A 55,286-nucleotide genomic window follows, 5' to 3' on the forward strand; every position below is an offset into this window, starting at 1 on the left:
CACGACGGAGCCTTCGTGTTGCTGGACCGTCTCCGGCACGCCGGTCCAGCGACGCCCCCAGGGCTCGCAGGACTGATCGGGCTCGGCGCCGCCACGGCGCATCCACAGCCGTTCGCTGCCGGAGTAGTACGAAGCCCCCGGCTTCAGGGCGGGAAAGGTGATACGCCGGCCCTGGGCATCGGTGAGGGTGGTGCTGTCGGTATCCAGCTCCAGGCCCAGCCCCTCGCCGGGCAGGGACCAGCCCTGGCCCAGGCTGCCGATACGCCCGTCGCGCGACAGGTAGCCACGGCTGAAGGCGAAGGGCATCGGCGCCGACAGGACGAAGTCGGTTTCCGCCGGCAGCAGCTTGGCACCCAGGATCGGGTTGACCGGCTGGCCGATACTCGGCGAGCAGGCGGATGGCTGGTCGGCCATCCCCACCGCCGTGCTGCCAACGAATACGTTGGGGGAGCCGGTCACGATCACCGCACCCGCCACTTCGTGGCCGATATGCGAGACCGGCAGGCCTGCGGATTCGCTCATGGGGCAAGTCCTTTTGCTCAGATTTAAGAAGGCCTGCTTCCGTGCAGGCTCCACGGGACATCGTCTTAAACGATTCCCATACCAGTCAGGTCAATTCCAGCCGAACACGACGGCCCCGACAATCCGGGCGTGTCGTAAACGACGATCAGGTCTCATCACGAGACCGACAACTGCCAGACAGAAGCAGGCTCCACCCGTCGGGTCTTTCCGAGGACACCGCCAAGCTGGCCATACTGTCCGGCGGAGGTGCCTTCCATGCCCCGCGCCACGCCTTCCGCCGACAAGATCCTCGATACCGCCCTCGACCTGGCCGAGGTCTGCGGCTGGGAGCGTCTGTACCTGCATGACGTGGCCGAGGCGCTGGGTTGCGACCTGGCCGCCATCGCCCGCCACTACGGGCAGAAGGACGATCTGGTCGAGGCCTGGCTGGACCGCGCCGACCGGGCGCTGTTCGAGCGGGCCAGGGCGGCCGACCTCGCCGCCCTGAGCCCAAGCAAGCGACTGGAGGAACTGCTGGTCGCCTGGCTCGGCGGCATGGCCACGCACCGTGCTCTGACCGGGCAGATGCTGCTGTACAAGCTGGAGCTCGGCCATGTCCACCTGCAGGTCGGCGCACTGCTGCGGGTCAGCCGCACCGTGCAGTGGTGGCGCGAGGCGGCGCGGCGGCAGAACCTGCACCTGTCGCGGGTCGCCGAGGAAAGCCTGCTCAGCGCGGTGCTCCTGCGCACCTTCGTGCACTGGCTGCGCCACCCCGGAGAAGGCGATGCCGAACTGCGCGCCCTGCTGCGTCGTCAGTTGCGGGGCGGGCCGCTCGCCTGGCTGCTGCGCCGCTGACCGACAGAACCACACGTGCCGCCTCTATACGAGCTGCCCACATAAATCCGGAAACATTCTGCGGCTGGCGGGAGTCCCAACACTGCGGCAGCATGACGCGCGAATCACAACCTCAGCGGGATCACCCCACATGCAGCGTTTTCTCAGCATCGCCCTGGCCCTGTGCCTGGGTCTGACCCTCAGCCTCGACGCCAGCGCCAAGCGCATGGGCGGCGGCAAGTCCTTCGGCTCGGCACCGACCCACCAGAGCCGCCAGGCGGAAGCACCCAAGGCCAACCAGCCCGCGGCCGCCAACAACGCCGCCGGCGCCCAGCGTCCGGCCGCCGCCAGCGGCGCATCGCGCTGGCTCGGCCCGCTGGCCGGTATCGCCGCCGGCGGCCTGCTCGCCTCCATGTTCATGGGCGATGGCTTCGAAGGCTTCCAGATCTTCGACTTCCTGATCCTCGGCCTGATCGCCTTCGTCATCTTCAAGCTGTTCGCCGCGCGTCGCCAGCAGCAGGGCCGCCCGGCCGTGGCCGGCGGCATGCAGCGCGAGATGCCGCAGCAGCAGGCACCTATCTTCGGCAGCGCCGCCCCGGCACGTCCCGCCGTCAAGGCCCCGGCCTGGTTCGACGAGCCACGCTTCATTGAGGCCGGCCGCACCCACTTCCTGGCGCTGCAGCAGCACTGGGACGCGGCGGAGATGGACAAGATCGCCGAGTTCGTCACCCCGCAGATGCTCAGCTTCCTCAAGGAAGAGCGCGCCAGCCTGGGCGACGCCTACCAGTCCACCTACATCGATGACCTCGACGTGCAGCTGGACGGCATCGACGAACTGGCCGACAAGACCGTCGCCACCCTGACCTTCCGTGGCCTGGCCAAGACCTCGCGCTTCGACCAGGGCGAGGCCTTCAGCGAAAGCTGGCGCATGGAGCGCGTCAACGGCGACAACCAGCCCTGGCTGGTCGCCGGCATCCGCCAGAACGGCTGATCGCGAAGCCCCCGGCCGCAACGACCGGGGGCTTTCTCCATCTGCTAGAGTCGCGCCATCTCCCCGCCAGGCGCGCCGCATGCACACCCTCTTCCTCGATACCGAATTCACCCGCCTCACCCCCGACTACCGGCTGATCAGCCTGGCCCTGGTCGACCCGGCCGGCGCCGAGTTCTACGTCGAGCTGAACGACGGCTGGAGCCCGGCCGACTGTTCCGCCTTCGTCCACGAGATCGTCCTGCCCCAGCTCGAACCGACCCGTCACGGCCGCAGCCGGGCGGAAGCCGCCACCGCGCTGCACGCCTTCATCGCCGGCTACGGCGAGGTCGAGATCGTCAGCGACGCCCTGGCCTGGGACTGGCCGCTGCTGCTGGAGCTGCTCGGCGCTCATGGCCTGCCCGGCAACGCCTGCTGCCGCGAGGACAAGAAGCTGCTCAGCGACCTGGCCGAAGGCGACATCCCCCACCACGCCCTGCTCGATGCCCGCCTCATGAGCGGCGCCGAGCAACGCAGGAAACGTTAACCCGCTCCCAGGGCACCGAATCGCCACACAACCGTCATCGTTTCGTCTCCATCGACCGCTAGCGTCGTGGCTCCGTCGCATCCTCAGCAGAAGGAACCGAACCGTGAGCTTCGATGAACAGAACGCCGTGCTTTTTGGCAGCGGCGACGAACTCCCCAGCAATCATTCCGCCAACCCGCACATGGGCGAGCTGATCGACCAGCGCCGCCGGCAGATACTCGCCGGTGGCGCCGCCATCGGTGCGCTCGGCTTTCTCGGCGTGCTGCCCCAGGTGGCCGAGGCGGCGGGGCCGGAGAAGCCGTTCACCCGGCGCAACCGGCTGCCTTTCGAGGCCATACCGGTGAGCCGTGCCGACACCATCACCGTGCCGCCGGGCTATCGCGCCAGCGTGCTGGCGCCCTGGGGCACGCCCATCAGCGGCAACCTGCCGCCGTTCCTAGAGGACGCCAGCAACAGCGCTCAGGACCAGGCGGAGCAGGTCGGCATGCACCACGACGGCATGCACTATTTCCCCATCGACGGCCGCCACGGCGGCGGTAAAGACTCCAACCACGGCCTGCTGGTGTTCAACAACGAATACATCGACGCGCCGCTGCTGCACCCCAACGGCCCGACCACCGTGGACGGCAAGCGCACGGTGCCCGACGAGGTGCGCAAGGAGATCAACGCCCACGGCGTGACCATCGTCGAGATTCGCCGCAACCGCCTGGGCGAGTGGGAAGTGGTGCCGGGCCGCTACAACCGCCGCGTCACCGCCGCCACGCCCATGCAGATCCAGGGCCCGGCGCGCGGCAACGCGCTCCTGCGCACCCGCTACAGCCCGGACGGCACCGCCACCCGCGGCACCCAGAACAACTGCGCCAACGGCTTCACGCCCTGGGGCACCTACCTCACCTGCGAGGAGAACTGGGCCGGCTACTTCGCCACCCGTGACGCCGACCAGCCGCGCGAGCTGAAGCGCTACGGCCTGCGCGACACCAGCCGCTTCGGCTGGGAGACCCTGCCGGGCGACGAGTTCGAGCGCTTCGACGCCACCCGCAAGGCCGCCGACGCCCGCGAGGACTACCGCAACGAGCCCAACCACTTCGGCTGGATCGTCGAGATCGACCCCTTCGACCCGACCTCCACCCCGATCAAGCACAGCGCCCTCGGCCGCTTCGCCCACGAAGGCCTGGTCTTCGCGCCGCAGCGCATCGGCAGCCCGCTGGTGTGCTACTCCGGCGACGACTCGCAGAACGAGTACATCTACAAGTACGTCAGCCGCGAACGCTACTTCCCGATCGTGGGCAAGCCCGGCCGCCTGCTGGACGACGGCACCCTCTACGTGGCCCGCTTCAACGCCGACGGCAGCGGCGACTGGCTGGCGCTGGACCTCAAGGACTCGGCCTTCCAGGCCGCCTGCGCCAAGGCCGGGGTGAAGTTCGCCAACCAGGGCGAAGTGCTGATCAACACCCGCCTGGCCGCCGACCTCGTCGGCGCCACCAAGATGGACCGCCCGGAGTGGGGCGCGGTCAACCCGGACAACGGCGAGGTGTACTTCACCCTCACCAACAACACCTCGCGCACCCAGGCCATCGCCTCCAACCCGCGCGTGGCCAACGCCTACGGCCACATCATCCGCTGGCGCGAGGACAGCAGCGACCATTCCGGCAAGCGCCTGAACTGGGACATCTTCCTGCTGGCCGGCCCGCAGGGCGACAGCCGCGACCCGAAAGGCAGGCCGCTGGACGACAGCAACATCCTGGCCAGCCCGGACGGGCTCTGGTTCGACCCGGACGGCCGCCTGTGGATCCAGACCGACATGAGCGGTAGCCAGCTCTCCAGCGGCCCGTTCGGCCACAACCAGATGCTCGTGGCCGACCCGCGCAGCGGCGACCTCAAGCGCTTCCTGACCGGACCGCTGGGTGCCGAGGTCACCGGCATCAGCGCCACGCCGGACTTCCGCACCCTGTTCGTCAACATCCAGCACCCGGGCGAAGGCTCCACCGCCACCAACCTGCTCAGCGCCTGGCCGGACGGCCCGGGGCGGCGGCCGCGCTCGGCCACCGTGGTGGTCACCCGCGAGGATGGCGGTCGCCTGATGTAGGCCGCCGAGCCCCGGGTTCGCCCGGGGTTCTTCCCTTCCCCGCCGGCTCGCGGTAAAACGCGCCTCCGATCGGCTACCCTCTAGCCGACTCCGTTCCCTCCCCCCTGGAGACGCCCGTGGAAGAAGTCATCGATCAGCTGCGCGAACTCAACGAGCCGGTGCCGGTGCCGCTGGAGCTGCCGGACGAGGAGACCCTGGTGGAAATCCAGGAGCAGATCCTCATCCACCTGCCCTTCGAGCTGCGCGAGTTCCTGCTCAAGGTCAGCGACGTGGTCTACGGCCGCCTGGAGCCGGTCACCGCCAGCGACCCGCATTCGCACACCTACCTGCCGGAAGTGGCCGCCACCGCCTGGGACCTGGGCCTGCCGCGCGATCTGGTGCCCCTGTGCCAGGACGGCCGCGACTACTACGCCGTGGACGTGGAAGGCCAGGTGGTGCTGTGGGATGGCCGCACCGGCGAACTCACCGACGAGATATGGGACTCGGTGTGGCACTGGTGCCGGGACGTCTGGCTGGAGAACTGAGCGCCGGTCGTCTTGGACTGCATCCGGTAGGGCGGATGAAACCCGCGCAGGCACACACCTTGGCGAGCCCACCCGCGCTACGGTGAGCACCGTTCACGCGGGTTTCACCCGCCCTACGCTGTTCGCGCCTTCCAGCTCCAGCAGGTTGAGCAGGAAGCGGGCGAAGTAGATCAGATCCTGCTCCATGGCATGGCGCGCCGCCTTGGCATCGCCGGCCTCGATGGCGGCAAAGGCTTCCTCGTGGAAGTCGTTGAGCCGCAGCGACAGGTCGGCGCCGGTGAACAGGCGGTTGAAGAAGGGGCCGATCTGCAGCCACAGCGACTCGATGCTGCGCAGCAGTACCGGATTGCCGCAAGCGCCGTAGAGGCTGAGGTGGAAGCGGCTGTTGGCCTCCAGGTAGTCCTGCACCTGGCGCTGCTCGATGGCCAGGTCCATGCGCTGCACGCAGTCGCGCAGCTCGGCCATGTCGGCGGGGGTCAAGTTGGGCGTGGCCAACTCCACGGCCAGGCCTTCGAGGCCCAGGCGCACCTGGAAGATGTTCTGGTAGCGCTCGCGGGTCATCGCCGGCACCCGCACCGAGCGTTGCGGCTCGCCCTCCAGCGCCCCCTCGGCCACCAGGCGCTGCAGCGCGGCGCGGACCGGCATCGGACTGGTGCCCCATTGGGCGGCAAGGTCGCGGATCTTCAGCCGCTCGCCGGGCTGGAAGCGCCCTTCGAGCAGGCCTTCGCGAATCCGTTGGTAGAGTCTTTCCTGCAGATTGTCGGCCATGATGTCAGCGATCCCGTGGCGGCGCGGGCAATTGGCTGCGGGTCAGGGAACAGTCTCGCATCAGTTACTCCTGGTCTTTTGTGATCACATACATAAGGAAAACGGCGTTCCAGACGGATATTAAACCATCAGTTGCTATTTTTGTGATCACAAAATAGCATGTGCAGAAATTCGAACGAGGTGTTCAGCATGACTGTCAGCGGTATCAGCCCGTCCGCCGTGGAGACCTTCGTCGCCCGCGAGCGCGAGCGCTTCCTCGCCCGCAATCCCAAATCCGTGGCCCTGGCCGAGCGCGCCCGCCACTCCCTGTACGGCGGCGTACCGATGCACTGGATGGCCGACTGGTCGACCCCGGTGCCGCTGTTCGTCGAGCGCGCCAGGGGCGCGCGCTTCTACGACGTGGACGGCCACGAATACATCGACTTCTGCCTGGGCGACACCGGCACCATGTTCGGCCACTCGCCGGAGCCCATCGCCAAGGCCCTCGCCGAGCAAGGCGCCAACGGCCTGACCACCATGCTGCCAGGCGAGGACGCGGTGGTCTGCGGCGAGCTGCTGGCCGCACGCTTCGGCCTGCCGTTCTGGCAAGTCACCGCCACCGCCACGGACTCCAACCGCTACGTGCTGCGCTGGGCCCGCGCCATCACCGGACGCAAGACCCTGCTGGTGTTCGACGGCTGCTACCACGGCACCGTGGACGACGTGATGGTGCGCCACCGCGACGGCGAGACCGTGCCACGCTCCGGCCTGGTCGGCCAGGCTTACGATCTGACCCAGTACAGCCGCTCGATCCCGTTCAACGACGTCGAGGCGCTGGAAGCCGCGCTGGCGAAGGGCGACGTCTGCGCCCTGCTGTGCGAGCCGGCGATGACCAACATCGGCATGGTCCTGCCGGAACCGGGGTTCATGCAGAAGTGCCGCGAGCTGACCCGCAAATACGGCGCGCTGCTGATCATCGACGAGACCCACACCATCTCCACCGACATCGGCGGCTGCACCCGGCTGTGGAGCCTCGACCCGGACTTCTTCGTGGTCGGCAAGCCGATCGCCGGCGGCGTGCCCTGCGGCATCTTCGGCTGCAGCGCAGCCATGGCCGAGGCCATGACCGAGTCGCGCAAGCGCGCCAGCGAGGACAGCCATGGCCACGGCCACAGCGGCATGGGCACCACCCTGTCGGCCAACGCCCTGGCCATGCACTGCATGCGCGCCAACCTGGAACAGGTGATGACCCCGGCCGCCTACGCGCACATGCTGCCGCTGGCCAAGCGCCTGGCCGATGGCTTCCGCGCGCTGATCGGCAAGCACGGCCTGAAGTGGTCGGTGACCGAGCTGGGCGCGCGCAGCGAGTTCCAGTTCTGCCCGGTGTCGCCGAAGACCGGCGCCGAGGCCGAGGCGGCCTTCCATGACGAGCTGCAGATGGCCCTGCACCTGTACCTGATCAACCGCGGCATCCTGATCACCCCGTTCCACAACATGACCCTGTGCTGCCCGAGCACCACGGAAGCGGACGTGGACAGGCTGATCGCCACCCTGGACGAGGCACTTGGCGAGCTGCTGGCCATCCCCGGCGCCCGCCTCTGACTCCCTCTCCCTCCGGGAGAGGGCTGGGGTGAGGGAGGCTCGAAACATGCAGCCCTACCTCGCCTGGATCACCCTCACCCCTAGCCCCTCTCCCAAAGGGAGAGGGGAACAGATCAAGGACACCATCATGCGATTCGCCCATCCCCAGGAAGCCCTCGACTTCCTCGCCGCCCACCCGGAAGTCCGCAGCATCGAGCTGATGCTGATCGACGCCAACGGCATCCCGCGCGGCAAGCTGCTGCACCGCGACGAGCTGCTGGCCGTCTACGAGCACGGCCGGCCACTGCCCAGCTCAATCCTGGCGCTGACCATCCAGGGCGAGGACGTGGAAGACAGCGGCCTGGTCTGGGAAGTGGCCGACGCCGACTGCTGGACCTACCCGCTGCCCGGCAGCCTGACCCTGCAGCCCTGGCGCGCCATGCCCACCGGCCAGCTGCAGGTCAGCATGCACCCCGAGCAGGGCCTGCCGGCCAGCCCGGCCGATCCGCGCCACGTGCTGGTGCGCGCCATCGAGGCGCTCAAGGCGGACGGCTACCACCCGGTGATGGCGGTGGAGCTGGAGTTCTACCTGCTGGACAAGCACCGCGACGCCAATGGCCGGCCGCAGCCGGCCGTACAGGCGAACGGCGTGCGCCCCCAGGCGCCGCAGGTCTACGGCGTGTACGAACTGGAGCAGTTGCAGCCCTTCCTCGACGACCTCTACGCCGCCTGCGAAGTGCAGGGCCTGCCGGTGCGCACGGCCATCTCGGAATACGCCCCGGGCCAGCTCGAACTGACCCTGGAGCACCGCTTCGACGCCCTCCAGGCGGTGGACGAGGGTGTGCGCTACAAGCGCCTGGTCAGGGGCGTGGCGAATAAACATGGGCTGCAGGCCTGCTTCATGGCCAAGCCGTTCGGCGACCTGGCCGGCAGCGGCCTGCATCTGCACGTCAGCCTGGCGGACGCCGAAGGCAACAACCTGATGGCCTCGGAGCTTTCTGACCTTGAAAGCGGGCCCGGCACGCTGTTAAGGCACGCCATCGGCGGGATGATGGCCACCCTGGACGACGCCCTGGCGATCTTCTGCCCCAACGCCAACTCGTTCCGCCGCTTCCAGGCCAACAGCTACGCGCCGCTGGCCAAGAGCTGGGGGGTGAACAACCGCACCGTGTCGTTCCGCGTGCCGGGCGGCCCCACGCACAGCCGCCACGTGGAACACCGCATCTGCGGCGCCGACGCCAACCCCTACCTGGCAGCGGCGGCGATCCTCGCCGGCATCCATCACGGCATCCGCAACCGGATCGACCCGGGCGAGGCCATCGTCGGCAACGGCTACGAGCAGGTCCGCGAGACCCTGCCCACCGACTGGCTCACCGCCCTGCGCGCCCTGGAAGGCTCCAGCTGGGCCCGCGAGGCGCTGGGCGAGGACTTCCTCAAGGTATTCCTGGCGATCAAGTGGGCCGAGTACCGCCAGTTCATGGGCGAGGTGGGCGAGCAGGACTGGCGCTGGTACCTGACCCACGCCTGAGCCACGCCTGAGCCACCCGCCACGGGCGGCTCAGCGGACGGGCGGCGCCGTCCAGGGCAGGCAGCGCAGGCCCCGCTCGTCCGCCAGCGGCCCGGCGAAGCAGTAGGCCCGCTGCTCCGGGTTCCAACTCGCCTTGCGGCCCGGGTAGTAGGGATTGTCCGCCTCCGGCACGGCCTGACCGAGGCTGGCGAACAGGGCCAGCTTGGCGTCCAGGTCATGCATCCGCGCCAGATAGACATGGAAGTTGGGCATCGCGATGCCACCCAGCACCACGCCGATCGGGTTGCGCGCGCGACGCCACAGGCCCGGCTGCGGCCGCTCGCCTTGCTGCACCAGCTCGACGAAGGCGCGCGGGTCCAGGCGCGAGTCCTCGGCCACGCGCAGGTAGGCCGGCAGGCTATCGTTGATCGTCATGTGCCGCTTGTACAGCAGGCTCAGCTGCCAGGCGCCGCCGGCCAGTTCGGCGGTGATCTGCGGGTCGTCCATCATGTACAGGAAGCCGTTGCCGAGCAGGGCGAACTCGCGCCGCATGGGCATGTGCAGCGAACGCTCCGCCTCGCTCAACGCCGGCTGCGGCTCGGGCCTGGCGATCAGCCCCTCCCGCACGAGCACCGCCAGGCTGTCGAGATCGCGCCCGAGCAGGCGACCCAGCACCATCTTGAGGATCAGGTTGTCGGCCTGCGCCAGCCAGGCGCGCAGCCGCGCCACGTCCTGCTGCAGCAGGGCCAGCGCCTCGTCACCGCGGCCCGCGTCCGCCAGGGCCAGTGCCCGGGCGGCGAGCAGCCGGTTGGCCCGATCAAGGCTGATGAAGTTGGCCAACGGCTCGTCTGCGCTCGGCAGGCCGAGGGTGCGGTAGTCGTCCAGAGCCAGCAGCCGCTGGTAGCGCTCCAGCAGTTCGGCATGGCGCGCCAGCAGCGCGTCCAGCCCGGCGCGGTCCGCGCGCAGGCGCTGCTGGCAGTCGCCTTCGGCCAGCGCGCACAGCGCCTTGCCGGGCAGGGCGATATGCGCGCTCTCGGCATCGGCCACCATCGGCTCGTGATAGCGGTGCTGCGCCCGCCACTGGCGATGGGCCTCGAGGATCTGCCGCCCGGCGGCCGCCGCGTCCTGGCCGGCGGGGGCATCCAGGCCCATCAACTGGTGATAGGCGGTGCTCTCGCCGGGCGCGGCCACCTCCTCCAGCCAGGCCAGGGCCCGGGGGTCGAGCGCTTCGTCCCGCGTCCACAGCCAGAGGCCCGCGCCCAGCGCGACGACGACGATCAGCAGCCAGCGCTGCCAGGTCTTCACCGCCAGCTCACTCATGGCCGATGTAGAACAGCAGCTCGCGGCGCTGCGGATGGTCCTTGAGCCAGGCGCGCACCTCGTCGGCGCGGGCCACGGCGTCTTCCCCGGCGATGCGCGCGAAGCGCTCGCGGCGGGCCTGCTCGGCGCTCTCCTGGCGCACGCGGCGCTGCCAGGCCTCGCTGAAGATTGCCGGGATGCTGCGGCTCAGCTGCAGGGCCTTGAGCAACTGCCATTCGCCGCCGTCCAGCCAGGCCTCGTCGCAGGTGGTGCACAGGTCGAGGCGATTGCTGCGGGTACCGCTGATCTGAAACTTGCTCATCAGCCTCGCGCACTTGGGGCAGGTCAGCGCGTGGGCGCTCTCGTTCAGCGGCTCGGCCTGCAACTCGCCTTCCGGCGCCTCGTCCTGCGGCGCCCGCTCGGCCCAGTCGCGGTAGTAGAGCAGCGCCACCAACGTGCCGGAGCACTGCTGGCAGCCGTGGGCGAGCAGGCCTTCGTCGAGGCGGGTGGGTTGCAGGCGCGAGTCGCGGCAGACGGGGCATTGCATGGGGACATCCTTTTCATGCGGGGAATGGCAGGACGCGACCCTATCCAAGAAGTCCGGCCGGCTCAAGCGGCAGCTGAGCGCGGCGTCACGGATCGGTTAAGCTTGGCCTGTAAACACCGGAGTCCACATGATCGATCTGCTGGATGTACTGCTTCTGATGCTGTTCGCCGCCGGTTGCGCCTGGCTGTGGCGCGGCCACGGCATCCGCGAGCGCGCCCTGGCGCTGGCCAAGCAGCATTGCGCCAAGCTGGACGTGGAACTGCTCGACGGCAACGTCGCCTTCCGCCGCCTGGCCTTTGTCCGCGACATCCGCGGCCAGCGCCGGGTGGCGCGCATCTACGGCTTCGAGTTCACCGTCACCGGCGAGCAGCGCCTGAGCGGCACCGTCAGCATGTACGGCCGCCACCTGGGCAGCATAGAACTGGAGCCGCACCCCTTCCAGCCGCCGTCGCCGGCCGATGACAAGGTGATCCAGCTCGACGACTGGCGCCGCAGTCACCCACGGCCGAACGATCAGCGCCGGGTCGACTGACTCCTACCCTCGCAACTCCACCAGCCGCGCCATCACCTGCCGCCATTCCGGCTCGGCGGCGTAGGTCATGGGCCTGCGCAGCAGGCGGCAGCGCCAGCGATGCCAGCGGCGCCCGCGCAATGCCTGGAAACGGCGGCAACCGGCACTGAGCCAGGCGGGATCGAAGCCTTCCCAGGCCCCCGCCGCCACCCAGTGATTGGTCCACAGCAGCGGCGCGACTTCCTCCAGGTAGATGGCACGCAGCTCTTCCACCGACAGGCCGCTGGCGTGCAGCACGTCAGCGATGTGGCGGTGGTCGTGGTCGTCCAGCTGGTTGTCCAGCCAGAGTGCGGACAGCGCCAGCCACACGTCCTCGCGGCTGGCACCCACCCTCAACCTTCCGGTCGGAGGAAGGCCAGGACCCGCGCGGCGGTGTCCTCGGGGTGCTCCTGCATGAAGCAGTGCCCGCCCGGCACCTCGGCGATGGTCACCGCCCCGTTCAGTGCGCTCAGGCGGCGAGCGGACTGGCCGACGAAGGGATAGGTCTGGCTGCCGTAGAGCAGCAGGGTCGGGGTGCTCAGCCTGGCCAGGGACGGCCACAGGCGGCGAGGGAAGGAGCTGAAAATGTCCACCTCGCGGCTCGGCCGGCACTTCAGCTCGACGCCGCCGGCGGCGGCATCCTTCAGCGCATGGTCGACGTAGGCCTGCAGCGCGGCGTCGCTCCAGCCGCGGAAGATGCCGCGCCCCCGCAGCAGGGAGAAGGCGTTGGCGCGATCCGGCCAGTGCCGGCGGCGCGCCTCCGACTTCTTCGCCATCACGTTGCGCCGGTGCAGGCCGACCAGTTCGGACAGCGCCATCACACCCATCATCGCCTTGCTGAACAACACCGGGTCGAGCAGCGCGGCGCGCTGGAACAGCTGCGGCTGTCGGGCCAGGATCAGGCTGGTCAGCACTCCGCCGAAACTGTGCCCGAGGGCGAAGCGCGGCACCTCGCCGAACCTTCCGCGGCCGGCCTCGAAGGCCTCCACCGCCAGTTCTGCGCTGCGGTTCCAGCCATGGAAGCGACCACCGTGCTCGGTATCGCCGTGGCCCTGCACGTCGCACAGCCAGAGGTCGAAGTGCTCGGCCAGCGGCGCCAGCATCGGCTCGTAGGCGCGCCCGCAGAAGCCGTTGCCGTGCAGGAAGTGCAGCAGCGGCTTGCCGCTGGGCGGGGTGTGCCAGCCGGTGAGGGTGAAACCGGCGGAGGTGGGGTGGGACCAGGGATGCAATTGCATGAAAGCGCGCCGCGGCGGAAGACTGCGGCCAGTGTAACGGCGCGCCGGGGGCGCGTCAGTCGGGCAAAGGTGCCGAATATTCGGCGATAAAGGCCTGCAATAGCCGGTTCAGCCGCTCCGGCTGGTCCAATGGAGTGGCGTGGCCGGAGTCTTCCACCACTTCCAGGCGGGCGTTGCGCAACTGGCCCAGGTAAGCGCGCTTGTAGTCCAGCGGGGTGTAGTCGCGGTCGCCGCTGACCACCAGCAGCGGCACCTCCGCCTCGCCCGCCGCCGGCAGGGCCGACCAGCCGGGGATGGCACGCATGGCGAACAGGTAGGAGGTGCGGTCGTTGCCGGCGATGCGCTGCGCCACCAGCTCGCGCAGGGCCTGCTGCTCGGGCTTGGGGAACAGCTTGCCGGCCAGCATCCGGGCCAGCGCGGGCAGGCCCAGCAGGCGCACCAGGCCCAGCCTCAGCCAGACCTGGCAGCGCACCTTCCAGGAGTCGACCGGGAAGCTCGGCGCGCTGTTGATCACCACGGCCGCGCGCACCAGCTCGGGGTGGTCGGCGAGCAGCTGGAAGGTCAGCATGCCACCCATGGAGATACCCACCGGCAGGCACGGCCCGATGCCCAGGGCGCGGATGAAGTCGGCCACGTCCGCGGCCAGCTCGGCCATGCTCACCGGCGCCCGCAGCGGTTCGCTGCGGCCGTGCCCGCGCATGTCCATGGCGATCACTTCGCAATGCGGCGACAGGTGTTCGATCTGCGGCTGCCAGTCGAGCAGCGAGGAACCCAGGCCATGCAGCAGCAGCACCGGGTATCCCCGGCCCTGGCGGATATAGGCGAAACGGCCGTTGGGCAAGTCGATATATTCCATTGAAAGTTCTTCCCCACATTATTCGTTGACAATAAAACAGCCTTGCCAGAGCAACTTTCCGATACCGAAGAAGTTGTTCTGACAACCAACTTTTATTTCGCCTCTAGTTCATGTCCCGCTGTTTGCCTTGCCCTGGCAAACCCCCTAGAATCGGGCAGCGCCGTTTCGAGAGCCGATCATGTACAGCATTGCCAGTCCCACCCAGACACGCAGCAAGAAGGCTCTGGAACGCTTCCTCAACGTCGCCGCCGATCTGCTCGCCGACAACCAGTTCGAAGAGACGGGCATTTCCCAGATCGCCCAGCTGGCCGAGTCCTCGGTCGGCACCTTCTACCGCCTGCTCGGCGACAAGGACGTGCTGCTGTACGCCGTGCACGAGCGCTTCGTGGAGCAGAGCCGCGCCGCCATCGACGGCCTGGCGGCGGACATCGCTGGCGAGGCGGCGCCCCTGGAGCGCCAGGTGGAAGCCTTCATCGGCGGCGTGGTGAACCTCTTCGAAGGCCGCGAAGGCCTGCTCCGCGCGCTGATCCGGCGCAGTTCGATGGACCCCCAGTTCCGCCAGCGCTTCCACCAGCTCAACGCCTATATCGGCCAGACCTTCGGGCGCATCGTGCTGAGCCACCGCGACAGCCTGGGGCACCCGGCGCCGGAGCAGGCGGCCGACCTCGGCGCCCACCTGCTGCTCTCCGGGCTGAACTACTTCACCATGGTCGGCAGTCTCGGCGTGACGCCCCGGGAAGTTCTTCCCGCTGAACTTTCCCGGGTGGTCTGCCGTTATCTGCAAGTTGCGCAAAGTTGATCCGCTTATTTGCGCCGATATCAACGACGACTATCGCGGCGTAATTGCGCCGGCGTGAAGTCGGTGGGCTTCAGGGCGATATCGAACTGATCCGCCGGTTCTTCGTTGGACAATATGCCGATCACGTAGCGGCCGCCGATCAGGTCATATACCGCGTCGCCCTTGGTCCAGATCAGCGGCTGGTCGTACAGGTTGAGCGTGTAGGACTCGCCGACGCGCCACAGGTTGTCGCGGTTGTCGTAGTGGTCCACCACCAGGATCTGGTAGCTGTCCTCGTCGAAGTACAGGTCGCGCTGCTTGTACTGGTGGCGCTGGCCGGCCTTGAGGGTGGCGCGCACGTGCCACACGCGGTGCAGCTCGTAGCGCAGCAGGTCCGGGTTGACGTGGCCGGGCTTGACGATGTCGCCGTACTTGTTGGCCCTGGAGGCGAAGCGGTAGCTGTTGTAGGGCACGTACATCTCGCGCTTGCCCATCAGTTGCCAGTCGTACTTGTCCGGCGCGCCGGAGAACATGTCGAAGTTGTCGGTGGTGCGCATGCCCTCGGAGGCGGTGCCGGGCGAGTCGTAGGCCACGTTCGGCGTGCGCCGCACGCGGCGCTGGCCGGCGGCGTAGAGCCAGGCCAGGCGCGGTTCCTTGACCTGATCCACGGTCTCGTGGACCAGCAGCTCGGTACCCGCCAGGCGCGCCGGCGCCAGCACCGACTGGCGGAAGTAGAACAGCACGTTGCCGTTGTCCTTGCTGGCGTCGCCGGCGTCCTGGTTGAACAGGAACAGGTCCTCGATCTGGGTCATGAAGTAGTTGCCGCTGGCGTGGGGCACGGCCTGGGCGTAGTAGCGCTTGACGCTGTCGCCGCGGTAGCGCACCAGATGGTTCCACAGCACTTCCAGCGCCGACTGGGGGATCGGGAAGGGCGTGGCCACCTTGAAGTCGGCGATGCCGTTGCCGTTCTCGATCAGCCGCGCCGTGGCGGCGTTGCCCTTGATCGCGGCGTACACCTTGTCCGGGTAGGAGGCCGAGCGCCGGGTCGGGTAGACGTTGAGCTTCCAGCTGCCCGAGTAGCGTTCGAGCATGGCCAGCTGGCCGGGGCTGAGCTGCTCGCGGTACTGCCCGGCGTTGGCGTGGGTGATGGTGAACAGCGGCTGGTCGGCCGCGTAGGGGTCCTTGTAGCCGAGTTTGGCGTCGAAGGCGTTCGCGTCGCGGGCCAGGCCGCCGTCCCAGGCGGGGATGGTGCCGGCGTCGTTGCCGGCCTTCTCGGCGCCCAGCGGGGTCAGGTCCTGGCCCAGGCGGGCCGCCTGGTCGGCGGCGACCTGGGCCATGGCCAGCGGTGCGGCCATGAGGGCGGCGGCCAGCAGGGTGATTCTCAGGCGATGCATGGCGTTCCCTCTCAGAAGCTGTACTTGATGTTGAAGGTCAGGTAGTCGCGGTCGGTGCGCTTGTTCGACAGCCCGCCGCCGCTGTAGCCGACGTACTTGGCGCCAACGGTCAGCGCTTCCTGGTAGATCGCGTCCAGGCCCACCGACCAGCTCTGCGCCTCTTCGTCCAGGCCGTTGGTGAGCTGCGGCGCCACGCCGTTGATGCTGTACTGGTAGCCGACGCTGGGCACCAGGTTCACCAGGTTGAACACGTTGGTGTAGGTCAGTTGCAGGCTGGCCTGGGCGCCATAGGCGCTGCTGGTGGCCTCGTAGTAGTCGACGTCCGACTCCAGGCCCTGCACGCGGCTGGCCACCACCTCGGAGAACAGCACGGCCGAGTCCGCGCCGAGCAGACCGGTGAAGTTGTAGATGGCCGCCAGCGAGGCCTGGTACATGTCCTTCTCGCGGTAGCCGTCCAGGCGCGTGCCGGCCGGCAGCCCCTGCGGGTTGAGCAGGGCGATGGGCAGGTACTCGTTGAGGCCGAGGGCGATCGGGGTGTCCGGCCGGTAGCTCAGCTCGCCGGCGAGGGACAGGCCATTGAAGATGCTGTCGCCGCCGATCGAGGTGTTGAAGCTGATGCCGAACAGGTCGCGCTTCTCCAGGTACTCGGCGTAGTAGCGCGAGCTGCTGGCGTTGGGCAGCGCGCCGACCACCGGCAGCACCAGCGGCTGGCCGACGGTGAGGCCGATCATCGGCACCTGCATGTTGTAGCGCAGGTAGTAGAAGCCCAGCTCGGTGTCGTTCAGCGCCGGCACGTACCAGCGCAGGGCCAGGCCGTACTGGGCGGCGCCATCGGCGTCGATGTCCTTGGCGCGGGGGATGAAGGTGGTGGGGATGTAGCTGCGCAGCAGGTCGTTGACCATGCCCGGCGGCAGGCCGTTGGCCCAGGCCTGGGCCGCGGCCGGGCTGTCGAACGCCAGGGCGCCGCCGGCGAGCCCGGTGACCTGTTCCTGCAGCGGCGCGACGGACAGGTATTCGCAGTCCTCGCCGAGCGGGTCGAGGGTGGAGAAGTAGGTGCCGCAGGGGTCGATCTTCGACGCCTCCCAGGCCTTGCCCGGTTGCCAGTAGCCTTCGACCGTGAGGTTGTCGCGCAGCTCGTAGGAGCCGTAGATCATGAAGGTCGGCAGGTAGGCCTCCTTGATCTCGGAGCCGGGCGCACGCAGGGCGTTGATGTCCACCGGGTTGGTCGCGCCGATGCCGTTCTGGTAGAACAGGCCCTCGCCCCAGTTGATCACCTGGCGCCCCAGGCGCGCGTTGAGGTCGCGCTCGTTGACCGTCCAGCTGCCGTAGACGAAGGCGTCCAGCAGGTCGGCGCTGGAGCCTGCCTCGTCCAGGCCGCCGTCGCTGATGCGGCGATGGCGGCGGGAGTCGTCCTCCAGCTCGAAGTCGTAGAAGGCGCGGCCGCGGACGAACAGGCCGTGGCGCTCCCGGTAGCGCAGGTCCATCTCCGAGACCACCTTGACCATCTCGGAGAACAGGTCGCCCCTGCGGAAGTTGAGGTTGCCGTCGTCGGAGTTGATCAGCGCGGAGTTGCTGCCGCTGCCGCCGTTGGCGCGGGCGATCAGCTTGCTGTCCTGTCCCTCCATGCGATAGCTGACGCCGTAGGACACGGTGGTGTCGAGCGAGGTGGTCCAGTCGCCCGAACGCACCTGAAACGCCTGCGCCACCCCGAGGGGGAGCGCGCCGAGCAGAGCCAGGCCGGCGACCGCCAGGCCTCTTCCTTGATGCATCACGATGACCTCCAGTGTTGTTTTTATCGGAATCGGAACATCGGTTCCGATAAATCTAGACGGCAATCGAAACGGTGGCAAGAGCGGCACGATATTTTTCTGCCAGGACCTGTCGCGTTTAGCCGCGCCACCCATCGCATGCCGTAATTCTGGCGCCAAATAAACGTGATATTTGCCAGGGCATCGCGTCAAATCCTCCGAGTCCCACCGCCCCACCTCGGAGTCGCTCATGCCCAATCGTTCCGCCCTGATCCTCGCGCTCCTGGGGATGTTCGCCCTCTCCAGCCCCGCCCTCGCCGCCTCCCGTTGCATCGCCAACGCCTCCGGCGCCGCCATCAGCTGCAGCATCCAGACGGTCTCCATCGATTCCGGCAGCGAAGCGCCGCGCAAGGTGGTGTTCCAGGTGCCCACCGGCACCGCTCCCGCCGGCGGCTGGCCGGTCGTCCTGCTGTTCCACGGTTCCCTGGTGCAGGTGAATGGCTTCACCTACACCGCCAACATGCCGTTCGGCGGCCTCTACCAGGGCATGCTGATCCGCGCCCTGCTCGACAACGGCTACGCGGTGATCGCGCCCAACGCGCTGACGGCCGCCGAGGCCTGGCAGACCAACGAGCCGGAGTACGCCTACGACTACGCCCACAGCAACGACCGGCTGTTCTTCGAGAACCTGTTCGCCGCCATGAACGGCGGTCGCTTCGGCAAACTGGACGCCAGCCGCTGGTACGCCGTCGGCATTTCCAGCGGCGGCTACAACACCAGCCGCATGGCCGTGTCCTTCCCCGGCCGCTTCAAGGCCCTGGCGATCCAGTCGGCCTCGTTCGCCACCTGCGTGGGCGCCCGCTGCCAGGTGCCGCAGGAGCTGCCGGCCGACCATCCCGCCACCCTGTTCCTGCACGGCCTGGCCGACCGCGTGGTGCCTTGGAGCAGCATGCAGCCCTACCACGACCGCCTGCTGTACCAGGGCATCGAGACGGCGCTGTACAGCGAGCCGATAGGCGGCCACCAGTGGTTCGCCGCTTCCCCCGCCAAGATCCTCGACTGGTTCCAGCGCCACCCCTGATCCACTCCCGCCCCGCCTTCGCCGGCGGGGCTCGTTGCCTGAATCAACCGTTGTTGACCCGCTCGCCCCCTGTGGGAGCGGACTTGTCCGCGAAGTTTTCTTATCAGCCGCCAGCCGCCGCTCCCACGGGGTCATCGCCCTCGCCAGCAGCACTCGATTGCGACATGGCCTTCCGTTCCCCTTCGCCGACAAGAGTGATCCGCTCCAACTTGACGGAATCGGAATTCCTGTTTCTATTTGACGAGCAATCGAACAACAACAACGACGGAGATCACCCCCATGATCGCTTTCCGCACCTTGCTCCTCTGCCTGCTCGCCCTCACCCTGCCCCAGCTCGCCATGGCCGATTCGCGCTGCAGCGAACGCGCCCGCACCCTCCTCTCGCCCGCCAAGGTCAGCTGCCCTCACCGCACCACCTGGATCGACTCCGGCCTGGTCGGCGCCCGCCAGGTGATCTACCAGACGCCCCTAGGCACGCCGCCGGCCGCCGGCTGGCCGGTGGTGCTGATCTACCAGGGCTCGTTCTTCCCGCTCGATGACTTCAGCTACACCGGCAACCTGCCCTTCGGCGGCTTCCACGAAGGCAAGCTGGTGAAGACCCTGCTCGACAACGGCTACGCGGTGATCGCTCCCAGCGCGCCGGCCGACCTGTTCTGGCAGACCAACATCCCCGGCCTGGCCCAGGCCTACGAGCTGAGCACCGACTACGACTTCCTCGGCAACGTGCTGGGCGCCATCGCCAGCGGCCACTTCGGCCCGCTCGACGCCCAGCGCCAGTACGCCACCGGCATCTCCAGCGGCGGCTACAACAGCAGCCGCATGGCGGTGTCCTTCCCGGGGCGATTCAAGGCGCTGGCGATCCAGTCCGGCTCCTACGCCACCTGCAGCGGGCCGCTCTGCGTGGTGCCCGGCCAGCTGCCGGCCGGCCATCCACCGACCCTGTTCCTGCACGGCTTCATCGACCCGGTGGTGCCTTGGTGGAGCATGGACCTGTACTACGACCGCCTGCTGCAGCAGGGCATAGAGACGGAGCGGCACACCGAGCCGCTGGGCGGGCACGAATGGTTCGCCGTGTCGCCGGGCAAGATCCTCGCCTGGTTCAACGCCCACCCCTGAGCGATGCGGGCTCCGGCGGGGCGGCGGATCACGCCGATCCGCGCAGACAGGCCATCAGCGAGGCGGTCAGTTCCTCGGCCGCCTGCGGCGCGACGAAGATCAGCTCCAGGCGCGAGTCCTTGCGCCACTCGCTGATACGCCAGTCGAGCGCCTCGCCGTCCAGGGCGTTGGCCGACCGCCAACCGTCGCCGCCGCGCAGCACCAGCTTGGCGCGGCGCCAGGGCAGTCCGGCCAGCCAGGCCTGCACCCGCCCAAGCTCGAACACCTGACCGGGGTGGAAGCGCCAGCCGATGCTCCAGCCCTCGGCCTGCGCCTGCACCTGGCAGATCGGCCGGGCGGGGTCGCGCCAGACCTGCGCCAGCGGGGCGCCGCCCTCCGACAGTTGCGGCGCCTCACCGGCCGAGCCGGCCCGCACGGCGCTGCCGGGCAGCTCGGCGAAGTCCAGCGCGCCACCTCGGGTCCAGCGCAGCGGCAAGTCTGGCAGCCGTGCCTGCAGGCGCGCGCGGGCCGCCGCGTCCAGCCCTTCCGCCTTGTTCAGCAGCAGCAAACCGGCCAGCGGCAGCGCCGTCTGCTGACTGTCGGGCAGCGCCTGGCCCGCCGCCAGCGCCGCCGCGTCCAGCACCAGCACCGGCGGCTGCACGGCCAGCACCCCGGCCCACGGCGCCTCGCCCAGCTGGCGCAGCAGCTCGGCCGGATGGCCCAGGCCGGAAGGCTCGATCAGCAGACGGTCCGGCCGGGCCTGACGCAGCAGGCGAGCCAGTCCCACCTGGAACGGTGCGCCACCGACGCAGCACAGGCAGCCGCCAGGAATCTCGGCCATGGCCACGCCGTCCTGGCCGCCGGTCAGCAGCGCCTGGTCCAGGCCGATCTGGCCGAATTCGTTGATCAGCACCGCCCAGCGCTCGGCCGCCGGCTTGTGTGCCAGCAGGTGGCGGATCAGGCTGGTCTTGCCGGCGCCCAGCGGGCCGGCGATCAGATGCGTGGGGATGTTGGCGAGCATGGCCTTATGGTGCGGTTTCGCGCGGCGGCGGGAAAGGCTAAAGTCGCCGCACCGATTCAGGAGACGAACGATGCGCGTCATTGCCACCCTGTTGCTGCTGGGCCTCGCCGGCCAGGCCTGGGCCGAGGCCTGCGTGGTGCACAGCGAGGGCCAGGAGCTGGAAGTGAAGCTCTGCCAGCAGAACCGCACCATCCCCGCCAACCTGTTCCGCACCGGCTTCTGCGCGCCGCAGCTGAAGGGCCAGAAGGTCGAGGTGCGCTTCGTCGAGCAGTGCCCCAGCGGCGCCTTCGGCGAGTGCCGCAACGCCCGCGTGCAGGGCACGCCGTACCAGCAGGACATCCACTACTACGGCGTGGCCACCGACGCCCGCTACCTCAAGCCCGCCTGCGAACGGCAGAGCAAGGGCGTCTGGATGGATCGCTAGGCTAGGCCGCCGCCGCGAACGGATCGGGCAGCAGCGCCCAGCCGGCCGGCCCCTCGGCCATCTCCGCGTCGCTCAGCAGGCAGGCGTCGAGTTCGGCGCGCAACCGGTCGAAGTCGATGCCCTGGCCGATGAACACCAGCTCCTGGCGGCAGTCCCCTACCGCCGCGTCCCACTTGCCCAGCACCGTGCGCAGGCCGTCCTCGTCCTGCGGCCACTGTTCGCGCGGCACGAAGCGCCACCAGCGTCCAGCCTGGCCGTAGCGCATCAGGCCGCCGGCCTGCGACCAGCTGCCGGCCTCGCGGTAGCGGCTGGCCAGCCAGAAGTAGCCCTTGGAGCGCAGCAGCTTGCCGTTCTCCCACGGGCGGTCGAGGAAGGCGAAGAAGCGCTCCGGGTGGAACGGTCGGCGCGCCTGGTAGGCGGTCGAGGCGATGCCGTATTCCTCGCTCTCCGGCACGTGCTCGCCGCGCATTTCCTTGAGCCAGCCGGGCGCCTCGGCGGCCCGGTCGAAGTCGAAGCGGCCGGTGTTCAGCACGCGCTCCAGCGCCACCTCGCCCATGCGCATCGGCAGGATGTCCGCGTGGGTGTTGAGTCGGCGCAGGATTGCCTGCAACTCCGCGCACTGCTCGGCGCCGATCAGGTCGGCCTTGCTGATCAGCAGCACGTCGGCGAATTCCACCTGCTCGATCAGCAGGTCGGTGATGGCCCGGTGGTCTTCCTCGCCCAGCGTCTCGCCCCGGCTGGCCAGGCTCTCGGCGGCCTGGAAGTCGCGCAGGAAGTTCACCCCGTCGACCACCGTGACCATGGTGTCCAGCCTGGCCAGGTCGGACAGGCTCTGGCCCTGTTCGTCGCGGAAGGTGAAGGTCTCGGCCACCTGCAGCGGCTCGCTGATGCCGGTAGACTCGATCAGCAGGTAGTCGAAGCGGCCCTCCCGGGCCAGGCGGCCAACCTCTTCCAGCAGGTCCTCGCGCAGGGTGCAGCAGATGCAGCCGTTGCTCATCTCCACCAGCTTCTCCTCGGCGCGGTTGAGGCTGACGTCGCGCTGCACCGCCTCGCCGTCGAGGTTGATCTCGCTCATGTCGTTGACGATCACGGCCACGCGCAGGCCGTCGCGGTTCCTCAGCACGTGGTTGAGCAGGGTGCTCTTGCCGGCGCCGAGAAAGCCGGACAGCACGGTGACGGGTAGACGGTTCTCCATCGGGTTTTCCTCACAGGTCACGGATATGTCGCTCGCGCCGCTCCTGGCGTTCCTTAGCCTCGACGCAGAGGGTCGCGGTCGGGCGCAGCAGCAGCCGGGCGAGGCCGATGGGCTCGCCGGTCTCCGCGCACCAGCCGTACTCGCCCTGGGCCAGGCGTTGCAGGGCGTCGTCGATCTTGTCCAGCAGGCGCTTCTCCCGCTCCAGCAGGCGCAGCTGCCACTGGCGCTGTTCCTCGGCGCTGCCGGCGTCCGCCGGGTCGCTGGTCGGCTCTTGCTCGCGCAGGCCGGCGAACTCCTCGGCGATGCGCCGGCGCAGCGCGTCCCGCTCGCCGAGCAGGCGCTGGCGGAAGAACTGCTGCTGGCGGGCGTTCATGTAGTCGGAAGCGGGCATGGCCAGCAGTTCGGCTTCATCGAGCACGGCGGGAACCTGTCTGGGTATTTTCATAATTGTTATAACATAACATAAATGAATCGAAACACTCTCGTCCCACCGTCGAACGGCGCCTCCCCCGACCTGGCGGAGCACCGTCAGCGGAGCGGCGCTGGATGCCCGCGCGCCGTGCCGCTACCCTCACGGCATCGCCGGCCGGGGCTTGAACCGCCAGCGCCAGTTCTCGTCCAATAGGCATCCGCACCAACCGAAGCCAGGAACCACCATGCGCCATCTGCAACACATCATGCTCGCCGCCACCCTCTGCCTCGCCGGACACGCCCAGGCGCAGACCCTGGTGGCCACCAGCAACATCATCGTTCGCGCCCTGGATCGCAGCCTGGACTTCACTTCCGACACCACCACCTCGGTCCGCGACATGAAGGTGGTGCTGGCCGCCCGCGACGATGCCGCCAGCTTCGTCGCCAGCCAGGGCGACATCCGCGGCGCCAGCCTGGAAGCGGCCTTCACCACCCTGCGCGAGCAGCTCCCGGAAGCCCGCCACGCCTCCGACCGGCAACTGGCCGAAGCCATACTCGCCCTGTGATTGCGCGCGCCGCGCGCCGGCTGGTCGCACTGCTGCTGGCCGGCATCTGCGCCGGCGCCCATGCCGAACTGCGCCTGAGCCTGGACGCCCGCGGCCTCTCCGCCGCCGAGCGCCAGGGCAGCCAGGCGCTGCTCGACCAGGCCGGGGCCGCCCTGCCGCCGAGCTTCGTCCAGCGCCTGGATCGCCAGGTGCGGGTCGACTGGTCCGACGACCTGCCCGCCCACGTCTACGGCCGCCTGACCGGCCCCCGCTCGCTCAGCCTCAACGCCCGCCTGCTGCCGCGCCTGCTCGACCCCGCCCAGGCCGACGCCGCCAGCGGCCGCCCCCACGGCAGCCTGCGCCGCGAACTACTGGCCACCGTGCTGCACGAACTGACCCACCTGTACGACCGCTCCCGCCTGTGGCCCGCTGCCGAGCGCCTGCAGCAGTGGCGCTGCGACGCCGGCCTCGCCAGCGCCGGCCCGGTCGGCCAGCGCGACCTCTGCCGCGGGCAGACCGGGCGCCGCTTCAGCCTCAGCGACGACCCGCGCCTGCTCGACCTGGCCGGCTGGCCGCAGAGGGTCGGGCGCCGCGGCGCCCGCGAGCACGGCAACGGCCAGGTGGCGCGCAGCCCCGACCCCTACGAGCTGAGCAACCCGCGCGAGTTCGTCGCGGTGAATATGGAGTACTTCCTGCTCGACCCGACCTACGCCTGCCGCCGCCCCGGCCTGCAGCGCCACCTGCGCGAGCACTTCGCCTGGCAGCCCGCGGCGCAGGCCGAATGCGCCAACGACTACGCCTACCTCAACGCCGGCAGCGACTTCGGCCGCCAGCCCCTCGGCCGGCTCGACCCGGAGCGGGTCTACGAGGTCGACTACCTGCTCGCCGAACCCAACCAGCAATGGGCCAGCCGCTGGGGCCACAGCATGCTGCGCCTGGTGGTGTGCGCGCCGGGGCGGCCGCGCGGGCCGGCCTGCCGGCTGGACCTGGACCAGCACCTGGTGCTGTCCTACCGCGCCTTCGTCGGCGATGTGCAGCTGTCCAGCTGGGACGGCCTGACCGGCGCCTACCCGTCGCGCCTGTTCATCCTGCCGCTGGCCCAGGTGATCGAGGAATACACCAAGGTCGAGCTGCGCGGCCTGTCCTCGGTGCCGCTGCGGCTGTCCCGCGACGAACTCGAACGCCTGGTGCAGCGCGCCGCCGAGCAGCACTGGAGCTACGACGGCGACTACTGGTTCCTCTCCAACAACTGCGCGGTGGAGACCCTCAAGCTGCTGCGCAGTGGCACCGGCCGCCGCGAGCTGCAGGACCTCGACAGCATCATGCCCAACGGCCTGCTGGACGTGCTCGAGGCACGCGGGCTGGCCGACCACAGCGTGCTGGCCGATCCGCGCGAGGCGCTGCGTCTGGGCTATCGCTTCGACTCCTTCCGCGACCGCTACCAGGCCATGTTCACGATACTGCGCGAGCGCCTGGACGTACCCCAGCGGGAAGTGGAGGCGTGGCTGGCGCTAGCTCCCGAGCAGCGCCGCGAGTGGTTCGCCCGGGCCGACCTGCGTGCCGGCGCCGCCCTCCTGCTGCTGGAACAGGCCGCCCTGCGCCGCCAGCTGCTGCTGGCCCAGGAGCAGCTCAAGCAGCGCTACCTGGGCGCCCGCGAGGACCGGCTCGACGGGCGCTTCGCCGAGGCCGACGCCACCCTGCGGCAGATCCTCGACAACAGCGGCTTCCTCAGCCGCCCGGCGGAGCTGCTGGACGCCGGCTACGGCCTGCCGCAGCCGGGCGAGTGGAAACAGCTGGAAGCCGCCAGCGCCGAACGCCAGCTGCGCCTGCGCCAGCTGACCCACAGCCTGGACCAGGAAGTGCGCCGCCTGCTGGAGCCGGAGCTGGTGGCGCAGATCGAGGCCGGCGAGGCCAACCTGGAACAGCTCGGCAACCGCCTGCGCGAGCTGCACAAGGCCAGCGGCGGGCTGGTGCTGCCCTGATACCCGGATTTCGGACATTCGTAGGGTGCGCCATGCGCACCGGTTGCCTCGATGGCCGGTGCGCGCGGCGCACCCTACGGTTACCCGCGCGGACGGTCCCACATGGCTACAGCCGCTCCTCGTCCTCTTCGGGCAGGCCTTCGTCGAGGCGCAGCCAGGGCAGGCGGCTGCCGGTCCAGATGTGCCGGTCGGCCGGCGCCCGCTCGGGGTGGTCGAGGCTGGCCACGGTGATGTCCAGGGTATCCGGGCTGTGGCTGGTGAAAAGGGTCAGGTGGCAGCCGCAGTGGGCGCAGAAGTAGCGGGTGCAGCTGGCCGACGAGGCGTAGGCCGCGGCGCTGCCGTGGGTCCAGCGGAACCCCGCCATGGGCAGGGTCAGCCAGGTGGTGACGATGCCGCCGGTGGTGCGCCGGCAGATCGAGCAGTGGCAGTGGGCGATGTCCCGCAGCGGTGCCTCGAAGGCGTAGCGCAGCCGGCCGCAGTGGCAGCCGCCGGTGTGGATCTCGGTCATGGTGACTCCTTGTTCGGTATTCACCCTGGCGCTCTAGGGCGCGGTTGCCCATCATGGCAGGGTTTTTCCTCGCGGATGTCGTCGTGACCGCTCTCCTGCAATCGCTCTGGCCCCTGTTCGCACTGATCGTCGGCGGCTACTTTCTGCGTCGCCGCGACTTCCCCGGCGAAGCCTTCTGGCCGGCCGCCGAGCGGCTCAACTACTTCATCCTCTTCCCGGCCCTGCTGTTCAGCAGCCTGGCCAGCGCACCGCTGGACAACCCGGCGCTGCCGCGCCTGGCCCTGGCGGTGCTGCTCGGCCTCGGCGGTGGCTGGCTCGGCCTGCTGCTGATGCGTCGCCTGTGCGGCTGGCCGGCGGCGCGCTTCGGCGCCTTCACCCAGGGCCTCCTGCGCTTCAACACCTACCTCGGCCTGGCCGCCATCGGCAGCCTGTACGGCCAGCCCGGCCTGGTGCTGGCGGCGCTGCTGCTGGCGCTGATGGTGCCGGCGGTGAACGTGCTGTCGGTCTGGTCGCTGAGCGCCGGGGGCGAGGTGAGTGTCGCCGGCCTGCTGCTGCCGATCCTGAAAAACCCGCTGATCCTCGCCTGCCTGGCCGGCGTGCTGGTCAACCTGCTGGGCATCGGCCTGCCCGGCGGCAGCGACCGCCTGCTCGGCCTGCTGGCCGCCGCCAGCCTGCCGCTGGGCCTGCTCTGCGTCGGCGCCGCGCTGCGTCCGCAGGAGCTGAGCGGGGAGAAGGCGGCCCTGGCCTGGAACTGCGCCCTGCGCCTGCTGGCCATGCCGGCGCTGGCGCTGCTGGTGGCCCGCCTGCTTCACCTCCCGGCGATGGAAAGCGCGGTGCTGGTGCTGTTCTTCGCCCTGCCGACCGCGCCCACCGCCTATGTGCTGACCCGCCAGCTCGGCGGCGACGGCCATCTGATGGCCGGCATCATCACCCTGCAGACCCTGCTCTCCGCCCTCAGCCTGCCGCTGGTCCTCGCCCTGCTCGCCTGAACCGCACATCGGCCGGGACCAACCAATGCCGAGGCAACCGGTCGTAAACCACACACCGACCGGCGACCGGTTTCACAGACGGAATTTTCACGCAAAGCCGGATAGAATCGCGCGCGCCCCGCGTGGCCTCCGAACATCCGCACAAAGGAATTCATAATGGAATGGCTGACCAACCCGGAAATCTGGGTTGCCTTTCTCACCCTGACGGCCCTGGAAATCGTCCTCGGCATCGACAACATCATCATGATCGCCATCCTGGTCGGGCGCATGCCGCCGCACCTGCAGGCGCGCACCCGCTTCTTCGGCCTGGCCCTGGCGATGGTCACCCGCATCGCCCTGCTGCTGTCGATCACCTGGATCATGCAGCTCACCAACGACCTGTTCCACCTGTTCGGCCAGGGCATCTCCGGGCGCGACCTGATCCTGTTCTTCGGCGGCCTGTTCCTGCTCTGGAAGAGCACCACCGAGATGTACCACGGCCTGGAAGGCGAGGACGAGGCCGAGCAGCAGCCCAACGGCGCCGCGCGCAACTTCATCGGCACCATCATCCAGATCGCCATCATCGACATCGTGTTCAGCCTGGACTCGGTGATCACCGCCGTCGGCATGGTCTCTCACGTGCCGGTGATGGTCGCCGCGATCATCGTCGCCGTGCTGGTGATGATGCTGGCCGCCGGCACCATCAGCGACTTCATCGACAAGCACCCGTCGCTGAAGATGCTGGCCCTGGCCTTCCTGGTGGTGGTCGGCACGGTGCTGATCGCCGAAGCCTTCGAGGTGCATGTGCCGAAGGGCTACGTCTACTTCGCCATGGCCTTCTCGCTGGGCGTGGAAGCCCTCAACATCCGCATGCGCGTACTGCGCGGCCGCAAGGAAGACCCGGTCAAGCTGCGCAAGGACATTCCGGGCGAGTAAGCCGGAGTGTGGACAAGGAAACGGGGCCGAATGGCCCCGTTTTTTCTTGGATGTCCCGTTACCCGTTGTTGTACCGACCCTGCCTTGCAGGCAAGGGCGGGCGGCGAACCGTTTCAGCCGCGAATTTCGCGGCCAATCGGAATGCCGCCCAGCCGCTCCCACAGGGAGTGCAACACGTAACGGCGATATGGCTTTTTTCTTAGCTATGTCCCTGTTACGTGTTGCGCGGCCAGCCCCCTCTATCTGAACGCGGTAGCTGCCTGCCCCTGGATTCCCGCCTGCGCGGGAATGACGAGGTAGGGGTGGAGTTTCTTCCGAAACCGTCATCCTCGCGCAGGCGGGGATCCAGAAGGGTTCAGGGCACTACAACATCCCAACGGGGACATAGCCTTTCCTTGCCTACTCGACGAAGCGTTCGCCGCGGAAGGTGCGCCGCGGGTTGCCCCGCTCCAGCCGGTGGTGCCGCAGACGCCGTTCGGCGCGCAGGCGGTCGTCGGCCTGCTCGGCACGCTCGGCCAGGCGCCGGGCGATCAGCAGCAGGGCCAGGCGCTTGTTGGCGTGCTGGCTGCGCTCGCTCTGCACCTTGACGCTGATGCCGCTGGCCAGGTGGGTGGCGCGCACCGCCGAGTCGGTGGTGTTGACGTGCTGGCCGCCGGGCCCCGAGGAGCGCAGCGTCTCGAAGCGGATCTCGCTCTCCAGGCCTACGGCCGGCGCGGCGAAGCGCGTGCCGCCGAAGAACCAGTTCTTGCGCCCGTGGTTCGGCCGGTAGGGGCTGGCGCAGATCCACAGCAGCGAACCGCTCCAGGCCTCCGCCAGCGCCTCGGCGCCGTCGCCCTGCAGGGCCACCAGCGCCGAGCGCAGGGTGCCGCGTGCTGCGCCGCCCTCCTCTTCCAGCACGCGCAGTTCGACCCGCGCGGCCTCGGCCTCCAGCGCCAGCCGCCGCACGGCCTTGGCCACCGCCAGCGCGCATTCTTCCGGGCCCTGGCCGGCCGACAATTGCAGGAGGATCATCAGCAGCACCCTCCCCGCGTCTTGTAGGTCAGCACCGGCTTCAGCCGCGCCAGCACCCGGACCAGGCCGGCGTCGCGCAGGGCGCCGACCACCGAGTCGATGGCCTTGTAGGCCTCCGGCGCCTCCTCGTAGATCAGCGCGCGGTCGGCGCAGATCACCCGGCTGCCCAGCGCGGTGCGGGCCAGCTGCTCGACGCTGTAGCGCGGCGCCAGACGGTCCTTGCACTCGCTGCGCATCCACTTGCGCCCGGCGCCGTGGGCCAGGGACAGCAGGCTGCGCTCGTCGGCGACGGGCTCGACCAGGTAGCTGAAATCGCCGCGCGAGCCGGGGATCACCATCACCCCCTGGTCCGCCGGCGTGGCGCCCTTGCGGTGCAGCCAGCCGTCACGCCCGTCGATGCGGGCCGGCGACACCAGGTTGTGGTTGACGTCCAGCACGGCCTCGCCGTCGGCGCGCAGGCGCTCCAGCATGCGCCGGGCGATCAGCTGGCGGTTGGCCTCGGCGAAGCGCAGGGCGCCGTCGTGCCGGGCGAGGTAGTGCGCGCACGCCTCGCCGCCCGCTTCCAGCCCGGCATGACTGAACAGGTCGACCTGCTCGCGCAGGATCGCCTCGCCCAGGCCGCGCGAGCCGCTGTGCACCAGCAGGAGCAGGCGCTTGCGGCAGAGGCCGAGGCGCTCCAGCGCCGCGTCGTCGTAGCTCTGGTCGAGCTGCTGCAGCTCGGCGAAGTGGTTGCCGCCACCGATGGTGCCCAGCGAGCGCTCGTGGCCGCAGGCCGGCAGGCCGAAGGCGGCGACCGCCTCCGCCCAGTCCTCGCCGAGCGGCGCGTCGAGGTTGCCCAGGCGCTTCTCCAGCTTGTCCAGGTGCAGCCTTGCCGTCGGCATGTCGGTGCGCCACAGCGCCATGCCGCAGCCGATGTCGTTGCCGACCAGCGCCGGATACAGCCGGCCGGTGGAAAAGAACGCCGCGCCGACCGGGTAGCCGCGCCCCGGGTGCAGGTCCGGCATGCCGGCCACCCGTTGCATGCCCGGCAGGCGAGCGGTGGTTTCGAGTTGCTGGATCGCTTTGCCTTCGATCCAGGTGTCGTCCGCGGCGATCAATACGACGCCGTCGGACAGATTGCGGATGCAATTGCCCATGGTCCAATCCCTATGGGTTGAAACGAAAAGGTTGGGAGTGGCAGGACCGGGCCGGGTGAAGCGCGCCGCAGCGGAAGGCGGCGGAGGGAATCAGACCAGACGCGACCTGCAAAGGGTGATCAGCTGTTGCATGATGTGCCTCCTTTGCTGTCGGTTGAGGGAAGAAGGCGCGCATCCTAGGCCGATTGACAGAACCCTGCAAGAGCGCCGCATTCCATGGAGCTGAACATGGCCGATCAGGACCTTGCCGAACTGCTGCACCAGCAGGCGATGAACCTGCACGACGAAGGCGACGAAGACCTCGCGCTGCAGACCTACCACCGCGCCCTGGAACTGGACTGGTCCCGGCCGAGCACCCACTACAACATCGGCCTGATCCACAAGTACCGGCGCGAGTGGGCCGAGTCGCTCAAGCACAACCGCCTGGCCGTGGAGCTAGACCCGCAGGACGAGGCGAGCAACTGGAACCTGGCCATCGCCGCCACCGCCCTGCGCGACTGGCGCACCGCGCGCGAGGTCTGGCAGCGCCTGGGCCTGAAGATCGAGGCGGGCGACACGCCGATCGAGGCCGACTTCGGCATGACGCCCGTGCGCCTCAACCCGGACGAGAAGTCCGAAGTGGTCTGGGCCCGGCGCATCGACCCGGTGCGGGCGCGCCTGATCAACATCCCCTACGCCGAATCCGGCGCCTGCCACGGTGACGTCTTCCTGCACGACGGCGCGGCCGTCGGCCACCGTGAACACGAAGGCCGGCAGTACCCGGTGTTCAATGCGCTGGAGCTGTTCGAGCCCTCCGCCGACAGCACCTACGAGGCCAGGCTGCGGGTCGGCGACCAGGCCGACGTCGAGGCACTGATCACCCTGCTGGAGGAGCGGCGGATCGCCGTCGAGGACTGGTCGCGCTCGGTGTACATCCTCTGCAAGCAATGCTCCGAGGGCACGCCCCACGAGCACCACGACGCACCGGCGGCGAGCCCGCCGGAGCCCGGCAACGAGCGCCTGGTGGCCATCGCCGGCCCCGACGAGGACGCCATCCGCCAAGTGCTGGCCGAATGGAGCAATGACTCGCGCAGCCTGCTCGAACTGGAGTGCACGCTGGCCGCCGATGAGTTCGAGGAAGACTGAATCCCTAGAAGAGATCCAGCTGGCCCGGTGGCCCGGCCATCGGCGTCTCCACCGGGCGCTCGGGTTCGGCGGCGCTGACGCCCAGCCGCTCGGCCAGCCCGGCCGCCCGCTCGGCGCGGGTGTTCACCGCGTCGCAGAGGCGCGCCGCCAGGCCCCAGATTTCCACCTTGCGCTTGGCCCGGGTGATGCCAGTGTAGAACAGCGCGCGGGTCAGCAGCGGGCTGGGGCCTTCCGGCAGGACCAGCAGCACCTCGGCGAACTCCGAGCCCTGGCTCTTGTGCACGGTCATGGCGAAGGCGCTGTCGTGGCTGGGCAGGCGCGCGGGAGCGAAGGCGCGGAAACCGTCCTCGCTCTCGAAATGCACACGCAGCCCGTACTCGGACGCCAGGCAGATGCCGATATCGCCGTTGAACAGGCCGAGGGCGTAGTCGTTCTGCCGCACCATCACCGCGCGGCCGGGATACCAGCGCTCGCGCTCGGGCAATGACCAGCGGCGCTTGATCCGCGCTTCCAGCGCCTCGTTCAGGCCGCTCACGCCCCACGGCCCCTCGCGCTGGGCGGTGAGCGCGCGGAAGGCGTTGAAGGCGGCGAAGGCCGCGGCCGGGTCGCCCTGGCGCGCCGCCTGCAGGTAGGGCCGGTAGCCCTGCTCCAGGCGATCCAGCAGCTCGGCCTGTTCCGGCTCGGCCCGCCAGGCCAGGTCGGCGCGGCCCTCGCGCAGCAGGTCCAGGGTGCCGGTGGCGTCGCCCGCGTTGATCCGCCGCGCCAGCTCGCCGATACCGCTGTCGGCGGCGAAGCGGTGGCTGTGGCTGAGCAGCACCACGGCATCGCCCAGCGCCGAGCGCGGCGCCTCGACCGGTACGTCCTGGCCGGTGATGCGGCGCAGCTCGGCCGCCGCCGCGGCGTCGAAACCGCGCCCCTCGCACAGCTCGGCGAACACCGCGCCGGCCTCCACCGCCGCCAGCTGGTCCTTGTCGCCCAGCAGGATCAGTCGCGCCTGGGGCGGCAGGGCGTCGACCAGCTTGGCCATCAGCGCCAGGTCGACCATCGACGCCTCGTCCACCACCAGCACGTCCAGCGCCAGTGGCCGTGCCGCGTCGTGGCGCACGGCCGGGCTGTCGCCACGGCTGCCGAGCAGGCGGTGCAGGGTGCGCGCCTCCTCCGGCAGCAGCGCCTTGAGCGGGTCAGCCAGGGGCAGGTCGGCCTTGGCGTTGCGGATGGCCTCGGCCATGCGCGCGGCGGCCTTGCCGGTGGGCGCCGCCAGGCCGATGGCGAGCCTGTCGCCGCCGGGCTGCTCCAGCAACGCCGCCAGCAGGCGCACCACGGTGGTGGTCTTGCCGGTGCCGGGGCCGCCGGAGATCACCGCCAGGCGCCGGCGCACGGCCTGGGCCGCGGCCAGGCGCTGCCAGTCCGGCTGCTGTTGGTTGAAGGCGAACAGCCGCACCAGGCTGGCGGACAGCGCCGCCTCGTCCACCCCGGGCCGGTCGGCGGCGCGGGCCAGCAGCCGCTCGGCCAGCTGCTGCTCGTAGGCCTGGTAGCGCGCCAGGTACAGGCGCTGGCCCTCCAGGATCAACGGGGCGAACGCACCCGGCCCGGCCACCAGCGCGGAGCCCTGCAGACGGGCACGCAATTCGCCCAGCGCCGGCAGCGCGAAGTCGAACTCCGGCCAGGGCCGGCGGCCGGCCACCCGTGCCAGCGGCAGACACACGTCGCCGCCGGCCAGCGCCTCGCAGCACAGGGCGGCGCAGGCCAGCACGGCCTCGTCCGCCTGCGGCTCCAGGCGGCGCAGGCTGTCGAGCAGCGCGCGCTCCAGCGGGCCGAGGGGCAAGTCATGCAGGGTCATCGGTGACGCCCCTTGCGGTGGGAGCGGCCTTGGCCGCGATGCTCCCGTGCATGCCGGATCGCGGCCAAGGCCGCTCCCACCTGGCTCATATATCCTCCGCGAACAGACCATCCAGCGCATCCAGCAGCGCGCCGGAGGGCTGCGCGAAGTACACGCCGGCCTCCGGCATGCCGCGCAGGAACAGGTAGAGGGCGCCACCCAGCCGATCGTCGGCGAAGCCGGCCAGGCGACTGCGCAGGAAGCGGCGCAGCGCCACCAGGTAGATCAGGTACTGCAGGTAGTAGTGCTCGCCGGCGATGGCCTGCTCCAGGCGTTCGGGGGTGTAGTGGGCGACGCTCGGGCCGAGCCAGTTGGACTTGTAGTCGAGGATGTACCAGCGCCCGTCGTGCTCGAAGGTCAGGTCGATGAAGCCCTTGAGGAAGCCGCGCAGCTCGTCGAACTGCAGGCGCTCGGCGGCCAGGCGCATGGCCGGCGGCAGGCCGTGGGCCGGGTCGGCGAGCAGGGCGCGCAGGCGCTCCACGTCGAGGTGCTGCACCGGGAAGGTGAAGCCCAGCTCCGGCAGCCGCCGGGCCGGGTCGAGGGCGGCCAGGCGCATGCCCCGGCCGTCCAGGTCGCAGTCCAGCACCCGTTGCAGCTGCGCGATGGCGATCTCGGCCCAGGTCGCCGCGTCGATGCCGTGGTCCTGCAGGGCGGCCGGCACCAGCTGCTCCAGGCTGCCCTTGCCGCGCACCCAGTCTTCGAGGATGGCGTGCAGGCAGGTGCCGGCGCGGGCGCCACGGGGGAAGGCGAAGAAGCCGACGCCGGGCTCGCTGGCGGCCGGCATGGCCAGGCTGTCGCGGTCCGGCGCCTCCATGTGCATGCCGGCGGCCAGGCCGGAAAAGCTGCCGATGCGCCAGGCGCTGTGCAGGCTGCGGGCGAAGTGCTGCAACGCCTGGGGCGGCTCGGCGCGGCGCTCGCCAGTGGCGCTGGCCTCGTCCGCCAGCAGCGGCAGGCGGGCGATCAGGCCGTCGCTGCTCCCCGCCAGGGCGTCCAGCTCGGCGGCCAGCGCCGGGCCTTCGCCGCCGGCGAGGTGCGCCGCCAGTTCGCCCAGGGCGTCGGCCCCCGCCAGTTCCCGGCCGTGCAGCAGCCAGGCCAGGGCGCTGCTGTGCAGGCCCTCGTCCGCCAGCGAGCCGTCCTTCTTCGGCCTGGGCAGCGCGGCCGGGCCCCAGTGCAGCCACAGGCGGTCACGGGCGCGGGTCAGGGCCACGTAGGTCAGGCGCAGCTTCTCGGCGAAGGTCTCGCGCCGCGCGGCCTGCAGGCGCTCGTCCAGACGCTCGCTGCCCAGGTCGAGCAGCGGCTGGCCGTCCTCGTCGTGGCAGCGGGCGCTGTCGGTGTGCTGGCCGAGCAGGCGGCCGTCCCACAGGAAGGGGCAGAACACCAGTGGGTATTCCAGGCCCTTGGAGGTATGGATGGTGACGATCTGCACCCGCTCGGCATCGCTTTCCAGGCGCAGCAGGGCGTCCTCGCCGAGGCCCTCGCTGCCGCGCTGGCCCTCGAACCAGGCGAGCAGCGCCTCCAGCCCGGGGCGCTGCAGGCTCTCCGCCTGGAGCAATTCGGCCAGGTGCAGCAGGTTGGTCAGCCGGCGCTCGCCATCGAGGCTGGCCAGCAGGCGCTCGGCCACCCGCTCCTGGTCCAGCCAGGCCCTGAACACCCGCATGAAGCCGTGCTGCTGCCACAGCTGGTGGTACTGCTCGGCGGCGGCGCGCTCCTCGTCCCAGGCGCGTTCGTCGTCCTGGCAGCGGGCGATCTGCGCGGCGTCGCGCCCCAGCAGGCGGGTCGCCAGGGCGTAGCGCAGCACACCCTCGCGGCCCGGTTCGGCGTAGGCGGCCAGCACCGCCGCCAGCTCGCCGGCCTCCTCGCTGTGCCACACGCTGTCGCGCCCCCGCCGCACGCTGGGCACGCCACGGGCGGCCAGCTCGGCGGCGACGTTGGCGGCCTCGCGGTGATTGCTGACCAGCACCGCGATATCGCCGCCTTTCAGCGGCCTTTTGTCACCATCTTCTTCGAAATAGGCCTCGTTTCGCACGCTGGCGGCAAGCAGCGCGGCGATGCGCCTGGCGCTGTCCACCGCGGCCAGTTCGCCGGCGCGGCCCTTGGTCAGCGGCTCGTCGCCGAGCCAGACCAGGCCCAGCGGCGAGGTGCCCTCCCGCGCGGGCAGCACCAGCCGCGCGCGGGCCTTGCGGCCGGCGCTGACCGGCGGGTAGTCGAGGCCTTCCTCGGCGAACGGCTGCGGGCGGGCGAACAGCAGGTTCAGCGCGGCGATCAGCTCGGCCGTGGAGCGGTAGTTGTAGGGTAGGTCGTACTGCCGGTCGGCGTCGCCCCGGGCCTTGAGGTAGGTGGCGAGGTCGGCGCCGCGGAAGGCATAGATGGCCTGCTTCGGGTCACCGACGAAGCACAGGTCGCCAGGCAAGCCGCTCGCTACGCCCGCCATTTTCGGGTAGATGCGGTCGAAGATCGCGTACTGGATCGGGTCGGTGTCCTGGAATTCGTCGATCAGCGCCAGCGGGTACTGCTCGCGCAGGCGCGCGGCCAGGTCTTCGCCGGCCGGGCCTTGCAGCGCCTCGTGCAGGCGGTTGAGCAGGTCGTCGAAGGCCAGCAGGCGCTGGGCCGCCTTGCGCCGGGGCAGCTCGACGTTGAGCCGGTCGAGCAGCTCCACCTGCAGGGCGACCAGCTTCCGCCGCCCCGCCGGGCCGGCGGCGGCCAGCGCCTCGGCCAGCGCGTCCAGGGCCTCGGCCAGTTCGCATTGCGGTGCGTCGTAGCCTTTCTTGCAGGCCTTGGCCAGCGCCGCCGCGCCCAGCTTGGCCAGGCCGTCCGGCGCGTCGAACAGCGCCGCCGGGTCGGCGAAGTAGGCGTCCAGCTCGGCCGACCACAGCGGCAGCTTGGCCGTCTTGTGGGTGCTCTGGCTGAGGCCGCCGTGCTCGACCAGGGTCTCCACCCAGGCATGGCCCGCGTCGCGCCACAGCTCGGCCGCGCGCTGCCAGGCATCGCTGGCGGCGCCCAGTTCGGCGCCGGCGCCCGTGTCCCTCGGCTCGACCCGCAGGTAGGGCTTGCCCAGGTGGCCGCGCAGGGCCTGGCGCAGGATCGCCGGGGTGATCCTGGCCCTGGCGAGGAAGCGCGCCCAGGCCGGATCGGCCTCGGCCAGCACGTGGCGCCAGGCGTCGCCGAGCAGGGCGTCGAGCACCTCGCGGTCGTCCTGGGTCAGCTCGGCGTCGAAGTCGCCGCCGGCCTCGAAGGCCGAGTCCTGCAGGGCGCGCTGGCAGAAGCCGTGGATGGTGAAGATGGCCGCCTCGTCGAAGCCATGCACGGCCAGCAGCAGGCGCCGCCGCGACGCTTCGTCCGGGTGACGGCGGTGCAGTTCGATCAGGAAGGCGTCGTCGCTGGCGCCACCCTCGTACAGCGCCAGCAGCTCGGCCAGGCGCGCGCGGATGCGCTCGCGCAGCTCGGCGGTGGCGGCGGTGGTGTAGGTGACCACCAGAATCTGCCCGACCGACAGCTGCCGCTCCAGCAGCAGGCGCGCGTACAGGGCGGTCAGGGTCCAGGTCTTGCCGGTGCCGGCGCTGGCCTCGATCAGCGAGCGGCCGGCGAAGGGCGAGTCGTGCAGGTCGAGGCCGTTCATTCGCCGTCCCCCTCGCCTGTCGCCAGCGCCTTCAGCGCCGGCCCGAGCAGTTGTTCGGCAAGCTGCTCGAAGCGCTCGCCGAGCGGGTCGCGCTCGCGGAAGGCCAGGGCGTACCAGGGGTCCTCGCATTCGCCGGCCAGCGGGCTGAACTCGGCGCCGAGCCAGGCGGCGCGGGCGTTGTCGCGGGCGGCGTCGCGCGGTTCCTTGCGGCTCCTGGCGCTGGGCGTGCACAGGGCGCGGGCGAATTCGTAGCTGCTGCGGGTGATGAAGGGCAGCGGCGTACACAGGGCCTCGCGGTAGGCGGCCAGCCAGGGTTCGAGCAGCTCGCGCGCCTCCGGCTGCGGGCCGAGCCGCCAGTCGCCGCCCGGCGAGACCAGCAGGCTCTCGCGGGCGATGTCCGGGGTGGCGCCGAGGTTCAGCAGCAGGTGGCGCAGCCAGAAGCCGGGCAGGTCCCAGGCACCGGGCGCGCCCAGGCGCCAGTCGAACAGGCCGTGGGCGGTCACGCCGTCCAGCCAGCCGTGGACGCGCACGCCGGCCAGTTCGACATCCACCAGCAGCGGCTGCGGCGCCTCCAGCGGGCGGGCCTCGAACAGGCGCGGGGCGAAGGCGCGCACCGGGCCGCGCATCTTGCCCCACAGGGCGTGCCCCAGCTCGCCCGGCGGCAGCCAGCCGGCGGCGCGGGCGATGCGCCGCTCCTGCTCCTCCGACCAGCCGCGCTCCACCGCCTGCAGCGCCAGCTGGCGCAGGCCGCGCTTCGCGGGGCCTTCCAGGACGAAGGGCTCGTCGCCGGCGATGGCCTCGTCGGCGTCAGCGAGGCGCAGGCCCAGGCGCTGTTCCAGCAGGAAGCGCGCCGGGTGACGGAAGCACTGCAGCAGCTGGCTGGGCTCGATCATCCGCCAGTCGTCGTCCGGCTCGGGCAGGCGCGCGACGAAGGGCGGCGGGTCGAACGCCGGCACCTCGGCGAGGCGCTGGGCCGCGCGGAACCAGGCGGGCGAGAAGCCCCGGCGGCCACCGGCGGCCTCGAAGTTGCCGGGGGCGAACGGTTGCAGCGGGTGCTCGACGGTGATTGCGGCACTCGCCTTCTGCTCCCGTGGGAGCGGCCTTGGCCGCGAAGCTTCTGCGCAATCCGGATCGCGGCCGAGGCCGCTCCCACAGGGAAACGCCGCGGTGAGGTCCACTGCCTCCAGCAGTTCGCTGACCAGCACCGAGGGCGGCAGCTCGGCGTTGTCCCGCGGGTCGCGGCCGACATAGCTGAGGTAAAGGCCGTCGCGGGCACTGAGCAGGGTTTCCAGGAACAGGTAGCGGTCGTCCAGCCGCCGCGCGCGGTCGCCACGGCGCGGGCGGCGGGCGATCAGGTCGAAGCCGGCGACCGGCGTGCGCCGCGGCAGGGCGCCGTCGTCCAGGCCGAGCAGGCAGACCAGGCGGAACGGCAGGCTGCGCATCGGCACCATGGTGCAGAAGGTCACCGCGCCGGTGAGAAAGCCTGAGGCGCCGCCGCCACTCTCCAGCGCCGCGCCGAGCTGCTGACGCACCAGGGCCAGTTCCAGCGGCCGCCCGATGCCCGCGTTCTGGGCCTGCCGCCCCAGAGCGGCACAGGCCTGGCTGAGCAGGAGCAGGGTGTCGCCGGATTCGCGCTCGTCGAACAGCGCGTCGATCATCCCTTGCAGGTCCAGCGCCCAGTCGGCCAGCGGGCGCGGCCGCTGCAGGCCCTCGGCCAGCCGCGCCAGCTGGTCGACGAAGGCGCACAGGCGGCCGAGCAGTTGGGCGCGGGCGCCTTCCAAGGCGTCCAGCGGCAGGCTGTCGCCGAGCAGCGGGACACCCGCGCCGGCCAGCTGCGGTGGCGCGGCGAAGCCGAGCAGCAGGCGGTCCAGACCCTGGCGCCAGGTGAAGGCATCCTCGGCCGGCAGGTCCAGCCGCGCGCGATGCTCGCCGTCGCGCCCCCAGCGCACGCCGGCCTGGCGCAGCCAGTCGCGCAGCAGCGGCAGGTCCTCGCTCTCGATGCCGGCGCGGCGGGCGATGGCCGGCTGTTCCAGCCAGGCCAGCACCTCTTCGGCGGCGAAGCGGCTCTCGGGCAGGCCGAGCAGGCCGAGGAAGGCCTCGATCAGCGGCGTTTCGGCGCGCAGGCTGCGGTCGGCCAGGCTGTAGGGAATGTACGGCGCGCCCACCCGCCCGCGCCCGCCCGTGGTGGTGGCGAACACCGCCTCGATGTAGGGGGCGTAGCGCTCGATGTCCGGGGTGAGCACCACCACCTGGTCGGGGCTCAGGGTCGGGTCGGCGGCGAAGCGCGCCAGCAACTGGTCGTGGAGTATCTCCACCTCGCGCAGCGGCGAATGGGCGATGTGCAGCTCCAGCGAGCGGTCGTCGTCGCGCAGTGGCAGGCGCTCGCCCGGCGCGCGGGTGCGCAGGCGCAGGATGTCCTGCTGCAGGGCGTGCAGCAGGCTGTCGTCGGCCAGCTCCGCGTCCTGGGGGTAGATGCCGTGTTCCTCGGCGATCAGGCCGAACAGGCTGTCGAAGAAGTCGCGACCCTGCTTGCCCAGGCTGGCCAGCAGCGGGTGGCCGACATCGAGATACCAATCATCAAGGCCGGACTCCGGTTGCTGCGCCAGCTCACGCACGTCGCGGATCTCGCCCCAGGCTTCGCGGCACGGGTTGAGGGCGCAGATCACCACCTCGGTGTGCCGCGCCAGGCCCTCCAGCACCCGCAGATGGTGCGGCGGCAGCGAGCTGATGCCGAACACCAGCAGGCGCTCCGGCAGGCCGTCGAGGGACGCGGCGCCGTGCAGCCGCGCCAGCAGCTCGCCGAGCAGGCGCGCGCGGTGCGGGTGGCCGTCCCGGGTCAGCTCCTGCCAGAGCAGCGCCTGCCAGGCCTCGTCCGCGCCCAGGTCGCACAGCTCGCCGCGCTCCCAGGCGGCCAGCCAGTCGTCGCGGTACAGCAGGTACTGGTCGAACACGTCGGCGATCTTCGCCGCCAGGGCCAGGCGGCGGCGCTCGTCGCCGCCTTCCAGGTAGCGCCCCAGGCGCTCGGCGCGGGCCAGGTTGGCCGGCTCGCAGAGCCAGTCGTAGAGGCGCCAGGTCATCGCCTGCGGGTTGAAGGCGGACTGCTCCGGCAGCGTGCCGAACACCTGCCGCGCCAGCCCCCAGACGAAACTGGACGGCAGTTGCACGTCCAGGTGCATGGCGATGCCCTGCTCGCGGGCCAGCTGCAGGGTCAGCCAGCGGCCGATGCCCTGGCTCGGCACCACCACCCGCGCCGGCGCCAGCACGTCCGCCTGCGGCTGGGCGAGCAGGCGGCAGGCGAGCAGGCCGAGGGTTTCCAGGTCGGGGGCGTGATAGAGGCTGAGCATGGTCGGGCTAGCGTACCAGAGCCCGACTGGCTTGGCCGGCGGAGCCGTCGGGATTGATCTCGCTCAGCCCGCCGCGCGACAGCGCGACTATCCTTGCGTCAGCCTTTTTTCCCCGGACCTGCCCATGCACGAGAACACGCCCGATACCCTGGACATCTTCGACTACCTGCAGCGCATGCAGGCGTGCGACGCCTCCGACCTGTTCCTCAGCGTCGGCGCGCCGGCCCACGCCAAGGTGGACGGCCACAGCCAGCCGTTCGACGAGCGGGTGCTGGTGGCCGGCGACGTGCAGCGCATGGCCTACCAGCTGATGAGCCAGAAGCAGGCGGTGGAGTTCGAGCGCGACCTGGAGCAGAACCTGGCGGTGAGCCTGCCGGGCACCGGCCGCTTCCGGGTCAACGTCTACTACCAGCGCGGCGAGGTGGCGATGGTGGTGCGGCTGATCCGCAGCCAGATCCCGGGCTTCGAGGCCCTCGGCCTGCCCCGCCTGCTGGAGAAGCTGTCGATGCAGGACCGCGGCCTGATCCTGGTGATCGGCGCCGCCGGCTCCGGCAAGTCCACCACACTGGCGGCGATGCTCGACTTCCGCAACCGCCACCGCGGCGGGCACATCGTCTGCATCGAGGACCCCATCGAGTTCCTCCACCAGCACCACAAGTCGATCATCGACCAACGCGAGGTCGGCCTGGACACGCGCAGCTTCGACGACGCCCTGCGCAACGTGCTGCGCGAGTCGCCGGACGTGATCATGCTCGGCGAAATCCGCGACGCCGCCACCATGCAGCACGCCCTGCACTACGCAGAGACCGGCCACCTGTGCATCGCCACCCTGCACGCCACCAGCAGCAGCCACGCCATGGAGCGCATCGTGCGCTTCTTCCCCGACGAGGCGCGCAAGCAGGTGCTGGCCGACATCGCCCACAACCTGCTCGCGGTGATCGGCCAGCGCCTGGTGCCCGGGCTGAAGCAGAAGCGCGTGGCGGCCGTGGAGGTGATGCTCGGCACGCCCTACATCCGCGACCTGATCCAGCGCGACGAGCTGGACCAGCTGCGCGAGGCCATCGCCCGCGCCGCCGAGCAGGGCCTGCAGACCTTCGACCAGCACCTGTTCAACCTGCTCGAACAGGGCAGCGTGACGCTGGCCGACGCGCTCAAGTTCGCCGACTCGCGTACCGACCTCGGCCTGCGCTTCAAGCTCGAGCGCGGCTTCTCCGCCGACGATGCCGAGCGCAAGGTGCTGCGCGACGGTTGAGCCGACGGACGGCGGCGCCGGGCTTGATCCGGATCAATGGCCATCTGCCACCCCGCCCGTAAGGTAGCCTTCACCCAACCTCCATCCCGGGATCGCCATGCCCTGCCCACCCGCCCGCATCGTCTGCAGCGACCCCGTACTGGCCAGCAACCTGCGCGGCCTCTGCGGCGACTGCGAAGTCATCGTCGACCCGCACGACTGCAGCCGTGCGCCCCTGTGCCGCTGGCTGGACGACGCCGGGCTCGGCACGGACGGCCGCGTACAGGCCGCGCTCAGCGACGCGGTGGCGACCCTGGAGCGCACCCGCCACGCCTTCCGCTCCCGCGAGCTGGGCCAGCTGCGGCGGCGCCTGGAACAGTTGCTGGTCGAATTGTCAGCACCACCGGAATGAGGTAGAACGCCTCTCACTCAGGTTCCGCCAGCCGGCGGAGACCGGCTTTGCCGGGCAGGACACAAGGGCCTGCAAGACGAAGCGCCGCGATGGCCCGTTTTCCCCCGAACGCGCCATCCGGCGCTTTTTTTGTGGCCGCGAAAAGGTGGAGAAAGGGCATACCCATGAAGTCAGAGGAAAGCCTGCAGGAGCTGATACGCCGCATCGGCCTCGATCTCGACGAGGTCGCCGAGCGTCATCGCCTGCTCGACTGGCGACGCGACGACGCCCTGCGCCTGGCCGCCGCCGCGGATGGCGTGGAAGAGGCCCACCGCGGCTTCGTCGAGCGCCTCTACGAGCACCTGCAGGACTTCCCCGGCCCGGCCGGGCTGGTCAACGACCCGGACACCCTCGGGCGCCTCAAGCACAGCCAGCTGGAGTACTACCAGCGCCTCTGGCGCGGGCCCTTCGACCGCGACTACCTGAACAGCCGCCTGCGCATCGGCATGATCCATCAGTTGGTCGGGGTGGAGCTGAAGTGGTACCTGGCCGCCTACCGCCTGTACCTGGAGCGGATGAGCGACGCGCTGTTCGCCGGCCACCCCAACGCCGCGACGGCGGCCAGCCTGCTCAAGGCCGTGTTCTTCGACATCACCCTGGCCATCGACACCTACGGCGCCGCCCAGAGGCGCGCCCTGGAGGACAGCGAGGCACGCTTCGCCCGCGCCCTGCGCGGAGCCAACGACGGCCTCTGGGACTGGCACCTGGAACACGACCGCCTGTACGTCTCCGAGCGCTGGGCGGAGATGCTCGACCTCAGCCGCGACGCCCTCGGCGAGGGCTGCGCTGCCTGGTTCTCGCGGGTCCACCCGGACGACCTGCCCGGCCTGCGCCAGGCCATCGACGCTCACCTCGGCGCGCGCACGCCACTGCTCCACCACGAGTACCGCATCCGCCGCCGGCGCGGCGACTACCTGTGGGTTCTGGCCCGCGGCGTGGTCGAGCACGATCAGGACGGCCAGCGGCGCATGGCCGGCTCGCAGACCGACATCAGCTCGCGCAAGGCCGTGGAGGAACAGCTGCGCCACGCCGCCCGCCACGACCCGCTGACCGGGCTGGCCAACCGCCTGCGCCTGGACGAACTGCTGCGCCAGGCCCTGCAGCAGCTGCGCAAGCCCGGCGCCCGCGACGCCGCGCTGCTGTTCGTCGACCTCGACCGCTTCAAGCTGATCAACGACAGCCTCGGCCATCACGTCGGCGACCAGGTGCTGGTCGAGGTCGGCCGGCGCCTGTCCCTGTGCCTGCGGCCCGGCGACCACCTGGCGCGCTTCGGCGGCGACGAGTTCGTCGTGCTGCTCACCGACCTGGCCTGCCTCGACGACGCCGAGCAGGTGGCCCAGCGCATGCTCGACGGCCTGCTCCACCCGATGCACCTGGCCGAACAGACCCTGGTGGTCAGCGCCAGCATCGGTGTCGCCCCGCTGCGCGCCAGCGCGGACGCCGCCGAGGCGCTGCAGGCCGCGGACCTGGCGCTGTACCGGGCCAAGCAGGCCGGCAAGGCGCAGTTCGCCCGCTACAGCCAGGAACTGCAGGCCGCCGCCCGGCGCCAGCTGGAGCTGGAGAGCGCGCTGGGCCAGGCCCTGGAGCACGACGAATTCATCCTCCACTACCAGCCGATCTGCCGCATCGACCAGGGCGTGCCGCGGCTGATCGGGGTCGAGGCCCTGCTGCGCTGGCGCCACGGCGGGCAGCTGATCCCGCCGCAGGAGTTCATCCCCTCGCTGGAGGAATCCGGGCAGATCCTGCGGGTCGGCGACTGGGTGCTGCGCGAGGCCTGCCGCCAGGTGCGCGCCTGGCAGCTGGCCGGCCAGGAGCAGCTGCGCTGCTCGGTGAACCTGTCCAGCCGCCAGCTGCAGCAGGACGACTTCGTCGCGCGCCTCACCGACATCCTCATCGACACCGGTCTAGCGCCATCCAGCCTGATCCTGGAGATCACCGAGAGCCAGCTGATGCGCGACTGCACCGCCACCCTGATCGCGCTGCGCGAACTGGGCGGCCTCGGCGTGCGCCTGGCGCTGGACGACTTCGGCACCGGCTACTCCTCACTCGGCTACCTCAAGCGCTTCCCGCTGCACATCCTCAAGGTCGACAAGAGCTTCATCGGCGGCACCGACGCCGAGTCGCGGGCGATCAGCCGCGCCATCATCGGCCTGGGGCGCAGCCTGGCCCTGGAGGTGGTCGCCGAAGGTGTGGAGCGGGCGGAACAGCTCGACCTGCTGCGCCAGGAAAACTGCCACCTGGCCCAGGGCTACTGGTTCAGCCGGCCGCGCCCCGCCGCCGAGCTGGCGCGCCTGTTCAGGGACGAAGACCGTTTCGAAGGGTTCTGGTGCCTGCAGCCGGAATCCAGCCCAGTCACCGTTCCTCATCGCCGGGAAGTACAACGATGAAAATCAACCTGCCGGTCACACAACAAGAAGTAGCGGTCGATCCTCGCGCCAACATCCTCTCCACCACCGACCTCAAGGGCGTGGTCACCTACGTCAACCCGGATTTCGTCGCCATCAGCGGCTACAGCGAGGCCGAGCTGATCGGCCGCAGCCACAATCAGGTGCGCCACCCGGACATGCCGCCGGCCGCCTTCGCCGACCTCTGGAAGACGCTCAAGAGCGGTCGCTCATGGATGGGCGTGGTGAAGAACCGCTGCAAGAACGGCGACCACTACTGGGTCAGCGCCTTCGCCAACCCGGTGGTGCGCAACGGCCAGGTGGTGGAGTACCAGTCCGTGCGCAGCCGCGCCGCGCCCGAGCAGGTGGCGCGGGCCGAAGCGCTGTACGCCGCGCTCGCCGCCGGCCGCGTGCCCCGCGCGCTGCGCCCGCGACGCCTGTCGCTGGTGGCGCGCCTGGCCCTGGCGGTGGGTGGCGCGCCCCTGCTGGCCGGCCTGGCGCTGGGCCTGGGTGGCGCCCTGCCGCTGCTGCCGGCGCTGCTCGGCGGCGGCCTGCTCGGCGGCGCGCTGGCCGGCCTGGTGCACGGGCAGCTGCGCCCGCTGGCGGCGCTGACCCGCGAGGCCCGGCGCATCGCCGACAACCCGCTGGGGCAGCTGGTGTACTGCGGACGCAACGACGGCTTCGGCCAGATCGCCTTCGCCCTGCGCAGCCTGGAGGCCGAGGCCGGCGCCATGGTCGGACGCATCGCCGACTCGGCCCGCCAGCTGCACGACAACGCGGGCGAACTGGCCGCCGCCATGGACTGCAGCCGCGGCGCCAGCGAACTGCAGCAGCGCGAGACCGAACAGGTGGCCGGCGCGGTCGTCCAGCTGGCGGCCAGCGTGCAGGAGGTGGCGCGCAATGCCCAGCTCAGCGCCAGCGCCGCCGCCGAGGCCAACCTGGCCACTGACAGCGGCCTGCGCCAGGTGGAGCAGACGCGCCGGCAGATAGCCGAGCTGGCCAGCGAGGTCAGCCAGGGCAACCGGGTGATCCAGCAACTGCGCGCGCACAGCCTGGAGATCGACCAGGTGATCGAGGTGATCCGCAGCATCGCCGAGCAGACCAACCTGCTGGCGCTCAACGCGGCCATCGAGGCGGCGCGCGCCGGCGAGGCCGGGCGCGGTTTCGCCGTGGTCGCCGACGAGGTGCGCAGCCTGGCCAACCGCACCCAGCAGTCCACCGCGCAGATCCAGACCCTCATCGAGCGCCTGCAGCTGGGCACCACGGCGGCGGTGGACGCCATGCAGCGCAGCCAGGAGCAGGCCCAGGGCAGCGTCGACCACGCCCTGCAGGCAGCCGAGGTGCTGGCCGGGATCAACCGCCAGGTGGAGGCGATCAGCGACATGAGCCTGCAGATCGCCACCGCGGTGGAGCAGCAGAGCGCGGTGGGCGAGGACATCCAGCGCAACCTGGAGGGCATCCGCGAGGCCGGCCACAGCAACGTCAGCGCCAGCGGGCGCAGCCGCAGCAGTGCCGATCACGTGGCCGCGCTGGCCGAGCGCCTGCAGGTGCTGGTCGAGCAGTTCCGCCGCGACCGGCAGCCGGGCTGAACGCCTGGCGCCAGAGCCGATCTACTATTGGGTGAGTGGCCGCGGCAAGCGGCCACGTCGGTGACTCGGCCGCCGCAGCCGAGCGAAGAAGAGCGAGCCCCAGGACATCCGGGAGACTGCGCCATGCTCACCCTGCTCAACCTGCTCTCGGCCATCGCCCTGCTGGTCTGGGGTACCCACATCGTGCGCACCGGCATCCTGCGGGTGTACGGCTCGCAGCTGCGCCGCGTGCTCAGCCACAGCGTGGCGCGGCGGCCGCAGGCGTTCGCCGCCGGCATCGGCGTCACCGCCCTGGTGCAGAGCAGCAACGCCACCGCCCTGCTGGTCACCTCCTTCGTCGCCCAGGACCTGATGGCGCTGGCGCCGGCCCTGGCGATCATGCTCGGCGCCGACGTCGGCACCGCGCTGATGGCGCGGGTGCTGACCCTGGACCTGTCCTGGCTGTCGCCGCTGCTGATCTTCGTCGGCGTGGTGCTGTTCCTGTCGCGCAAGCAGAGCCGCGTGGGCCAGGTGGGGCGGGTCGCCATCGGCCTCGGCCTGCTGATCCTGGCGCTGCAGCTGATCGTCCAGGCGGCGCGCCCGATCGCCGAATCGCACAGCATCGAGGCGCTGTTCGCCTCGCTGACCGGCGACCTGCTGCTGGACGCCCTGGTCGGCGCGCTGTTCGCCCTGATCACCTACTCCAGCCTGGCCGCCGTGCTGCTCACCGCGACCCTGGCCGGCAGCGGCATGATCGGCCTGCCGGTGGCCATCGGCCTGGTGATCGGCGCCAACATCGGCAGCGGCGTGCTGGCCCTGCTGAACAGCAGCATGCAGTCGCCGGCCGGCCGCCGCGTGGCCCTGGGCAGCCTGCTCTACAAGCTGCTCGGCCTGCTGCTGGTGCTGCCCTTCGTGCACCCGCTGGTGGACTGGATGAAGCAGCTGGACTGGTCCGCCGCCACCCTGGTGATCGGCTTCCACCTGGTCTACAACAGCCTGCGCTGCCTGCTGATGCTGCCCAGCGTCGGGCTGATGGCGCGCCTGTGCAACCTGTTGCTGCCGGAGCGTGCCTCGGACGACGGCGTGGCCCGCCCCCGCCACCTCGACCGCGCCACCCTGGAGACGCCGAGCCTGGCGCTGGCCAACGCGGCGCGGGAGACCCTGCGCATCGGCGACCTGATCGAACAGATGCTGGCCCACCTGCTGGAAGTCCTGCGCGGCAACGCCAACGGCGCCGGCCAGCAGGTGCGCCGCCTGGACGACGACGTCGATGCCCTGCACAACGCGGTCAAGCTGTACCTCGCGCAGATGCCGCGGGACGACCTGCCGGCCCACGACAGCCGGCGCTGGGCCGAGATCATCGAACTGACGGTGAACCTGGAGCACGCCGGCGACCTGATCGAGCAGATGGCCGGCAAGCTCGACAACCACAAGCGCGCCCGCCACCACAGTTTCTCCGACAGCGGCCTGGAAGAACTCGGCAGCCTGCACCGGATGCTCACCGACAACCTGCGCCTGGGCCTCAACGTCTTCCTCAACGGCAACCGCGACAACGCCCGGCGCTTGCTGCAGGAAAAGCGCCGCTTCCGCCGCGAGGAACGCCGGCTGGCCCACGCCCACGTCGACCGCCTGAGCCGCCAGGTGGTGCAGAGCATCGAGACCAGCGCCCTGCACCTGGAACTGATCGCCGACATGAAGCGCCTCAACTCGCTGTTCTGCGGCGGCGCCTACGCGGTGCTGGAAGACGAGGACAGGGCGGAGAGCGAAGGCAGCCCGCCGCTGGAGCCGATACGGCCGCTGGGCCACTGAGCGCCCTCGGTGTTTCCCACAAGAAAAGAGATGACCTGATCGGCGCTTTCGCACACGGCCGCTGGACAGGCCCGGGGCCGGTCAGTAGCTTCAGGCAAGCCGTCTCAGCGCCCAGCGCGAGCCAAGGAAAGTGACCGGCATCCCGCGAACACCGGCCACGACGTATCAGCCAAGCATCGCAAGGAAAGCACCATGACCGACAACACCCAAGGCAGCCAGTCGAAACCCGTCGTCCTGGCCTCGTCTCTGTTCCTCGCCGCACTCTGCGTGTGCGCCCTGTACATGCTGTACAGCGGCCCGAGTCCCGACAGCGCGTTCTTCATCTTCCGCAGCGGAGTGTTCTTCTACCCGATCAGCGCCATTGCGGCCCTGGTGCTCGGCTACGTGGCCTTCCTCGGCTTCAAGCGCCTGAAGACCATGTAAGGCGCATCCCCCAGGAGCAACTGATGGCCGTTGAAAAGCAATCGACCCTCAAGCGCGCGAAGAACCCGATGCCGCCGTTCGTTCGGGAAGCCCTCGACAGCCACGGCCTCATGGAGGCCTATGCGGCGCGCCCGCCCTATCAGCAGAACGACTACCTCGGCTGGATCTCCCGCGCCAAGCTGGAAGCCACCCGGCAGAAGCGTCTCGACCAGATGCTGGAAGAACTCAGGGGCGGCGAGAAGTACATGAACATGGCCTGGTCCGGCAGACGGTCGCCGTCGCAGACCTGATACGCATAGACCGCAAACACGGAGTTCCCATGAGCCTCGGCAATACGGCAATGACCCCATACGCCTTTCTCAAGGAAATGTATGCCGACCCCTACTTTCCGGACGATCTGGTGAAGAAGGGCGAGAACATCCTGCTCGACCTGTGCAGGGAGATCGAGCAAAGCAAACCCGCCAGCCTCGACGCGCTCTATGCGCTGACGCATGCCGCCACCAACAGGTTCAACGACCTGCAGGAGGAGTTTGACGAACGCGGCAGCGAGATCGAGACCGCCGCGCGGGAAGCGATTGCCGAGGACTTCGAGCATATCGCCAGGGCCTATGGCTTTGCCGATGCGGACACCGAAGAGCTCATCGCCACCCGAGACTGGTAGGCAATGGCGACTTGCCCGAACCGAGTGCGCTTCGAAATCTTCCTCGGTGAAGTGAAGATCGGTGACTTCCTGCTGCACAACTACGACTTCCCGAATGCAGCGGGCAACTTCGTCCGCGCAGATATCGCAGACGCCGCCCTCAGCGCCCGACTCAATGCGTACATGGCGTTCTGGGTCGAAGCCGAGCGGATCGGCATCCTCGACGACTATGGCGATACATGGAGCGAATACGTCGCCGCCCACGAGGCCGAGCACACGGAGATGATCGTCGAGGGACAGTGGCTGGCCAGGAAACCCGATGGCGAGACGTTCGAAATCTCCCCGCCCGTTTTCCACCAGGCAAATGAAATCTCGTTCAGATGAAAGCCTTCCAGCCTCCCGCCACGCGTCCTGACAGCCTGCGAAGCGGCTCGATGAATGGCGCGCTACATCTCATGGATCGATAACCCATCATGAAGCCCGTACTGGATCACGCATCTGCGCTCAGAGGTGTCATCGACACGATCAACCTCATCGCCGCGCAGCCCGACATCGACGAGGAAAACCTCGTTCTTCTCCTGCGGGAGAAGGGCTACTCGCGCATCGATGCGGAGAAGCTGAATGCGTTCGTACCCTCAGCCTTTTCCTGGCCTGTTCTCAAGAAACTGGGCACCGCCTCCCTTCCCAACCACTTTCTGGCCAGCGACGAGAACGGCGTCGAAATCGAAATCCCGGTTGCCGGCCAGCACTACTTCACCGCGGCCCTGACCCTGGCCTATTCGGTGTTCACCCATGGCTGGACCAAGGAGGTGCCCCGCAAGACCTATGAAGCCGTCGCGGGGAGAAGTGCGGAGATGGATGCGGTGAACAAGGTCTATGGCGACGGCGGCTCCCTCGAAGGCACCACGCTCGGCCCGCTAAGGTTGCTGGGCATCCGTGCGGAAGAACTTCTGGAGGCCTGATAGCGATATGCCGGCCAATGCTCTCATCGAATTCGAAGCGCTCGCCGCTGAAACGGGCATCGTTCTGCCCGACCTGCTGCGCAGCCTGCTGGCGACGGGCAAGACTGTCTACGGACCTGAATGGGTCTCGACATGGCGAGAACAGGCCCTCCAGGGCTCGCTTCCATTCATCAGCTGGTATGACTTCGAGTGGATCGAGGCAGCCGATGCCCGCCGCGAAATCGAAGAGTGGCTCAACCCGAAGGACCAGGCGGGAAAGGTCTTCCTGCCTTTCGCCCAGTCGGGCGCTGGCGACCTCTACTGCCTGATGCCCCTCGACGCCCACTCCACCGGCGTGGCGCTGATCTGGCACGACGACGAGACCAGCCGGATCGGCTACCGCTCCTTCGATCACTTCGTTGCCGTTCGCTTTCTGGAAACCTTCGCCAACCTCGATCACCTGGCCGATGATTTCCCCGAGGAGCAGGTCATCCAGTGTCTCCGGCATGACGTATCGTCCGTGACCGAGCCGATGAACGAAGCCATGCGGCACTACCTGAAGTCATTCGCCGATCTCCCGACGACGCACCACGAATTCCGCCACGGCCCCCAAAGCCGGCCCGAGAACGTGCTGGCGCTGATCTCCCAGGAACGGCTGGAGCTTGAGCGCAGCCAATTCCCTGAGCCCGATACCGAACCTTTCACCATCGTCGCCCGCTGGGAAATCAACCCGCCAACGCCGGAGACCGTCACGGTCACGGCAGAACCCGCCCCCGACTGGCGCACCCAGGCGCTGAACCCGGACCAGAAGTTCGCCGCCATCCAGTCCTACCGGCAGGAATTCGATGTCAGCCTTGTCGAGGCGAAGAAGGCGATAGACCGCCACATCAGCGACACTCGCCCGGACTGATCCGGATCGCATTCTTCTGGTCCTGATGGCAACGCCCCCCTCAACCTGAAATCGATCTACCGACGCCAAGGTTTTCCATGACTGCGACCCTTTCAGAACGATACCGAGGAAGCCTGCTCGGACTGGCCTGTGGCGACGCCGTCGGAACGACCGTCGAATTCCGGCCGCGCGGCTCGTTCGCCCCGCTCACGGACATGGTCGGAGGCGGGCCATTCGGGCTGGCGCCCGGCCAATGGACCGATGACACATCCATGGCCCTGTGTCTCGCGGAAAGCCTGCTCAACAAGAAGGGCTTCGACGCATCGGACCAGATGGGGCGCTACCTCAACTGGTGGCAGTGGGGCTACCTCAGCTCCACTGGCGACTGCTTCGATATCGGCGTGACCGTGCGAGAAGCGCTTCAGACCTACCAGGCAACCGGCGAGCCTTTTGCCGGTGCTATCGACCCTGGAAAAGCCGGCAATGGCTCGCTGATGCGCCTCGCGCCTGTGGTGCTTTTCTATCATCCGGACACCCGGGCCATGCTTTCCGCCTGCGCAGACAGCTCACGCACCACCCATGGCGCACCGGAAGCGGTCCAGTGCTGCATGCTCCTGGGCCTGCTCGTTTCCAGGGCGCTGGCAGGGCAATCGAAGTCCGATCTCCTGGCCGCCAGGAACATGGACTTCAGTGAGCCCAAGGTCGCTCGCATGGCGGAAGGCGCCTACGCCACGAAGTCACGGGAGGAAATAACCGGCTCGGGCTACTCCGTAGCCTCGCTGGAGGCCGCGCTATGGTGCTTTCACCAAACCGATTCGTTCGAATCCGCCGTGCTTGAGGCCGCCAATCTCGGAGACGATGCGGATACCACCGCGGCAATCGTCGGCCAGTTGGCCGGGGCCTACTATGGCGCCGGGGGCATCCCCGCGCATTGGCTGGAGCGGCTTCACATGCGCACCGATATCGAGGCCATGGCCGATGCGCTGCTGAACGCCTCGGCCGCGCACTGACCCCATTCAACAGGGCGACCCAACAATGCCACTCGTGACAGAACGACTCGGCTCGACCGATCAGGAACCGTTGTCGCTCGAAGTGTCCTCTCCGCTGTGTTCCGCGGCGGCTGTGCTGCTGCACCTCGAAAGGCTTCCCGGGCTTCGGGTGATTGCCAAGAAGTCCTGGGTGCTGACCGACGACTTCGAGGCCTACTTCCTGTACAGGAACAGGCTTTTTGTCATGTACACCCCGTTGTCGGAATTATGGGTATCGCTTATCGGGCAGCCGGCAGACGAGCCGGTTTTCGCGGAGCTCGAAGCGCAGCTTCGGAGCTATCGGTGGTATGAGGCGTTCCTGGGGCCGCTGGCGGTGGCCAAGTATTTCTTTCTTCCCTTCAACCCACCTCGAAAGCTCATCGAGCAGCACTCATGAACATCGGCACACACCCATGGAAACCCCGCACCTGGGCTGGCTGCCTTCTGGCGCTGATGCTGGGCGGCTGCGGCCTGCCGGACTATCCGGAAGACCAGGAGATCAAGGAGGCCTTCCTCCTCGAATACCGCGATGCGGGATGCCAGGTCACTCAGGTCCACGCGCCCGTCGAGGTGCCCATCGATAACAAGACATTCGCCTACATGACCGTTCAGGTCGACGCCATGTGCCGCGATCACCATGGCGATCCGTCCCCCATCACCTCGACCCAAACGTGGCAGGTCCACAAGCAACCCAACACCCTGCTCCAGGGCGTCCGCCGGTGGACCAGAACGGGCAGGTGAGCTCCGCAGGGAGCGAGGCAGAAGGGAACACCATGAAACCAGCCATCTGCAGCATCTGCGGAAAATTCCCCGCCACTGGCGACTGGGTCGCGTTCCAGGACCATGACGAGAGACAGCCAATAGGCCTGTCGCACCCGCCAGGGCTCGAATACTTCTGCGACGAGCACGTCGGAGCGGCGCGCAGGCTTGCCAGCCTGGACTCTGCCAGCGCATTGGAAACACTGAAGAAGGGGTGCCCCCACCGCCAGTAGCCCGGATGCAATCCGGGATGGCGGACCTTGTTTCCCGGATTGCATCCGGGCTACCCAGGCGACACATCGCCTGACGGACGCCGCACCCTGAGCGCGGGGCTGCTGGTATCCTGCCCGACCCGCCGCCGCCCTCAGCACGCTCGATGCCGAACTGGAAACCCTACCTGCTCCGCCTTTTCGCCCTGGTCCAGCGCTATCCCGGCCTGATCGCCGCCTTCGGCTTCTGCTCGGGCGTGGCGAGTTTCATCCTGGTCGACCGCCAGGCAGGCGTGGGCAAGGTGATCGCGGTGCTGATGCTGCTGAGCTGGGCCTGGCTGCTGCTGGAAGGCCTGCTGACCCGCAGCGCGGCGCGCTGGCTGGGGCTGGAGGTGCCGCCGCTGGTGCTGCGCTACCTGACCCAGATGATCCACCAGGAAAGCCTGTTCTTCGCCCTGCCCTTCTTCTTCGTCACCACCTCCTGGCACAGTGGCCAGGCGCTGTTCACCAGCCTGCTCGGCGCCGCGGCGCTGCTCGCCATCGTCGACCCGATCTACTACCGCTGGCTGGCCGCGCGGCGCTGGCTCTACCTCAGCTTCCACACCTTCACCCTGTTCGCCGTGCTGCTGGTGGCGCTGCCGCTGATCGTCCACCTGACCACCGCCGAGAGCTACCGCCTGGCCCTGGGCGCCGCGCTGGTGGTGGCGCTGCCGAGCCTCGGCAGCAGCCTGCGCATCCAGGGCTACTGGCGCTGGGCGACCCTGGCCGGGCTGGTCGCCGCGCTCGGCGTCGGCGCCTGGCTGGCGCGCCAGTGGGTGCCGCCGGCGACCCTGTGGCTGACCGAGGTGGCCGTCACCGAGCAGCTGCAGCAGCGCAGCCCGGGACGCAGCCTGGGCAAGGTTTCCGCCGCCCAGCTGCAGCAGGCCGGGCTGTACGCCTACACCGCGATCAGCGCCCCGCGCGGGCTGGACGAACGCATCTACCACGTGTGGAAGCGCGACGGCGTGGAGATGGACCGCATCGCCCTCGACATCCACGGCGGCCGCAAGGCCGGCTACCGGGCCTGGACCCACAAGCGCAACTTCCCAGCGCAGCCGGCCGGCGACTGGCAGGTACAGGTGGTGACCGAGGCCGGCCAGCAGATCGGCGTACTGCGCTTCCGCGTCGACTAGGGCCTGTTCAAGCGCGGGACGCTGCGGCAAGCTGCCGTCGGATCAACCGCAAGGACCGCACCATGTTCAGAACCCTGGCCCTCCTGGCCGCCGCGCTGCTGCTCGGCGGTTGCGTCGACGACGAGTCGCAACCCACCGAGGCGGAGCGCGCCCTGCTGCTGACCCACACCGACTTCGGCTACGAGGAGGACGCCGGGCGCTACGGCAAGACCGTCTCCTACCTGAGCCGCTCCATCGAACTCACCTACGATTCCCCACCGCTCAGCGGCCTGTACCTGCACAGCACCGTCTTGCTCACCTCCAGCCCCAGCGAGGCGGCCTTCGCCAGCTATAGCGCCCTGAAAGGCGCCAGCTTCGGACTCGGCCTGACGACCGACGACGTGACCGAGGAAGACATCGCGCTGAGCCGCGACATCGGCAGCCACGCCAGACTGGTGCTGCTGCGCAAGAACGGCAAGCCGATCGGCAACATGTTCTCCACCAGCATCGGCAAGAAGCTGATCTTCACCGTGGTCACCGGCCGCCACCACTTCGACTCGGCGCAGGCCTTCGAGGCCTTCATCGAGCCCAAGCTCGCCGCGCTCGAGGCCCACGAGTACGACGATCCGCTGGTGAGCTGGGGCAAGGGGCTGTTCAGCGACGGCGAGGACGACTAGGTATCGAGCGAGGCAGCCGGACCGAAGAACTCGTAGCGGGCCTGGGCGTCCGGCACGCCAAGCTTGCGCAGGTCGCGCCGGACCGCCGCCATGAACGGCCTGGGGCCGAGGAAGTAGGCATCCACGTCGCGCTCGGCGGGCAGCCAGGCCTTCAGGCGCTCCAGGGACAGGCGGCCGTGGGCATCGGCGCCGTCGCCCGGGCGCCGCTCTTCCAGGCAGTAGAAGCGTTGCACCTGCGGATGGGCCGCGACCAGCTCGTCCACCCGTGCGGCGAAGGCCTGCACGCCGGCATGACGCGCGCAGTGGATGAAGCGGATCGGCCGGCCGCTGTGGACCGCCGCCTCCAGCATGGCCATCAGCGGGGTGATGCCGACGCCAGCGCCGATCAGCACCAGCGGTTTGGCCGAACGGTTGAGAGTGAAGTCGCCGGCCGGCACGAACAGCTCGATCTCGTCGCCTTCGCCGATCCGCTCGTGCAGGTGGCTGGAAACGCGGCCGCCCGGCTCGTGCTTGACGCTGATGCGGTATTCGCGGCCATCCGGCGCGGTGGACAGGGAGTAGTTGCGGCGCACTTCCTCGCCGTCGATGACCAGGCGCAGGCCGATGTACTGGCCGGGGACGAAGTCGAGCAGCGCGCCGCCGTCGGCCGGCCGCAGGTGGAAGGAGGTGATCTCCTCGCTCTCGCGCACCTTGCGCGCCACGCGGAACGGACGGCCGCCCCGCCAGCCGCCCTCGGCGCGCTCGCTGGCGCAATAGACCTCTTCCTCAGCGCCGATCAGCAGCTCGGCCAGCTGACCGTAGGCCTGGCGCCAGGCCTCGATCACCTCATCCGTGGCGATCTCGGCGCCCAGCACCTCGCGGATGGCGCGCAGCAGGCAGCCGCCGACGATGGGGTAGTGCTCCGGCAGGATCTGCAGCGACACGTGCTTCTGCACCACCTGGGAAACCAGCTGGCCCAGGGCCTGTAGCCGGTCGATGTGGCGGGCGTACATCAGCACGCCGTTGGCCAGCGCCCTCGGCTGGTCGCCGCTGGCCTGGTGCGCCTGGTTGAACAGGGGGCGCACCTGGGGGTACTCGGCCAGCATGATGCGGTAGAAGTGGGTGGTCAGCGCCTCGCCGCCGCTTTCCAGCAGAGGCACGGTGGTCTT

At 69.6% G+C, this 55,286-nt stretch carries 52 protein-coding genes (1 of these 52 running past the window's edge); 33 read left to right on the top strand and 19 right to left on the bottom strand.

Features of this window, described 5'->3' with window-relative positions; all coding sequences use genetic code 11:
- Positions 1-522: DUF6531 domain-containing protein (locus tag N5D30_RS19485; protein ID WP_279910292.1), on the bottom strand; the 522-nt coding region annotated here is incomplete at its 3' end.
- A gap of 255 nt (positions 523-777) precedes the next feature.
- Between N5D30_RS19485 and N5D30_RS19490 the strand changes: the two genes are divergently transcribed.
- From N5D30_RS19490 to N5D30_RS19510, 5 genes are all read left to right on the top strand, one after another.
- The gene (locus tag N5D30_RS19490) at positions 778-1,356 is read left to right on the top strand and encodes a TetR/AcrR family transcriptional regulator (protein WP_279910294.1); all 579 of its coding nucleotides are present in this window, start codon (positions 778-780) and stop codon (positions 1,354-1,356) included.
- A 130-nt stretch (positions 1,357-1,486) separates the two neighbouring features.
- Positions 1,487-2,326 carry a TIM44-like domain-containing protein gene (locus N5D30_RS19495; protein ID WP_220811198.1) on the top strand — a complete coding sequence of 280 codons (840 nt, stop codon included), beginning with the start codon at positions 1,487-1,489 and terminating at the stop codon, positions 2,324-2,326.
- 79 nt (positions 2,327-2,405) lie between these two features.
- Positions 2,406-2,849, top strand: coding sequence for a hypothetical protein (locus N5D30_RS19500; RefSeq protein ID WP_279910295.1), 444 nt, complete (start codon positions 2,406-2,408; stop codon positions 2,847-2,849).
- Between the two features lie 103 nt (positions 2,850-2,952).
- Complete coding sequence (locus tag N5D30_RS19505; protein WP_279910296.1) at positions 2,953-4,935, top strand: PhoX family phosphatase; 1,983 nt, start codon at positions 2,953-2,955, stop codon at positions 4,933-4,935.
- Between the two features lie 116 nt (positions 4,936-5,051).
- Positions 5,052-5,459: an SMI1/KNR4 family protein gene (locus N5D30_RS19510; protein ID WP_279910297.1), complete on the top strand. Its 408-nt coding sequence runs from the start codon at positions 5,052-5,054 to the stop codon at positions 5,457-5,459.
- Positions 5,460-5,552: 93 nt separating this feature from the next.
- Here N5D30_RS19510 and N5D30_RS19515 read toward each other — a convergent pair whose 3' ends face one another.
- Entirely contained in the window at positions 5,553-6,227 is a 675-nt protein-coding gene (locus N5D30_RS19515; RefSeq protein WP_279904930.1) for a GntR family transcriptional regulator, read from the bottom strand.
- 189 nt (positions 6,228-6,416) lie between these two features.
- Between N5D30_RS19515 and N5D30_RS19520 the strand changes: the two genes are divergently transcribed.
- Both N5D30_RS19520 and N5D30_RS19525 read left to right on the top strand, forming a co-directional pair.
- A complete protein-coding gene (locus tag N5D30_RS19520; protein WP_279910298.1) occupies positions 6,417-7,808 on the top strand; it encodes an aspartate aminotransferase family protein in 1,392 nt (463 codons plus the stop codon).
- Between the two features lie 127 nt (positions 7,809-7,935).
- Entirely contained in the window at positions 7,936-9,315 is a 1,380-nt protein-coding gene (locus N5D30_RS19525) for a glutamine synthetase family protein (protein WP_279910299.1), read from the top strand.
- Between the two features lie 30 nt (positions 9,316-9,345).
- On the opposite strand, the gene N5D30_RS19530 is transcribed toward N5D30_RS19525, so the two are convergent.
- Together N5D30_RS19530 and N5D30_RS19535 are read right to left on the bottom strand one after the other, a co-directional pair.
- The gene (locus tag N5D30_RS19530) at positions 9,346-10,614 is read right to left on the bottom strand and encodes a hypothetical protein (protein WP_279910300.1); all 1,269 of its coding nucleotides are present in this window, start codon (positions 10,612-10,614) and stop codon (positions 9,346-9,348) included.
- Positions 10,607-11,140, bottom strand: a complete 534-nt coding sequence (locus tag N5D30_RS19535; protein ID WP_279904934.1) for a zf-TFIIB domain-containing protein — start codon at positions 11,138-11,140, stop codon at positions 10,607-10,609. Before N5D30_RS19535 ends, N5D30_RS19530 begins: the two co-directional genes overlap by 8 nt.
- A 127-nt stretch (positions 11,141-11,267) precedes the next feature.
- Between N5D30_RS19535 and N5D30_RS19540 the strand changes: the two genes are divergently transcribed.
- The gene (locus tag N5D30_RS19540; RefSeq protein ID WP_220811189.1) at positions 11,268-11,672 is read left to right on the top strand and encodes a DUF3301 domain-containing protein; all 405 of its coding nucleotides are present in this window, start codon (positions 11,268-11,270) and stop codon (positions 11,670-11,672) included.
- 3 nt (positions 11,673-11,675) lie between these two features.
- On the opposite strand, the gene N5D30_RS19545 is transcribed toward N5D30_RS19540, so the two are convergent.
- From N5D30_RS19545 to N5D30_RS19555, 3 genes are read right to left on the bottom strand one after another with little or no spacing between them, the layout of a single operon-like run.
- Positions 11,676-12,041, bottom strand: coding sequence for a hypothetical protein (locus N5D30_RS19545; protein ID WP_279910301.1), 366 nt, complete (start codon positions 12,039-12,041; stop codon positions 11,676-11,678).
- 2 nt (positions 12,042-12,043) lie between these two features.
- Complete coding sequence (locus N5D30_RS19550; protein ID WP_279904936.1) at positions 12,044-12,925, bottom strand: alpha/beta hydrolase; 882 nt, start codon at positions 12,923-12,925, stop codon at positions 12,044-12,046.
- A 55-nt stretch (positions 12,926-12,980) separates the two neighbouring features.
- Positions 12,981-13,781 carry an alpha/beta hydrolase gene (locus tag N5D30_RS19555; protein WP_279910302.1) on the bottom strand — a complete coding sequence of 267 codons (801 nt, stop codon included), beginning with the start codon at positions 13,779-13,781 and terminating at the stop codon, positions 12,981-12,983.
- A 178-nt stretch (positions 13,782-13,959) separates the two neighbouring features.
- Between N5D30_RS19555 and N5D30_RS19560 the strand changes: the two genes are divergently transcribed.
- Positions 13,960-14,580: a TetR/AcrR family transcriptional regulator gene (locus N5D30_RS19560; protein WP_279910303.1), complete on the top strand. Its 621-nt coding sequence runs from the start codon at positions 13,960-13,962 to the stop codon at positions 14,578-14,580.
- 20 nt (positions 14,581-14,600) lie between these two features.
- Here N5D30_RS19560 and N5D30_RS19565 read toward each other — a convergent pair whose 3' ends face one another.
- Positions 14,601-15,953, bottom strand: coding sequence for a DUF1329 domain-containing protein (locus N5D30_RS19565; protein WP_279910304.1), 1,353 nt, complete (start codon positions 15,951-15,953; stop codon positions 14,601-14,603).
- Between the two features lie 11 nt (positions 15,954-15,964).
- Entirely contained in the window at positions 15,965-17,722 is a 1,758-nt protein-coding gene (locus N5D30_RS19570; protein ID WP_279910305.1) for a DUF1302 domain-containing protein, read from the bottom strand.
- A 229-nt stretch (positions 17,723-17,951) separates the two neighbouring features.
- Between N5D30_RS19570 and N5D30_RS19575 the strand changes: the two genes are divergently transcribed.
- A complete protein-coding gene (locus tag N5D30_RS19575; protein ID WP_279910306.1) occupies positions 17,952-18,782 on the top strand; it encodes an alpha/beta hydrolase-fold protein in 831 nt (276 codons plus the stop codon).
- A gap of 279 nt (positions 18,783-19,061) precedes the next feature.
- Entirely contained in the window at positions 19,062-19,898 is an 837-nt protein-coding gene (locus tag N5D30_RS19580; protein WP_279910307.1) for a plasmid partitioning protein, read from the top strand.
- A 28-nt stretch (positions 19,899-19,926) separates the two neighbouring features.
- On the opposite strand, the gene N5D30_RS19585 is transcribed toward N5D30_RS19580, so the two are convergent.
- The gene (locus N5D30_RS19585) at positions 19,927-20,898 is read right to left on the bottom strand and encodes a CobW-like GTP-binding protein (RefSeq protein ID WP_279910308.1); all 972 of its coding nucleotides are present in this window, start codon (positions 20,896-20,898) and stop codon (positions 19,927-19,929) included.
- Positions 20,899-20,968: 70 nt separating this feature from the next.
- Here N5D30_RS19585 and N5D30_RS19590 point away from each other — a divergent pair, with 70 nt between their 5' ends.
- The gene (locus N5D30_RS19590; protein ID WP_220811179.1) at positions 20,969-21,322 is read left to right on the top strand and encodes an NADH:ubiquinone oxidoreductase; all 354 of its coding nucleotides are present in this window, start codon (positions 20,969-20,971) and stop codon (positions 21,320-21,322) included.
- Position 21,323: 1 nt separating this feature from the next.
- On the opposite strand, the gene zigA is transcribed toward N5D30_RS19590, so the two are convergent.
- Entirely contained in the window at positions 21,324-22,517 is a 1,194-nt protein-coding gene (zigA, locus tag N5D30_RS19595) for a zinc metallochaperone GTPase ZigA (RefSeq protein ID WP_279910309.1), read from the bottom strand.
- Positions 22,518-22,527: 10 nt separating this feature from the next.
- The gene (gene dksA / locus N5D30_RS19600; RefSeq protein ID WP_279910310.1) at positions 22,528-22,962 is read right to left on the bottom strand and encodes an RNA polymerase-binding protein DksA; all 435 of its coding nucleotides are present in this window, start codon (positions 22,960-22,962) and stop codon (positions 22,528-22,530) included.
- 220 nt (positions 22,963-23,182) lie between these two features.
- Here dksA and N5D30_RS19605 point away from each other — a divergent pair, with 220 nt between their 5' ends.
- A complete protein-coding gene (locus N5D30_RS19605; protein ID WP_279910354.1) occupies positions 23,183-23,494 on the top strand; it encodes a DUF2388 domain-containing protein in 312 nt (103 codons plus the stop codon).
- The gene (locus N5D30_RS19610; RefSeq protein ID WP_279910355.1) at positions 23,494-25,455 is read left to right on the top strand and encodes a DUF4105 domain-containing protein; all 1,962 of its coding nucleotides are present in this window, start codon (positions 23,494-23,496) and stop codon (positions 25,453-25,455) included. Before N5D30_RS19605 ends, N5D30_RS19610 begins: the two co-directional genes overlap by 1 nt.
- A gap of 106 nt (positions 25,456-25,561) precedes the next feature.
- On the opposite strand, the gene N5D30_RS19615 is transcribed toward N5D30_RS19610, so the two are convergent.
- Positions 25,562-25,963 carry a GFA family protein gene (locus N5D30_RS19615; protein WP_279910311.1) on the bottom strand — a complete coding sequence of 134 codons (402 nt, stop codon included), beginning with the start codon at positions 25,961-25,963 and terminating at the stop codon, positions 25,562-25,564.
- A gap of 53 nt (positions 25,964-26,016) precedes the next feature.
- Here N5D30_RS19615 and N5D30_RS19620 point away from each other — a divergent pair, with 53 nt between their 5' ends.
- Both N5D30_RS19620 and N5D30_RS19625 read left to right on the top strand, forming a co-directional pair.
- Positions 26,017-26,952, top strand: coding sequence for an AEC family transporter (locus N5D30_RS19620; RefSeq protein WP_220811174.1), 936 nt, complete (start codon positions 26,017-26,019; stop codon positions 26,950-26,952).
- 156 nt (positions 26,953-27,108) lie between these two features.
- Positions 27,109-27,867, top strand: a complete 759-nt coding sequence (locus tag N5D30_RS19625; protein WP_279910312.1) for a TerC family protein — start codon at positions 27,109-27,111, stop codon at positions 27,865-27,867.
- Between the two features lie 399 nt (positions 27,868-28,266).
- Here N5D30_RS19625 and prfH read toward each other — a convergent pair whose 3' ends face one another.
- The gene (gene prfH, locus N5D30_RS19630) at positions 28,267-28,878 is read right to left on the bottom strand and encodes a peptide chain release factor H (RefSeq protein ID WP_279910313.1); all 612 of its coding nucleotides are present in this window, start codon (positions 28,876-28,878) and stop codon (positions 28,267-28,269) included.
- Entirely contained in the window at positions 28,878-30,014 is a 1,137-nt protein-coding gene (locus N5D30_RS19635; RefSeq protein WP_279910314.1) for an RNA ligase RtcB family protein, read from the bottom strand. The genes prfH and N5D30_RS19635 overlap by 1 nt, the downstream gene beginning before the upstream one ends.
- A 228-nt stretch (positions 30,015-30,242) precedes the next feature.
- Here N5D30_RS19635 and N5D30_RS19640 point away from each other — a divergent pair, with 228 nt between their 5' ends.
- Complete coding sequence (locus tag N5D30_RS19640; protein WP_279910315.1) at positions 30,243-31,139, top strand: hypothetical protein; 897 nt, start codon at positions 30,243-30,245, stop codon at positions 31,137-31,139.
- A 4-nt stretch (positions 31,140-31,143) separates the two neighbouring features.
- Here N5D30_RS19640 and recD read toward each other — a convergent pair whose 3' ends face one another.
- From recD to recC, 3 genes are all read right to left on the bottom strand, one after another.
- Positions 31,144-32,979, bottom strand: a complete 1,836-nt coding sequence (gene recD / locus N5D30_RS19645) for an exodeoxyribonuclease V subunit alpha (RefSeq protein ID WP_279910316.1) — start codon at positions 32,977-32,979, stop codon at positions 31,144-31,146.
- A gap of 85 nt (positions 32,980-33,064) precedes the next feature.
- On the bottom strand, positions 33,065-36,634 hold the full coding sequence (gene recB / locus N5D30_RS19650; RefSeq protein WP_279910317.1) for an exodeoxyribonuclease V subunit beta: 3,570 nt from the start codon (positions 36,632-36,634) through the stop codon (positions 33,065-33,067).
- Complete coding sequence (recC, locus tag N5D30_RS19655) at positions 36,631-39,978, bottom strand: exodeoxyribonuclease V subunit gamma (RefSeq protein ID WP_279910318.1); 3,348 nt, start codon at positions 39,976-39,978, stop codon at positions 36,631-36,633. Before recC ends, recB begins: the two co-directional genes overlap by 4 nt.
- Positions 39,979-40,102: 124 nt before the next feature.
- On the opposite strand from recC, the gene N5D30_RS19660 reads away from it, so the two are divergent.
- The 16 genes from N5D30_RS19660 (at position 40,103) to N5D30_RS19735 (ending at position 54,138) form a co-directional block, all read left to right on the top strand.
- On the top strand, positions 40,103-41,230 hold the full coding sequence (locus N5D30_RS19660; protein ID WP_279910319.1) for a PilT/PilU family type 4a pilus ATPase: 1,128 nt from the start codon (positions 40,103-40,105) through the stop codon (positions 41,228-41,230).
- A gap of 97 nt (positions 41,231-41,327) precedes the next feature.
- Positions 41,328-41,621 carry a hypothetical protein gene (locus tag N5D30_RS19665; protein ID WP_279910320.1) on the top strand — a complete coding sequence of 98 codons (294 nt, stop codon included), beginning with the start codon at positions 41,328-41,330 and terminating at the stop codon, positions 41,619-41,621.
- 164 nt (positions 41,622-41,785) lie between these two features.
- Positions 41,786-44,047 (top strand): EAL domain-containing protein, encoded by a 2,262-nt coding sequence (locus N5D30_RS19670; protein WP_279910321.1) that lies wholly within the window; start codon positions 41,786-41,788, stop codon positions 44,045-44,047.
- On the top strand, positions 44,044-45,633 hold the full coding sequence (locus N5D30_RS19675) for a PAS domain-containing methyl-accepting chemotaxis protein (RefSeq protein ID WP_279910322.1): 1,590 nt from the start codon (positions 44,044-44,046) through the stop codon (positions 45,631-45,633). The genes N5D30_RS19670 and N5D30_RS19675 overlap by 4 nt, the downstream gene beginning before the upstream one ends.
- A 123-nt stretch (positions 45,634-45,756) precedes the next feature.
- Entirely contained in the window at positions 45,757-47,421 is a 1,665-nt protein-coding gene (locus N5D30_RS19680) for a Na/Pi cotransporter family protein (protein ID WP_279910323.1), read from the top strand.
- A 192-nt stretch (positions 47,422-47,613) separates the two neighbouring features.
- Positions 47,614-47,844, top strand: a complete 231-nt coding sequence (locus tag N5D30_RS19685; protein ID WP_220815375.1) for a hypothetical protein — start codon at positions 47,614-47,616, stop codon at positions 47,842-47,844.
- Positions 47,845-47,867: 23 nt separating this feature from the next.
- Positions 47,868-48,134 carry a YdeI/OmpD-associated family protein gene (locus tag N5D30_RS19690; RefSeq protein ID WP_220815374.1) on the top strand — a complete coding sequence of 89 codons (267 nt, stop codon included), beginning with the start codon at positions 47,868-47,870 and terminating at the stop codon, positions 48,132-48,134.
- A 29-nt stretch (positions 48,135-48,163) separates the two neighbouring features.
- Complete coding sequence (locus tag N5D30_RS19695; RefSeq protein WP_279910324.1) at positions 48,164-48,505, top strand: DUF5713 family protein; 342 nt, start codon at positions 48,164-48,166, stop codon at positions 48,503-48,505.
- A gap of 24 nt (positions 48,506-48,529) precedes the next feature.
- Positions 48,530-48,868 carry a hypothetical protein gene (locus N5D30_RS19700; RefSeq protein WP_279910325.1) on the top strand — a complete coding sequence of 113 codons (339 nt, stop codon included), beginning with the start codon at positions 48,530-48,532 and terminating at the stop codon, positions 48,866-48,868.
- Positions 48,869-48,957: 89 nt separating this feature from the next.
- Complete coding sequence (locus N5D30_RS19705; RefSeq protein WP_279910326.1) at positions 48,958-49,446, top strand: hypothetical protein; 489 nt, start codon at positions 48,958-48,960, stop codon at positions 49,444-49,446.
- A gap of 7 nt (positions 49,447-49,453) precedes the next feature.
- On the top strand, positions 49,454-50,335 hold the full coding sequence (locus N5D30_RS19710) for an SMI1/KNR4 family protein (RefSeq protein WP_279910328.1): 882 nt from the start codon (positions 49,454-49,456) through the stop codon (positions 50,333-50,335).
- Between the two features lie 77 nt (positions 50,336-50,412).
- Complete coding sequence (locus tag N5D30_RS19715) at positions 50,413-51,324, top strand: ADP-ribosylglycohydrolase family protein (RefSeq protein WP_279910329.1); 912 nt, start codon at positions 50,413-50,415, stop codon at positions 51,322-51,324.
- A gap of 25 nt (positions 51,325-51,349) precedes the next feature.
- Positions 51,350-51,739, top strand: coding sequence for a hypothetical protein (locus N5D30_RS19720; protein WP_279910330.1), 390 nt, complete (start codon positions 51,350-51,352; stop codon positions 51,737-51,739).
- The gene (locus N5D30_RS19725) at positions 51,736-52,083 is read left to right on the top strand and encodes a hypothetical protein (RefSeq protein WP_279910331.1); all 348 of its coding nucleotides are present in this window, start codon (positions 51,736-51,738) and stop codon (positions 52,081-52,083) included. The genes N5D30_RS19720 and N5D30_RS19725 overlap by 4 nt, the downstream gene beginning before the upstream one ends.
- A 394-nt stretch (positions 52,084-52,477) precedes the next feature.
- Positions 52,478-53,482, top strand: coding sequence for a DUF5924 family protein (locus N5D30_RS19730; RefSeq protein ID WP_279910332.1), 1,005 nt, complete (start codon positions 52,478-52,480; stop codon positions 53,480-53,482).
- Between the two features lie 62 nt (positions 53,483-53,544).
- On the top strand, positions 53,545-54,138 hold the full coding sequence (locus N5D30_RS19735) for a hypothetical protein (protein ID WP_220815365.1): 594 nt from the start codon (positions 53,545-53,547) through the stop codon (positions 54,136-54,138).
- On the opposite strand, the gene hmpA is transcribed toward N5D30_RS19735, so the two are convergent.
- A protein-coding gene (hmpA, locus tag N5D30_RS19740) for an NO-inducible flavohemoprotein (RefSeq protein WP_279910334.1) crosses the window boundary here: on the bottom strand, positions 54,135-55,286 show its 3' portion. The gene runs 30 nt beyond the window's last position; only the last 1,152 of its 1,182 coding nucleotides appear in the window; the start codon falls outside the window, past its right edge; the stop codon is at positions 54,135-54,137. The two genes, N5D30_RS19735 and hmpA, sit on opposite strands and share 4 nt — an antisense overlap.

This window comes from Pseudomonas sp. GD03875 (assembly GCF_029840585.1).
In the GTDB taxonomy this organism is placed as follows: Bacteria; Pseudomonadota; Gammaproteobacteria; order Pseudomonadales; family Pseudomonadaceae; genus Aquipseudomonas; species Aquipseudomonas paralcaligenes.

What these genes read in the sequence shown, in the direction of transcription:
- N5D30_RS19530 (WP_279910300.1), bottom strand. Translation starts at nt 10,614, where the DNA reads ATGAGTGAGCTGGCGGTGAAGACCTGGCAGCGCTGGCTGCTGATCGTC.
- N5D30_RS19590 (WP_220811179.1), top strand. Translation starts at nt 20,969, where the DNA reads ATGCGCGTCATTGCCACCCTGTTGCTGCTGGGCCTCGCCGGCCAGGCC.
- N5D30_RS19675 (WP_279910322.1), top strand. Translation starts at nt 44,044, where the DNA reads ATGAAAATCAACCTGCCGGTCACACAACAAGAAGTAGCGGTCGATCCT.
- N5D30_RS19710 (WP_279910328.1), top strand. Translation starts at nt 49,454, where the DNA reads ATGCCGGCCAATGCTCTCATCGAATTCGAAGCGCTCGCCGCTGAAACG.
- N5D30_RS19490 (WP_279910294.1), top strand. Translation starts at nt 778, where the DNA reads ATGCCCCGCGCCACGCCTTCCGCCGACAAGATCCTCGATACCGCCCTC.
- N5D30_RS19550 (WP_279904936.1), bottom strand. Translation starts at nt 12,925, where the DNA reads ATGCAATTGCATCCCTGGTCCCACCCCACCTCCGCCGGTTTCACCCTC.
- N5D30_RS19660 (WP_279910319.1), top strand. Translation starts at nt 40,103, where the DNA reads ATGCACGAGAACACGCCCGATACCCTGGACATCTTCGACTACCTGCAG.
- N5D30_RS19560 (WP_279910303.1), top strand. Translation starts at nt 13,960, where the DNA reads ATGTACAGCATTGCCAGTCCCACCCAGACACGCAGCAAGAAGGCTCTG.
- N5D30_RS19615 (WP_279910311.1), bottom strand. Translation starts at nt 25,963, where the DNA reads ATGACCGAGATCCACACCGGCGGCTGCCACTGCGGCCGGCTGCGCTAC.
- N5D30_RS19585 (WP_279910308.1), bottom strand. Translation starts at nt 20,898, where the DNA reads ATGCTCGCCAACATCCCCACGCATCTGATCGCCGGCCCGCTGGGCGCC.
- N5D30_RS19680 (WP_279910323.1), top strand. Translation starts at nt 45,757, where the DNA reads ATGCTCACCCTGCTCAACCTGCTCTCGGCCATCGCCCTGCTGGTCTGG.
- N5D30_RS19705 (WP_279910326.1), top strand. Translation starts at nt 48,958, where the DNA reads ATGAAGCCCGTACTGGATCACGCATCTGCGCTCAGAGGTGTCATCGAC.
- N5D30_RS19715 (WP_279910329.1), top strand. Translation starts at nt 50,413, where the DNA reads ATGACTGCGACCCTTTCAGAACGATACCGAGGAAGCCTGCTCGGACTG.
- N5D30_RS19670 (WP_279910321.1), top strand. Translation starts at nt 41,786, where the DNA reads ATGAAGTCAGAGGAAAGCCTGCAGGAGCTGATACGCCGCATCGGCCTC.
- dksA (WP_279910310.1), bottom strand. Translation starts at nt 22,962, where the DNA reads ATGAAAATACCCAGACAGGTTCCCGCCGTGCTCGATGAAGCCGAACTG.
- N5D30_RS19690 (WP_220815374.1), top strand. Translation starts at nt 47,868, where the DNA reads ATGGCCGTTGAAAAGCAATCGACCCTCAAGCGCGCGAAGAACCCGATG.
- N5D30_RS19635 (WP_279910314.1), bottom strand. Translation starts at nt 30,014, where the DNA reads ATGGGCAATTGCATCCGCAATCTGTCCGACGGCGTCGTATTGATCGCC.
- N5D30_RS19620 (WP_220811174.1), top strand. Translation starts at nt 26,017, where the DNA reads ATGGCAGGGTTTTTCCTCGCGGATGTCGTCGTGACCGCTCTCCTGCAA.
- N5D30_RS19720 (WP_279910330.1), top strand. Translation starts at nt 51,350, where the DNA reads ATGCCACTCGTGACAGAACGACTCGGCTCGACCGATCAGGAACCGTTG.
- N5D30_RS19500 (WP_279910295.1), top strand. Translation starts at nt 2,406, where the DNA reads ATGCACACCCTCTTCCTCGATACCGAATTCACCCGCCTCACCCCCGAC.
- N5D30_RS19515 (WP_279904930.1), bottom strand. Translation starts at nt 6,227, where the DNA reads ATGGCCGACAATCTGCAGGAAAGACTCTACCAACGGATTCGCGAAGGC.
- N5D30_RS19665 (WP_279910320.1), top strand. Translation starts at nt 41,328, where the DNA reads ATGCCCTGCCCACCCGCCCGCATCGTCTGCAGCGACCCCGTACTGGCC.
- N5D30_RS19730 (WP_279910332.1), top strand. Translation starts at nt 52,478, where the DNA reads ATGCCGAACTGGAAACCCTACCTGCTCCGCCTTTTCGCCCTGGTCCAG.
- prfH (WP_279910313.1), bottom strand. Translation starts at nt 28,878, where the DNA reads ATGATCCTCCTGCAATTGTCGGCCGGCCAGGGCCCGGAAGAATGCGCG.
- N5D30_RS19540 (WP_220811189.1), top strand. Translation starts at nt 11,268, where the DNA reads ATGATCGATCTGCTGGATGTACTGCTTCTGATGCTGTTCGCCGCCGGT.
- N5D30_RS19535 (WP_279904934.1), bottom strand. Translation starts at nt 11,140, where the DNA reads ATGCAATGCCCCGTCTGCCGCGACTCGCGCCTGCAACCCACCCGCCTC.
- recB (WP_279910317.1), bottom strand. Translation starts at nt 36,634, where the DNA reads ATGAACGGCCTCGACCTGCACGACTCGCCCTTCGCCGGCCGCTCGCTG.
- N5D30_RS19695 (WP_279910324.1), top strand. Translation starts at nt 48,164, where the DNA reads ATGAGCCTCGGCAATACGGCAATGACCCCATACGCCTTTCTCAAGGAA.
- N5D30_RS19735 (WP_220815365.1), top strand. Translation starts at nt 53,545, where the DNA reads ATGTTCAGAACCCTGGCCCTCCTGGCCGCCGCGCTGCTGCTCGGCGGT.
- N5D30_RS19725 (WP_279910331.1), top strand. Translation starts at nt 51,736, where the DNA reads ATGAACATCGGCACACACCCATGGAAACCCCGCACCTGGGCTGGCTGC.
- N5D30_RS19495 (WP_220811198.1), top strand. Translation starts at nt 1,487, where the DNA reads ATGCAGCGTTTTCTCAGCATCGCCCTGGCCCTGTGCCTGGGTCTGACC.
- N5D30_RS19565 (WP_279910304.1), bottom strand. Translation starts at nt 15,953, where the DNA reads ATGCATCGCCTGAGAATCACCCTGCTGGCCGCCGCCCTCATGGCCGCA.
- N5D30_RS19640 (WP_279910315.1), top strand. Translation starts at nt 30,243, where the DNA reads ATGGCCGATCAGGACCTTGCCGAACTGCTGCACCAGCAGGCGATGAAC.
- recC (WP_279910318.1), bottom strand. Translation starts at nt 39,978, where the DNA reads ATGCTCAGCCTCTATCACGCCCCCGACCTGGAAACCCTCGGCCTGCTC.
- zigA (WP_279910309.1), bottom strand. Translation starts at nt 22,517, where the DNA reads ATGGAGAACCGTCTACCCGTCACCGTGCTGTCCGGCTTTCTCGGCGCC.
- N5D30_RS19625 (WP_279910312.1), top strand. Translation starts at nt 27,109, where the DNA reads ATGGAATGGCTGACCAACCCGGAAATCTGGGTTGCCTTTCTCACCCTG.
- N5D30_RS19520 (WP_279910298.1), top strand. Translation starts at nt 6,417, where the DNA reads ATGACTGTCAGCGGTATCAGCCCGTCCGCCGTGGAGACCTTCGTCGCC.
- N5D30_RS19525 (WP_279910299.1), top strand. Translation starts at nt 7,936, where the DNA reads ATGCGATTCGCCCATCCCCAGGAAGCCCTCGACTTCCTCGCCGCCCAC.
- N5D30_RS19685 (WP_220815375.1), top strand. Translation starts at nt 47,614, where the DNA reads ATGACCGACAACACCCAAGGCAGCCAGTCGAAACCCGTCGTCCTGGCC.
- N5D30_RS19555 (WP_279910302.1), bottom strand. Translation starts at nt 13,781, where the DNA reads ATGGAATATATCGACTTGCCCAACGGCCGTTTCGCCTATATCCGCCAG.
- recD (WP_279910316.1), bottom strand. Translation starts at nt 32,979, where the DNA reads ATGACCCTGCATGACTTGCCCCTCGGCCCGCTGGAGCGCGCGCTGCTC.
- N5D30_RS19570 (WP_279910305.1), bottom strand. Translation starts at nt 17,722, where the DNA reads ATGCATCAAGGAAGAGGCCTGGCGGTCGCCGGCCTGGCTCTGCTCGGC.
- N5D30_RS19575 (WP_279910306.1), top strand. Translation starts at nt 17,952, where the DNA reads ATGCCCAATCGTTCCGCCCTGATCCTCGCGCTCCTGGGGATGTTCGCC.
- N5D30_RS19580 (WP_279910307.1), top strand. Translation starts at nt 19,062, where the DNA reads ATGATCGCTTTCCGCACCTTGCTCCTCTGCCTGCTCGCCCTCACCCTG.